At 65.3% G+C, this 57,671-nt stretch carries 31 protein-coding genes and 1 pseudogene; 12 read left to right on the top strand and 20 right to left on the bottom strand.

Features of this window, described 5'->3' with window-relative positions; all coding sequences use genetic code 11:
* Positions 1-450: 450 nt before the first annotated feature.
* Together BEN49_RS02845 and BEN49_RS02840 are read right to left on the bottom strand one after the other, a co-directional pair.
* Positions 451-1,773 carry a UDP-N-acetylmuramoyl-tripeptide--D-alanyl-D-alanine ligase gene (locus BEN49_RS02845; RefSeq protein ID WP_070740502.1) on the bottom strand — a complete coding sequence of 441 codons (1,323 nt, stop codon included), beginning with the start codon at positions 1,771-1,773 and terminating at the stop codon, positions 451-453.
* Between the two features lie 261 nt (positions 1,774-2,034).
* Positions 2,035-2,598, bottom strand: coding sequence for a Riean_0653 family protein (locus tag BEN49_RS02840; RefSeq protein ID WP_125916454.1), 564 nt, complete (start codon positions 2,596-2,598; stop codon positions 2,035-2,037).
* Positions 2,599-2,859: 261 nt separating this feature from the next.
* Here BEN49_RS02840 and BEN49_RS02835 point away from each other — a divergent pair, with 261 nt between their 5' ends.
* Positions 2,860-5,097, top strand: a complete 2,238-nt coding sequence (locus BEN49_RS02835; RefSeq protein ID WP_070740458.1) for a T9SS type A sorting domain-containing protein — start codon at positions 2,860-2,862, stop codon at positions 5,095-5,097.
* Between the two features lie 249 nt (positions 5,098-5,346).
* Positions 5,347-6,231, top strand: a complete 885-nt coding sequence (locus BEN49_RS02830; RefSeq protein WP_070740457.1) for an alpha/beta hydrolase — start codon at positions 5,347-5,349, stop codon at positions 6,229-6,231.
* 296 nt (positions 6,232-6,527) lie between these two features.
* On the opposite strand, the gene BEN49_RS02825 is transcribed toward BEN49_RS02830, so the two are convergent.
* The 12 genes and pseudogenes from BEN49_RS02825 to BEN49_RS02770 all read right to left on the bottom strand — a co-directional run bounded on the left by BEN49_RS02825 (position 6,528) and on the right by BEN49_RS02770 (position 26,141).
* On the bottom strand, positions 6,528-7,319 hold the full coding sequence (locus BEN49_RS02825; RefSeq protein WP_070740454.1) for an amidohydrolase: 792 nt from the start codon (positions 7,317-7,319) through the stop codon (positions 6,528-6,530).
* Positions 7,320-7,437: 118 nt separating this feature from the next.
* Positions 7,438-9,909 carry a glutaminase family protein gene (locus tag BEN49_RS02820; protein ID WP_070740451.1) on the bottom strand — a complete coding sequence of 824 codons (2,472 nt, stop codon included), beginning with the start codon at positions 9,907-9,909 and terminating at the stop codon, positions 7,438-7,440.
* Between the two features lie 214 nt (positions 9,910-10,123).
* A pseudogene (locus tag BEN49_RS02815) lies at positions 10,124-12,327 on the bottom strand (GH92 family glycosyl hydrolase).
* Between the two features lie 92 nt (positions 12,328-12,419).
* On the bottom strand, positions 12,420-13,598 hold the full coding sequence (locus BEN49_RS02810) for a glycoside hydrolase family 76 protein (protein WP_204376037.1): 1,179 nt from the start codon (positions 13,596-13,598) through the stop codon (positions 12,420-12,422).
* 17 nt (positions 13,599-13,615) lie between these two features.
* Positions 13,616-14,755, bottom strand: a complete 1,140-nt coding sequence (locus BEN49_RS02805) for a SusE domain-containing protein (RefSeq protein ID WP_070740447.1) — start codon at positions 14,753-14,755, stop codon at positions 13,616-13,618.
* Between the two features lie 35 nt (positions 14,756-14,790).
* Positions 14,791-16,401, bottom strand: a complete 1,611-nt coding sequence (locus BEN49_RS02800; RefSeq protein WP_070740444.1) for a RagB/SusD family nutrient uptake outer membrane protein — start codon at positions 16,399-16,401, stop codon at positions 14,791-14,793.
* 20 nt (positions 16,402-16,421) lie between these two features.
* Positions 16,422-19,934, bottom strand: coding sequence for a SusC/RagA family TonB-linked outer membrane protein (locus tag BEN49_RS02795; protein ID WP_083325708.1), 3,513 nt, complete (start codon positions 19,932-19,934; stop codon positions 16,422-16,424).
* A 63-nt stretch (positions 19,935-19,997) separates the two neighbouring features.
* A complete protein-coding gene (locus BEN49_RS02790) occupies positions 19,998-21,053 on the bottom strand; it encodes a FecR family protein (protein WP_070740441.1) in 1,056 nt (351 codons plus the stop codon).
* Between the two features lie 120 nt (positions 21,054-21,173).
* Positions 21,174-21,764: an RNA polymerase sigma factor gene (locus BEN49_RS02785; protein WP_070740438.1), complete on the bottom strand. Its 591-nt coding sequence runs from the start codon at positions 21,762-21,764 to the stop codon at positions 21,174-21,176.
* A gap of 128 nt (positions 21,765-21,892) precedes the next feature.
* Positions 21,893-23,284 (bottom strand): sugar porter family MFS transporter, encoded by a 1,392-nt coding sequence (locus BEN49_RS02780; RefSeq protein ID WP_083325707.1) that lies wholly within the window; start codon positions 23,282-23,284, stop codon positions 21,893-21,895.
* 236 nt (positions 23,285-23,520) lie between these two features.
* A complete protein-coding gene (locus BEN49_RS02775; RefSeq protein ID WP_070740435.1) occupies positions 23,521-24,321 on the bottom strand; it encodes a DeoR/GlpR family DNA-binding transcription regulator in 801 nt (266 codons plus the stop codon).
* 41 nt (positions 24,322-24,362) lie between these two features.
* Positions 24,363-26,141, bottom strand: a complete 1,779-nt coding sequence (locus BEN49_RS02770; protein WP_070740432.1) for a class I mannose-6-phosphate isomerase — start codon at positions 26,139-26,141, stop codon at positions 24,363-24,365.
* 308 nt (positions 26,142-26,449) lie between these two features.
* Here BEN49_RS02770 and BEN49_RS02765 point away from each other — a divergent pair, with 308 nt between their 5' ends.
* Positions 26,450-27,298, top strand: coding sequence for an N-acetylglucosamine kinase (locus BEN49_RS02765; RefSeq protein WP_070740429.1), 849 nt, complete (start codon positions 26,450-26,452; stop codon positions 27,296-27,298).
* Positions 27,299-27,520: 222 nt separating this feature from the next.
* The gene (locus BEN49_RS02760) at positions 27,521-29,911 is read left to right on the top strand and encodes a GH92 family glycosyl hydrolase (protein WP_070740426.1); all 2,391 of its coding nucleotides are present in this window, start codon (positions 27,521-27,523) and stop codon (positions 29,909-29,911) included.
* A 205-nt stretch (positions 29,912-30,116) separates the two neighbouring features.
* Here BEN49_RS02760 and BEN49_RS02755 read toward each other — a convergent pair whose 3' ends face one another.
* The 4 genes from BEN49_RS02755 to BEN49_RS02740 form a co-directional block, all read right to left on the bottom strand.
* Entirely contained in the window at positions 30,117-32,300 is a 2,184-nt protein-coding gene (locus BEN49_RS02755) for a glycoside hydrolase family 43 protein (RefSeq protein WP_083325706.1), read from the bottom strand.
* 65 nt (positions 32,301-32,365) lie between these two features.
* Complete coding sequence (locus BEN49_RS02750) at positions 32,366-33,964, bottom strand: alpha-L-fucosidase (protein ID WP_204376036.1); 1,599 nt, start codon at positions 33,962-33,964, stop codon at positions 32,366-32,368.
* A gap of 114 nt (positions 33,965-34,078) precedes the next feature.
* Positions 34,079-35,089: a zinc-binding alcohol dehydrogenase family protein gene (locus tag BEN49_RS02745; protein ID WP_070740423.1), complete on the bottom strand. Its 1,011-nt coding sequence runs from the start codon at positions 35,087-35,089 to the stop codon at positions 34,079-34,081.
* 14 nt (positions 35,090-35,103) lie between these two features.
* Positions 35,104-35,940 (bottom strand): amidohydrolase family protein, encoded by an 837-nt coding sequence (locus BEN49_RS02740; RefSeq protein ID WP_070740420.1) that lies wholly within the window; start codon positions 35,938-35,940, stop codon positions 35,104-35,106.
* Between the two features lie 539 nt (positions 35,941-36,479).
* Here BEN49_RS02740 and BEN49_RS02735 point away from each other — a divergent pair.
* From BEN49_RS02735 to BEN49_RS02700, 8 genes are all read left to right on the top strand, one after another.
* Positions 36,480-38,519 carry a glycoside hydrolase family 127 protein gene (locus tag BEN49_RS02735; protein WP_070740485.1) on the top strand — a complete coding sequence of 680 codons (2,040 nt, stop codon included), beginning with the start codon at positions 36,480-36,482 and terminating at the stop codon, positions 38,517-38,519.
* Positions 38,520-38,784: 265 nt separating this feature from the next.
* Positions 38,785-41,688 (top strand): SusC/RagA family TonB-linked outer membrane protein, encoded by a 2,904-nt coding sequence (locus BEN49_RS02730; RefSeq protein WP_239691791.1) that lies wholly within the window; start codon positions 38,785-38,787, stop codon positions 41,686-41,688.
* An 18-nt stretch (positions 41,689-41,706) separates the two neighbouring features.
* The gene (locus BEN49_RS02725) at positions 41,707-43,335 is read left to right on the top strand and encodes a RagB/SusD family nutrient uptake outer membrane protein (RefSeq protein ID WP_070740413.1); all 1,629 of its coding nucleotides are present in this window, start codon (positions 41,707-41,709) and stop codon (positions 43,333-43,335) included.
* A 113-nt stretch (positions 43,336-43,448) separates the two neighbouring features.
* On the top strand, positions 43,449-46,814 hold the full coding sequence (locus BEN49_RS02720) for a VCBS repeat-containing protein (protein WP_070740410.1): 3,366 nt from the start codon (positions 43,449-43,451) through the stop codon (positions 46,812-46,814).
* A 33-nt stretch (positions 46,815-46,847) separates the two neighbouring features.
* Positions 46,848-48,626 carry an alpha-amylase family protein gene (locus BEN49_RS02715; RefSeq protein WP_204376035.1) on the top strand — a complete coding sequence of 593 codons (1,779 nt, stop codon included), beginning with the start codon at positions 46,848-46,850 and terminating at the stop codon, positions 48,624-48,626.
* A gap of 248 nt (positions 48,627-48,874) precedes the next feature.
* A complete protein-coding gene (locus BEN49_RS02710) occupies positions 48,875-50,275 on the top strand; it encodes a vanadium-dependent haloperoxidase (protein WP_070740407.1) in 1,401 nt (466 codons plus the stop codon).
* A 295-nt stretch (positions 50,276-50,570) separates the two neighbouring features.
* On the top strand, positions 50,571-52,979 hold the full coding sequence (locus BEN49_RS02705; RefSeq protein WP_239691790.1) for a TonB-dependent receptor: 2,409 nt from the start codon (positions 50,571-50,573) through the stop codon (positions 52,977-52,979).
* A gap of 193 nt (positions 52,980-53,172) precedes the next feature.
* Complete coding sequence (locus BEN49_RS02700; protein WP_070740401.1) at positions 53,173-54,318, top strand: PepSY-associated TM helix domain-containing protein; 1,146 nt, start codon at positions 53,173-53,175, stop codon at positions 54,316-54,318.
* Between the two features lie 151 nt (positions 54,319-54,469).
* On the opposite strand, the gene BEN49_RS02695 is transcribed toward BEN49_RS02700, so the two are convergent.
* Together BEN49_RS02695 and BEN49_RS02690 are read right to left on the bottom strand one after the other, a co-directional pair.
* On the bottom strand, positions 54,470-55,633 hold the full coding sequence (locus BEN49_RS02695) for a methionine aminotransferase (protein ID WP_070740398.1): 1,164 nt from the start codon (positions 55,631-55,633) through the stop codon (positions 54,470-54,472).
* A gap of 374 nt (positions 55,634-56,007) precedes the next feature.
* A complete protein-coding gene (locus tag BEN49_RS02690; RefSeq protein WP_070740395.1) occupies positions 56,008-57,504 on the bottom strand; it encodes a sensor histidine kinase in 1,497 nt (498 codons plus the stop codon).
* Positions 57,505-57,671 lie beyond the last annotated feature (167 nt).

Raw genomic sequence — 57,671 nt, 5'->3', positions numbered from 1 at the left:
GTGGGAGCCAGGTCGGCAAGCAACTAGAACATCAGCCGGGGTGGGATTCCGGCACCGGCCCCGCCGGTGGAAACCGGGGGCTTAGGTGGGCTGATTCAGCACGTAAGAAGAGAACGAAAAGCGTTCGGTAGGTAAGCGGCTAGTGCGCTCCGCAGCGTGAGGCGGGGCGTTGGTTTCGTTGAGCCAATTCTACGAAGGCATTTCGGTAATTAAAAACCGTTGCTAAACTTTTTCAATATTCCGCTGGATTTTTACCTTTTGATATAGCGAACATTAATTCGTATAAAATACTGATTAATAATACTATAAATATAGGAATAGTAAAAATAACGACAGCCGTTTTTGTTTGTGAAAAATTTCACATAAAAATCATATTCTGCTAATTTTCGGGAAGCGTTGGTCTCTTGCCCCGCTACCGCGCGTGACTCCCGGGGCCCCAGACGGCTGGTTTTACAGCAGCTCCACCAGCGTTTCCAGGGCCATACCGCGGCTGCCCTTCACCAGCACCTGCCGGCCGCTGAGGGGCGCGGCCGCCAGCCAGGCGGCGGCTTCGGCCTTGGTGGCAAAGTGGCGGGCCCCGGGGCCTAGCACGGCTTTGGCCTGCGCCATTTCAGAACCCACCAGCAGCACTTCGGGCAGGGCCAGGCCGGCCAGCAGTTCGCCCAGGGCGCGGTGCTCGGCGGCGGCTTCGGGGCCCAGTTCGAACATGTCGCCGAGGATAACCAGCTTGGCCTGCCCGGCCGTGGTGGGCCGCTCGGCGAAGCTGCGCAGCGCGGCGGCCATGCTGCTGGGGTTGGCGTTGTAGGCGTCGAGGACCAGCTCGTTGCCGCGGGCGGTGCGCACCAGCTGCGAGCGGTTGTTCTGGGGGTTGTAGGCGGCCAGGGCGGCGGCCACGGCCTCCGGGGGCACGCCGAAAAACTGGCCCACGGCGGCGGCGGCGGCCAGGTTGGGGAAGTTGTAGCCGCCAGTGAGCTGCACCGCCACGTCGGGCCCCTGGGGCCCCAGGCGCAGGGCCAGGGCGGGGTCGGCGGCGAGCAGGGTGGCGGGGAAGTTGTCGGCGGGCCCCGGGTAGGTGCGGCGCTGGGGCACGGCCGCGGCGCGCGCCACTACCTGCGCGTCGAGGGTGTTGACGAAGGCCAGGCCGCCGGTGTCGCGCAGGAAATCAAACAGCTCGCCCTTGCCCAGGGCCACGCCTTCGGCCCCACCGAAGCCTTCGAGGTGGGCCTTGCCGATGTTGGTGAGCAGGCCGTGGGTGGGGCGGGCCCACTGGCAGTAGGCTGCGATTTCGCCCCGGTGGTTGGCGCCCATTTCCACCACCGCAAAGTCGTGCTCATCCAGCCGCAGGCGCAGCAGGGTGAGGGGCACGCCGATGTGGTTGTTGAAGTTGCCGAGCGTGGCCAGCACCCGGAACCGCTTGGTCAGCACGGCGGTGAGCAGCTCCTTGGTGGTGGTTTTGCCGTTCGAGCCCGACACGGCCAGCACGGGGCCCCCGAACTGCTGGCGGTGGTGCGCGGCCAGGGCTTGCAGGGCCCCCAGCGGGTCGGGCGCGAAGAAGTAGTGGGCGGCATCTTGGGCGGCCAGCGCCGCGTCGTCCACCACCGCCACCTGGGCCCCCTTGGCCACGGCCTGGGGCGCAAAGTCGGCGCCGCGGAAGCTGGGGCCGTTCAGGGCAAAGAACAGGGTGCCCGGCTGGGGCTGGCGCGAATCGGTGCTGACCTGGCCGCGGGCGGCCAGGTAGTGGGCGTAGAGGGCGGGAAGGTCGAAGGCGGGCATGGGGCAAGCGGCGGCGGCCAAACCCGGCCGCAACGCCGGGGCAAATTAAACCCCAAACGAACGCGAGCAGCAGGTAGCATCCCTCAGTCGGGCGGCCTGGGGGCGCCGCAAAAGGGGCGGGGCTACCCCCGTTGCGCCGGCCGCCGGGGCAGCAGCGGTGTAACTGGCGGCTTCTTGCGAAGCGCATGGCCCGTGCCTAGCGGCGCCGCGGCCAGTCCGTGCTGGGCGCTCATTAGGGCCCCAGTGCGGTAGGAAATCTGCCTAGCGGTGGTCGAATTTCAGGTCGAAGCGGCCTTGGGTGATTTGCACTGGGGTCCCAGTGGCGTCATCCTGCGGGGCCATTGTAAATGTACCCGAAACGATGTTCTGCACCGTGTCGAAGCGGGTGATGATGAGCTCTCCCGGCGCATTTGGGCTCGTGTAGCAATCGAGGTTAGGTGCCGGCCTTGAATGGACGTAGTGGCCGTAGCCAGCGGCGAAGCGCCCACCGGTGATGGCTGGATCCTGGTTGAGTACGAATGTGCCCGCGTGTCGAATGTCGGGTAGATAGAACTCAATGCCCCAGTCTTCCTCAATTGAAAAACGGTGGAAAGACACAGCCAATGAAAACCCAGTCTTACTTTTCTTCCAGTAGCCGTTATTCGGCATTCCGGTGCTAATGGTGCTGCGCACGGGCACCCAGGCCTTGCCCTCGAGCAGCCAGCCGGCCGTGTTCAGGCCCTGCTCGGTGGCGTCGGGCAGCTGCTCGAGCGGGCTCAGGTCCTTTTTGCAGCCGGCGAGCAGCACCAATAGGGCCCCCGTGCAAAGCATTAATGGTTTGTTCATAGCCGGTAGAAGCAAGTGGGTGGGAAACCGTGAAATGTACGCCGCGGGGGTGGCCCGCCGGGCGTTGAGGCCTCAACGGCGGGCACTTAGGGCCCCGGGCGCGGGCCGGGCCGCGGGCTAAAAAGCGGCGGCCCGGCCCAGCTTTCCGCGCGGTGGCGACGAACTTTGTGCGTTGCCCGCGCCTTGCGTAAGCGCCGCCGGGCGTTGGGCCCCAGCCGCCGGGGGCGGGCTCGTTTCCACCAAGTTTCTAACCGTTTGCTTATGCTGCGCCGCTACGCCGTTTTGCTGTTGCTCTTGCTGCTGGGGGCCCCGGCCGCCCGCGCCCAAACCGCTACTTTCGGTGGGTTTGAGTTCCGGGCGGCGGCCCCCGTGGTGGAGGGCGCCGACACGCTGCGCCAGGCCTGGGCCGGCGGCTTCAACACGCCCCAGTTCAGCCAGATCGACCTGAACGGTGACGGCCGCAACGACCTCTTCGCCTTCGACCGCCAAACCAACCGCTGCTACACGTTCCTGAACGCGGCGCAACGCGACGGTAGCCGCGGCTGGCAGTACGCGCCCGACTACGAGGCCCTGTTCCCGCAGGACTTGGCGGGCTGGGCCCTGCTGCGCGACTACGACTGCGACGGCCGCCCCGACCTGTTCAGCTACGTGAACGGGGGCGACATCCGGGTGTTTCGCAACGTCGCGGGGGCCGGCGGGCGGCCCAGCTTTCAGCTCACCACCAGCCAATTGCGCTTCTCGGGGGCCGGCGCGGGCACCAGCAACCTCACCATCGGCGGTTACAACATGCCCGCCATTGCCGACGTGAACGGCGATGGTAAGCTCGACATCCTCAGCTACGACTTCGTGAGCGCCACCATCATCGAGCTGTACCTGAACACCAGCGCCGACGCCTGCGGGGCGGCCCTGACCTATAAAATCGACACCAACTACTGGGCCCAGCTGCAGGCCTGCACCGGCTGCGCCGCCTACCAGCTGCCGGGCCTGGCCTGCCGGGGCGACGCCGCGGCCAAGCCCACCCACACCGGTGGCCACAACCTGCTGGTGCTCGACGTGAACGGCGACGGCGTGTACGACGTGCTTGACGGCCGCGACAACTGTCCCGAACTGGTGGCGCTGCTCAACCAGGGCACCAACCAGCTGGCCACGCTCACAGCCAGCAGCATCCACACCGATTTTCCGTCGGCCGCCAACCCGGTGCGCCTGCCAGTGTTCCCGGCGGGCTACCTGATTGATACCGATTTCGACGGCATCAACGACCTAGTGGTGGCCCCCAACATGCTGGATAACAGCCAGGACAACGTGAGCCAGCGCGACAACATCCGCCTGTACCGCAACACGGCCGCCACCGGGGCCCCGGCCTTTAGCTCCCAGTTCGGTGGGTTTCTGACTAACGACGTAATCGACGTGAGCGAGGCGGCGGCCCCCGCCTTCGGCGACCTCGACGGCGACGGGCTGCCCGATATGCTCGTTGGCAACAACGCCGACCAAGTGGCCGGCAAGTACCGCGCCACCCTCACCTACTACCGCAACGTGGGCACGGCCACCCGGCCGCTGTTCAAAATCGCCACGCGCGACTACCTGGGTCTCACCGCCAATGGCACCGCGCCCAACGCATTCCTCGCCCTTAAGCCCGCCCTGGTGGACCTGAACCGCGACGGGGCCCTGGACCTGGCCTACGCTGCCAACTACCAGGGCGTCAACCGCATCTACTACATCCTGAACACGGCCGCGGCGGGCCGCCCGGCGGTGTTCGACCCCACCACGGCCAACTATTTCAAGCCCCAGGGCGCGGCGGGCAGCGGCGTCTTGCCCTCATTTATGGGCGACATGCCGTGCTTCACCGACGTGGACGGCGACGGCAACGTGGGCTTGCTGGTGGGCACCGATGACTACACCGAGCCCGGCCAGGCGCTGCGCTACTTCCGCAACCAGGGCCCCGGCGTGGCGCTCGAAAACGCCTTCGTGGCGGTGAACAACGATTTGGGGCAAATCCGCGACGGGGCAGGGGCCCGGCCCCTCCACCTCAGCCCCACTGTGGCCGACTTCGACGGCGACGGCCGGCCCGACCTCGTGACGGCCGACAACACCGGCGCCGTCCGGTTCTTCAGCAACTACCGTACGCTGCTGGCCGGCCCCACCGCGCCCCGCACCAACCTGTTCTGGAACGCCCTGCTGAGCCAGTACGAAGGCAACCGCCTGGGCCAAAGCGCGCTGGTGCGCTACGGCCTGGCCGCGGCCGACGTGAATGCCGACGGCGTGCCCGAGCTGTTCATCGGCACCGAAACCGGGGGCCTCAGCAGCTACGCCGTGCGCCGCGGCACGCCCACGCCCACCCGCGTGTCAGTAATCGACGCCACCGGCCGCCTCGTCAGGGCCCCCGACGCCCTGGCCCGCCAGCACGACCTCACCCTCAGCGGCCTAGCCCCCGGCCTCTACCTGGTGCGCGCCGAAGCTGCCGACGGCACCGCTGCCGTGCAGCGCCTAGCCGTGCAGTAGCGTGGACTCGCCGCTGTCCAGGTTTGGTCGCGCTTAGAGACGTTTGCTCAACCCCTTTGCTACCCAGTAAAGTACAGATTTCTCTTTGCGAAGACACCCTTTGCTGTACTTAGCTTATTGAATAAGTTTTTGAATCGATTTCGCCTGTTCACCGCTGGTTCGCTGTTGTTTAGGCAGCCCGCCGACTTGTGCAGTCGAACGAGCGTTTTCCTGAACCGGCGCTTAACATTGGTTTCAGACCCTATTCACATGAACCAGTTTATTCTTTTCCTTTTGGGCGTTTTGGTCTGCTTCCACAGCGCGGCGCAGCCAGGCAACCAAACGGTCCTGGGCCACCCGGACAGCCTCCGGTCCACGATCCTGAAAGAAAACCGAAAATTTTACGTCCACGTGCCCGCGGGTGCGTCAGGCCCGGCGGCGGCCGCCCAACGCTACCCGGTGGTGTACCTGTTCGATGCCGACGCCCAGTTTGCCGCGGCGACGAGCATGATTCAACACCTGAGCACCCACTACAACACGCTGTGTCCGGAAATGATCGTGGTCGGCCTGTTGCACCCGGACCGACGAAAAGACTTGACCCCCACGCACGTGGCCACCGACCCGCCTTTTTCGACGGCGGGGGCCAACAAAACGACCGGGGGGGGCGAACAATTCATTGCGTTCCTCGAACAGGAATTGCTGCCGTACATCGACGCGCACTACCCGACCCAACCCCGCAAACTGCTGATCGGCCACTCGCTTGGGGGGCTGGCCGTGATGCAAATTTTTGTGCACCATACCCGGTTGTTCGATTCCTACATCTGCCTGGACCCGAGCATGTGGTGGGACCACCAAGCCCTGTTGAAAGAAACCAAACGGGCGCTGGAAACCCGGCGTTTTTCCGGCACCTCCCTTTACCTGGGCATTGCCAACACATTGGAAAAAGGCCTAGACCTAACCACGGTGCTCGCCGACACCACCGCGGCCACCCTGCACATGCGGAGTGTGTTAACCTTGCAGCGCTATTTTGAACACAACCCGCAAAACGGGTTGACGTACCGGGGAAAGTATTACCCAGACGACAGCCACATGTCGGTTCCCTTTATTGCCGAATACGACGCGCTGCGTTTCCTGTTTAGCGCGGGGCCGAAGTAGCACGCCGCCGCGCTGCCCGCAAACGCAACCGCGCGGCGGTGTCGCTTATGTGCCGTAGCGCCATAACCCCGGGAAGGAGCAAGGGACCAACGAAAGGCCGCCCCATCACAAAGGGTCGAATCGTCGGGTGGAAAGCGAAATAAGCAGATAAGGCACCGGCCTACGGCCACGCCTGCTGGGTCCAAGCGCTTGCCAGCCCGAGTCGGTTCAGTGAAACGGTCGTACGAATGAACATGCACGCCCCAAGTGGGACGTTCACGGCACATAAACGCATTTTACGCTTCCTATAGCAAACGCTACCACCCGGCCAGCGTGAACTCGTCCCCGTCCTGCAAGGCTGGGAACTCCGCCCGGAAGTCCTGCAAACCCTCCCAGCTTAGGGTGCGGGTGATGCAGCCGGGGGCACCGGCGGCTTCGGCTACGTACTCGCCGCGCATGTTCAGCAGGGCCGAGTCGCCGGCGTAGGCGTGGCCGATGCCGTCGGTGCCGATGCGGTTCACGCCGGCCACGTAGGCCAGGTTTTCGAGGGCGCGGGCTTGCAGCAGCACTTGCCAGGGGCCCCGGCGCACGGCGGGCCAGTTGGCCACGTACAGCAGCAGGTCGTAGGGCGCGGCGGCGGGGTTGCGGCTCCACACGGGGAAGCGCAGGTCGTAGCAGATGAGCGGGCAGATGCGCCAGCCGCGCCACGCCTCCACCAACGGGGCCCCCAGGCCGGCGGCGTAGGTGCGGTGCTCACCGGCAAAGGTGAACAGGTGGCGCTTGTCGTAATGGGCCAGCGTGCCGTCGGGCCGCACCCACAGCAGGCGGTTGTGGTAGTGGTCGCCGGCGCGGATGATGACGCTGCCCGTCACCACGGCGCCTAGGCGGGCGGCGGTGGCGCGCAGCCAGGCCACGGTGGGGCCCTGCATGGTTTCGGCCTGGCCGGCGGCGTCCATGCTGAAGCCGGTGGTGAACATTTCGGGCAGCACCACCAGGTCGGTGGGCGCGGTTAGGGCCCCCAGCAGCTCGTCGAACTGGGCGCGGTTGGCGGCCGGGTCGTGCCAGTGTAAATCGGCCTGGACGAGGGTTACGGTGAGGTCGTTCGGCATGGGGTGGCTGGGCGGGTTGTGGCCAGCAAATTACACCCCACGCCGGGTCCCCGACCGCTAGGGGCCCGCCGCGGGGCCCCAGCGGTCGGGGCCCACCACGGGGCCCCACGCCGGGTAGTTACTGGGCCAGCTTCTGGGCCAGTAGCTTCATAAAATAGCCGCCGACTACTGAGCGGGCCTGGAAGCCTTGCTGCTTGGCGGTGGTGGTTTCGTGCCAGTCGGTGAGGGGCACGCGGCTGGGGGTGTCGTTGGCGAACTGCCACACGGGGCCCACCAGGGCCTCGAAGTCGGCGGGGTTGGTGGCCAGCGTGGCCGTCCACAGGATCCAATCCGACTTGGTGTAGGTCTTGCGGCTGTCGAGGGGGAGGCCGTATTTCTGCTGATGCTTGAGGTAGAAGGCCAGTTCCTGCTGCGCCACTTCGGGTGGGAACACGTTCAAGCCGAGCAGCTTGTCCCAGACCAGGTTGTACTTCTGGCTCCACGAGCCGGCGGGCTTGTCGAAGGTCAGGGCGTAGTGGTCGCCGTCTTGGTCCATTTGCATCCATTTCTTGGCCAGGTCGCGGGCCAGGGTTTGGTACTCGTTGGCCGTGGCCAGGTCGCCGAGCTGCCGGGCCATTTGCCCGTAGCAGGCAATGCCCATGATGGCCTTCACCGACAGGTTGGTGTTGCGGGCCAGGTGGCCGGCGAAGTCGTCGGTGCTGAGCTGATTGGCCGGGTCGAAGCCGTCACGCTTCAAAAAGCCCACCCACTTGGTGAGCGTGGGCCAGTGCTCGCGGGCAAAGTCGGGCTTGCCGTCCACCTTCACCGCTGCGGCGGTCAAAATCAGCATGTTGCCAGCTTCTTCCACCGGCATGTCCTCGCCGTACTTTTGGCCGTTGGCCTGGGGATAGGTGCCCAAGTCGTGGGCCGGAAAGTCCTTCTTCCAGCGTCCCGACTCCGAATACTCGAAGATGAAGCGCAGCATGCCCTTGGCCAGCTCGTTGTTATACAGCAGAAACAGCGGTTCCGAGGGGTAAGTCACGTCGACGGTGCCGATGAAGCCCCCCGAGAAATTCTCCTTTGAGAAGAAGAGCAGCTCGCCCTTGGGCCCGGCCACGATGCTGTGCGCGGCAATGGCCTGGCGGTACGCCAGCTGGCACAAGTCGGCGTATTTTTTGCCCCCGACAGCCTGGGCGTCGGCCACCAGCTTTTGGTCGAAGGCCGTGGCTTTCTGGCGCAGGCGCGGGTAGTCGGCCTCGGCGGCGGCCAGGGCCTTGTCCATCGTCATAGCCGGGCCGCGGCGCCACCAGGGGCGCAGGTTCTGGCCGAAGTACTGCACGGCCTGCTGCTCGTCGTAGCCCAGCAGCAGGTGGCCCGCGGCGGGCGCGGCGGCCACGGCCCCCAGGTCGAGCACGGCGGCCTGGGCCACGCGCTGGGCTGGCCCTTTGAGGGGGGCACTGGCGGGCAACGTGCCAGTGGCGGCGAAGGCGGTTTTCAGGGCCTGCGGGTCGCCCGTGCCCAGGGCCCCCGCGCCCGGCACGGCCAGGTAAGCGTAGCCCCAGTCGATGCGCACGCCGTCGCCGGCGGTGGCCAGCACGGGCTGCGCGGCGGTGCCCACGGCCTGCCAGCGCAGGGCCCCCGCCGCGCCGGGCCGGGTGGCCACGGCCTGGAAGGGGGTGTTGCTGGCCAGTGTGCCGGCCTCGGTCAGCAGCACCTGGGTGGGGTGGGGCTTGCCGTCGGGGGCGGTGGCCGTGCAGGTGAGGTAGCTAACGGGCCGGGCCACGGTCTCCAGCTCATCGAGCAGCAGCGGCGACAAGAAGCTGACCGTCAACTGCACGGGGCCGGCGGCGAAGGTGTAGGTGGTTTGGGTGGCCGTGACGGCCACCGCCGTTTGGCGGGCCGTGGGCAGCGCCTTTTGCGGCAGGGCCACGTAGAGGCCGGCGTCGAGGTGGGCGCCGCCCTGCGGGTTCACGCAGTGCATCGCCAGCACGTTGGGGCCCTGGTGCAGGGCCCGGCGGGCCGCTTCGGGCACGGGCACGTCCTCGTAGCGGCCGGTGGCGCCGGCCTTCTGCACCACGAGCACGCCGTTGAGGTACACCTCCGCGTCGTCGTCGTGCGAGAGGCGCAGCGTGAGCGGGCCCGTGGGCAGGGGCCCGGCCAGCGTCACGGCGCGGCGCACCCACACGTCGCGGGTTTTCCAGGGCGTACCGGGCCGGGTGGCGTCGTCGGTGAAAGGGGCGGGGCCAGTTTTCCAGCTTTGGGCCCCGGCGAAGGTGGTTTTCTCCCAGCCGGCGGCTGGTTTGCTAAACGTGTAGCGGGCCGGGTAGGGCGTTTCCTGGGCGGTGGGCGCCAGGGCGCGGAACAGCGGCACGCCCTGCCCCAGGAACTGGTAGGCCCGACCGTCCACCCGCACCACGCCCTCCAGGCCCTGCGGCTCGCCGGTCCAGTGCCGCGTGGGGCCCCCGGCCAGCTCGTCCTGAAACGCCCACACGCTGAAGTACGGGGTGTGGGTGATGAGTGGGTACGCCGGCGGGCGCAGTGCCTGGGCCGACGCCCCAGCGGCGCTCAGCCCCACCAGGAGCAGGGGGCCCAAAAATTTGTTCAGCAGCATGGCAACGGGGGTAAAGGGTGGGAATGGCGGCCGCGGAGGGCGCGTCCACGCAGGTTTGGCAATGAGTAGCAGGGCGGTAACTTAAGCAATTTGCGCCAGCGGCCCCGCGGAACCACCGCGGAGCTGCTGGCGCAAAGGCAGTTGCTGGGGTACCAAGGTTGCGTGCCGACAGCAATAACTGGGGGCCGGCCGTGGCTGGGGCCCCGGGCCGGGCTTATTGAGCCACGACTTCCACCTGGCCGCCCGTCCGGAACAGCTGATGGGGCACGAAGTAGCCCGGGCTGGGGGCCCCGTTCACCCGGATGGCGCTCAGGCGGCGGCTCGCGCCGGATTTTTTCACCGTCAGCACCTTGCCGTCGTCCAGGGTCCAGCGCACTTCGTCGAAAACGGGGAGCGTGACCACGTAGCGCGCGTCGGCCGCGGACAGCGGGTAGAGGCCCGTGGCGCTGAAGACGTACCACGCCGACATCTCGCCCGCGTCGTCCATGCCCGAAAACGCCAGGCCTTTCTCGCCGGTGTTGTAGAACTTGGCCATGATTTCGTCCAGCCGCTGCTGCGACTTTTCAGGCTTGCCCACGAAGTAGTACGCGAACGGCGTTTCGTGGTCGGGCTGGTTGCCGTGGCAGTACTGGCCGATGAAGCCCGACACGTTGCGGGCAATGTAGGCGGGGTTCCAGGGCACGGTGAACAGCGAATCCAGCTTCGCCTCGAAGGGCCGGGGCCCCCGTAGAGCGCCACCAGGCCCGGCATGTCGTGCGGGGCGAAGAAGGAAACCTGCCAGGCATTGGCTTCCCGGTACATGTACTCGTAGTAAGGGTACTGAGGATTGAAGCTCTTCACCCACTGGCCGTTGGCCAGGCGCCCGCGCATGAACTTGGTGCCGGGGTCGAACACATTGCGGTAGTTCTTGGAGCGCGCCATCAGGGTTCGGTACTGGGCCGTGTCGTGCAGCGCCTTGGCCAGTTGGGCCACGGCGTAGTCGTCGTATGCGTACTCCAGCGTTTTCGACACGCCGGCGCTGCCCGGGGTTTCCACGTTCGGCGCGGGCACCTCGGTGGTGGCGATGTAGCCCTTTTGGATGTACTCCTTGATGTGGGGCCGCGTGCCGCCTTCCACGTTGGCGTTGCGCAGCAGCAAGCGGTACACGTCCGGCAGGTCGAAGTTGGTGACGCCGCGCAGGTAGGCCCCGGCCACGAACGAGGCGGCGTGGTCGCCGTGGAAGAAGGTCGGGATGAAACCGGTCTTGTCCCCGATGTCCTGCATCGACTTGATGATGTCGGCGGTGACGCCCGGCGCGAGCATGCTCATCAGCACGTCCTTGTTGCGGTACGTGTCCCAGAGCGAGGGCAGCGTGTAGTACTGGAAATTGGCCTTTTGCACGGCGCCTTTCACGTCGCGGTACTCGCCGTTGGCGTCGCTGCGCAGGGCGGGCCACAGAAACGAGCGGTACAGGCAAGTGTAGAACATGCCCCGCTGCTGCGCCGTCCCGCCCGTCACGGCCACCTTGTTCAGCAGCTTGTCCCAGGTGGCGGCGGCGGCGCGCCGCACGTCTTCGAAGGAGCGGGTGCCCAGCTCCTGAGCCAGGTTTTGCTGGGCGTTCTGGATGCTCACGAACGAGATGCCGACCCGCAGCTCGACGGTTTTAGGACCCCCGTCGGCCAGGCGCAGCACGGCCACGCCCTCCTTGGTGCCCTTGCCCTGAATGGCCACGTCCTGGATGCCCGCGCTGAGCTGGCCGTAAAAAAACACGGTCTGGTCGCCGGTTTTCTGGAAGCCCTGCACGGCCGCCGGGCCCACCTTTTCGAGGGCCCAATCGTTCACGTTCTCGTTCGAGCGGCCCAGCTTGAACACCACGCGCCGGTCCTGGGCCTGGGCATACGTGTACTGGTGCAAGCCGCAGCGCAGCGTGGAGGTCAGCCGCACCTGCACGTTGTAATCTTTCAGCGTCACGCCGTAGTAGCCGGGCGCCGCGGTTTCGGTGGCGTGCGAAAAGCGCGAGGCGTAGGGCCCCGTGGCCCCGGCTGGGCCCGCCACGGGCAGCACGGGCAGGTGGCACAAGTTCCAGTGCCCCTTGTTGGTGTGGGCAAAGGCCTGGATGACCGAGTCCTCGTACTGGTAGCCCGAGCCGGTGTTGAACTGCGTGATGGGGCTCAGCTGCACCATGGCGTTGGGTAGGGCGCTGCCCGGAAACACCAGCCCGGCCCACACGCCGTGCCAGCCGGGCGGCGCCACGTAGCCCACCAGCTTGGGGTCGGTGAAGGCCGCCGTGCCAATTAGCGGGTTGACGAAGCGGCCGGGGTCCCCCGCCGCGCGGCCGGCCCCGCCCGGGGCCCCCGGCGGGGTTACCTTGGTGCAGGAGAAAGCGCCCAAAGCGGCGAACGTGAGCAGGGAGCTTAGGCGCAAGTTTGCAAACTTCATAGGAACGGGTGAGGAGTTTAGGGCCCCGCAAAAAGCACCAGGGCCCCAAAAGGTAGGGCCCCGGGACGTTCCCGGGGCCCTACCTTTTGGCTTTACAACAGCTTGCGCGCCTGCAAATCGGCGAGTATTTCAAACATCATCACGCCGCTCATTTGCGTGGAGGCATCCACGGTGCCGCTGGGCGCGGTGGTCCAGTTGGTGTTGAACAGGAACTGCGGGCGGCGGGTGGCTTGCTTGTAGAGGCTTTCGCCGTTGAATTTGAGGAACGCCACGTAGTTGGCCCGGTTGGTGGCGCTGACGGCCGGCTCGGTGGCCAGCTGGGCCAGGTAGCGCGTCAAGATGCCCTTGAACAGGCCCCCGTCGCCGTTGCCTTCGTCCTTTAGCACGCCGCCGGGCGAGAGCTGGCCGTCGTTGAGCACGTAGGCAGCCGTGCGGGTAGCGTCTTCTAAGTAGCTGGTTTGCTGGGTGGCGCGGTACAGGGCCAGCCCGGCCCCGAGGAACACGCCCTGGTTGTAGCTGAAGCGCCAGTCCTTGTCAATCTGGCCGTCGCCCAGGCGGTTCACGCCGTCCCACACGGCGCCGGTGGCGGGGTCCACCAGGGTTTTCTTTTCCCAGTCGTAAATCTTCTGGGCCCAGGCCAAGTCGTCGGGGTTGCGGTCGAGGGCGTAGAGGCGGGCGGCCAGGATGGCGGCGGGGGCGTTGGCGGGCGTGTTTTTGTAGTCGCGCTGGTTTTTGCGCCACGCAATGCCGCCGCCCTGCTGCTCGTTCCAGCCCAGCTTGATGTCGGCCCACAGCAGGTCCGCAGTGGCCTTGTACTCCGGCTCCCGGGTAAGGTCGTAGGCGCGCAGCGAGGCCAGCGCCAGCCACTCCATGTCGTCGTAGTAGTCGTTGAGGTAGGTGTTGTTGTTCTTGGCCTTGATGCCCTGCTCCAGCGCGCGCATCTGGGCGAGGTAGTCGGCCACCTGGGTGCGCTGGTAGCCGTCGCTGAGCACGTCGAGGCCGTGGGCCTGCCACCAGTAGTTGAAGGCCTGGTCGCCGGCGTTGTTCTTCTGGTAGAAGCGGCCGGTGGGGGCCCAAAAGCCCTGGTTGAGGGCCGCCTGGGCCGAGTCAGCGCGGGCCGCCCAGTTGGTGACCACCACGGCCACCGGCGGGCGCGGCGGCGCAATGTAATCGTCCACGGGCTCGTGGCAGGCCGGCAGCAGCCCGCCCAGCAGCAGGCCGCAGCAGGCCCGGGAAAGCACGGAGAACCGGATCATAGGGAAGCGAAGCATAAGGTTAGGAAATCAGCTTAGCGCACCACCACCTGGTGGGTGTAGGGGCCGTCGGCTTGCAAAAGCACGGTCACGTCAATGTTCTTCTTGTCGGCTTCCTTCGGAAACTTATAGGAGTAGTCGTACTGCGCGTCACTGACGGGCACCAGGGCGTAGTAGGCGGCCGCCGTGCTGGCGGTGGCGGGCTGGTTGTCGGAGTTGGTGCTGCCGTAGTACTGCTTGCTGCTGGCGCCCGCCGCATTCTTCTCCATGAACAGGAACTTGTAGCGCTCGTCGCGGCCCCAGCTCTCCTGATGGAATTCCAGGGGCGTGTTCTCCACTTTCCACACCCCTTTGCCCACGTAGGGCAGGTCCACCAACACCTTGTTCTCGGGTGCAAACCAGAGGCCCACCGATTCAATCTCGGTGAGAGTAGCCGCGGCGTTGTTAAAGTCCAACCGCATGCGGTACACCTTGGGCGTGGCGGCGGGGCTGGTACCCTGGGCGCCCTCCATCAACTTACTGCCGTCGAGGTAGTAGCTGGTGGGCGTGCCGGTGGTGGCGTCCACCAGCTTCACGTCGCCGGGGCCCAGCTCGGTGTACAGTTCAAACACGCCCGCGGACAAGCTCTTGAACTTGAGGGCCTGGGCCAAGTTGGTGCCGGCTTCGGTGCCCGAGCCTGTCAGGTACAGGGCAGCGGGCGGCGTGGCAAAGCCGGCGGGGCGCTCCAGCGTCATCAGGTGGGACTCGGGGCTGGTCACCACGTTTATCCCCTTGGAGGCGTTCACCGTCCACTTGAGTTTGCCGACCGCTGACGACTTGATGCCGGCGATGTTGGCGATGCGGTTGAGGTCGCTGTGGGTGAGCACCAGCTTGGTGTCGAGGCCGTTGCTGCCCGAAGTGGTGCTGTAGAGCGGCTTCGAGAAGTCGCCGTCTTCTTTATCAAACACCACCTCGTAGAGCACCAGCGTGCCATCGACGGCGCGCGCCTGGCCCCACTCAAACGTGAGGGCGGCGTTTGAAGGCGGGTCGAGGCGCACGTAGATGTTCGTGGCGGGCGCAAGCAAGTTCGTCACCGGCGTAATCGTTTCGTCCAGCCCACCGTTGTCTTTCCGGCAGCCGGAAAGCAGGCCAACGGTGAACAACAGCAGCAGCAGGGACCAGGGTAGCTTTTTCATGGGGGTGGGAGAAGGCAGTGGAGTAGGGGAGGGGCTTACCAGCCCGGGTTTTGGGTGAGGGCGGGGTTGATGTCGCGCTCGCGCTGCGGCACGGGCCAGAGGTAGTGCTTGGCGGGGTCGAACGCCCGCTGGTCCACGCGCAGGTAGCCGTTGTCCACGGCCGGGTCGCCGGCTTTAATGCCGTGGAGGTAGCCGTTGAGGGCCGTTTCGGCCGTGCGCCAGCGGCGCAGGTCGAACACCCGCAGGCCTTCCATGGCCAGCTCGGTGCGGCGCTCGCGGCGCACGGCCTGGCGCAGGGCGGTTTGCCCACCGCTGGGAAAGGCCAGGGCCCCCGCGTCGGTGAAGCCGGCCCGCCGCCGCAGGGCCCCCACGGTGGCGTCCCAGTCGGTGGCCGTCAGCTGGCCGAGCTCGTTCTTGGCCTCGGCCTGCATCAGCAGCACGTCGGCGTAGCGAATCAAAATCAGGTTCAGGCCCGAGTTGAGGTTGGCGTCGGCCGTGGGGTCGAAGTACTTGGCCACGTAGTAGCCGGTGGGGCTGGCGTCGGCGCGGTCGATGGAGTTGTCGCCGGTGCCGGGCACGGTGCGGATGACGAAGGTGGTGCCGTCGGGGCGCTTCCAGGCGTAGCCGTCGTACACGAGGGTGGCCGTCAGGCGCGGGTCGCGGCCGGCGTAGGGCGCAGCTTCATCATAATTCGAGCCCGCCTCATTAATGGCCTTGCCGTTAACGGTCAGGTAGTCGTTCACCAGTTCCTGCGAAGGGGCGATGGACGACACCAGCTTGCCCTCGGTGCGCGGAATGAAGGCGCGCTGCTGGGCGTACGTGCGCGAGGGAAAGGCGTACTGCAAGTCGAGCACCACCTCGCTGTTGTTCTCGTTGGCTGGCGAAAACACGCCCGCATAGCTCGGAAACAAGCTGTAGCTGCCCACTTGGCCGCCAATCAGCTGGCTGGTGACGGCCACCACGTCGGCCCAGCGGCCTTCGTAGAGCAGGGCCCGGGCCTTCAGGGCCAGGGCCGCGCCCTTGGTGAAGCGGCCCTTGTCGGTGGCACCATAGGCCGTGTTCAGGGGCAGGGCGGCGGCGGCGGCGTCCAGCTCGGCCAGCACGAAGGCCAGCACCTCGGCCCGGGGCGTCCGGGTCAGGGACTGCGCCTCGGCGGTGGTGATTTCGGTGGTCACCAGGGGCACGTCGCCGTACCAGGTCATCAGCTGGAAGTAGTGGTAGGCGCGGATGGCCCGGGCCTCGCCGATGTAGCGCGCCTTGAGGCCGGCGTCGAGGCTGGCAATCTGGTCGACGTGCCCCAGCACCTGGTTGCAGCTGCGGATGCCGCCGTAGTGGTAGCTCCACTCGTTGGTGATGCGCTGCTGGTTGGTGCCGTAGGCCCCCTCGGCGATGTTGCGCGCGTTGGAGCCGTCGACTTCGCTCTTGTTGTAGGCGTTGTCCGACAGCGTTTCGTTGAAGAAGAAGTACTCGCTGGGGTAGAGGCCGGCGTAGCAGGTGCTGAGCACGTTGGCCGCGTCGGCGGGCTGGCTCCAGAAGGTGGCATCGGTGGGCCGGTCGGTGGGCGGCAGGTCCAGCTTTTGGCAGGCCCCCAGGCCCAGGCCGAGCCCGGCCCCGAGCAGGATCGTGTAGCGGATGGTGCGGTTCATGGCGGTGCGGTGGGGGAGGATTAGAAGGAAACGTTGAGGCCGAGGGTGACCAGGCGCACGCTCGGGTACACGCGGCCGCTGCTGCCGTTGCCGCCGCCCAGCCCCACGCTCTCGCTGAACTCCGAGATTTCGGGGTCAAACCCAATCTTTTCCAAGTGGCTGATGGTGAACAGGTCCTGGCCCGACACGAACACCCGCAGCTGCTGCAAGCGGATTTTCTTGCTGAAATCGGCGGGCAGGGTGTAGCCGAGCTGCACGTTCTTGAGGCGGGCGTAGGCCCCGTCGCGCAGCCAGTAGTCGGAGCCCTGGTTGTTGTTGGTCGAGGCCGTGCCGATGGTCAGGCGCGGGTAGCTGGCGTCGGGGTTGGTGGGCGTCCAGCGGTCGAGGTGCTGCGCGTACACGTTCTCCCAGTTGTTGTGGAAGGCTTCCACGCCCTCGCCGCGGATGTAGAGGCTGCGCTTGCCCACGCCTTGCACGAACACCGCCAGGTCGAAGCCCTTATAATCAGCCGTGTAGGTGGCCCCGAACGTGTAGCGCGGGAACGGGTTGCCGAGAATAAAGCGGTCGTCCTGGTTGATGACGCCGTCGCCGTTGCGGTCCACGTAGCGCAGGTCGCCGGGGCGCACCGTGCCGGGCGCCACGAAGGCGGGCGTGGGGCCCGCGTTCACTTCCTCCACGGTTTGGTAAAGGCCCGCCGTGCGGTAGCCGTAGTACGAGTTGATGGGGAAGCCCTCGCGGATGATGTTGGTCGCGTCGCCGCCCCGGATGCTTTCCACGCCCTTGGTATCGGTCACCACGTTGCGGGTGTCGGCCATGTTCAGGCTCAGGCTCTGGTTGAAGCCCCGCGCGGTGCGCAGCCGGTAGGTGGCCGATATTTCCCAGCCCAGGTTGCGGACGCTGGCCGCGTTTTGGGTGGGGGCCCCGGCGCCGAATGCCCCGGCCACGGGCAGGTCGATGAGGATGTTGTGGGTGCGCTTGTCGAAGTAATCGAAGCTGACGGACAGCGCGTTCTTAAAGAAAGCGGCGTCCACGCCCACATCGCCCATGGTCGAGGTTTCCCAGGTGATGTCGCGGTTGGCGGTGTTGAAGTAGGCCCCCGGCACCGGCTGCTCGCCAAACGTGTAGGCCCCCGGCGACACGGTAATCGTGCTCAGGTAGCGATAGAGGCCGATGTTCTGGTTGCCGAGCTGCCCCAGGGAGCCCCGCACTTTCAGGTCGCTGAAGATGGGTTGCAAAGCGGTGAGGAAGGTTTCCTCCAGGGGCCGCCAGCCGGCCGACACCGATGGGAAGAAGCCCCATCGCTTGTCCGAAGCGAAGCGCGACGAGCCATCGTAGCGGAAGCTGCCTTCGAGCAGGTACTTGCCGGCAAAGGCGTAGTTCACGCGCCCAAACACCGAGTTCAGGGCCCACTGCTCCTGGTTGCCGTAGGTGCCGTTGGCGTGGAAACCGCCGCTGGGGTCGGTGATGCCGCTGTAGGTGGTGCCGTTGCTGATGACGCCGAAGTTGTTGCCCGGTACGTTGATGAGGTGGATGCCGGCGCGGTCGTCGACGTAGTGCTCGGTGGAGTAGCCCAGCAGGCCCTTCAGCTCGTGCTTGGTGGCCAGGGTGCGCTCGTAGTTCAGGGTGGCCTGGTAATTAGTAAGTATCGTGCGCTGGGTGCGGTCCTGCACCGAGTTGTTGCCGTCACCGCCCGAGGTGGGCGAGCCGTCGGGCGTCACGTACTGCAAGCTGCGCGTGAACTCGTTGTTGCGGTAGCTCCACAAGTCGCCGCCCACCAGGCCCCTCAGCTTCAAGCCTTTGATGATTTCGTACTCCGCGTTGAGGTTGGCGTAGCCGTTGTCGTTGGAGTTGGTGCGCAAGCCGCCGTTGAGCAGGCGGTTCACGGGGTTGTCGCTCGAGGTGGCCGGGGTCACGTAGTTGCCCTGGGCGTCTTGCAGCGGGTAGATCACCGGGATGCGCACGGCGTCGCTGATGATCCACTCCGAGGCGAAGGCGTGCTCCCGGGTGCCAACGTGGGCGTAGGAAAAAATGGCCCCCACCGACAGCTTCTCGGTGACTTGGGTGTTGAGGTTCAGGCGCGCGTTGAGCCGCTTGTAGCCGTAGTTGTCGCCCACAAACAGGCTGTTCTGGTCCACGTAGCCCAGCGACACCAGGTAGCGCGTTTTGCCCGCGCTGCCGCTCAGGCTCAGGTTGTGATTTTGCTGGAGCGCCTGCTTTTTCAGCACCGCGTCCAGGTACCACTGGTAGTCGCCCTGGGCCGCAAAATCGCGCATTTGCTGGGGCGAAAACTGGGGGCTCTGCCCCGAGTTCACCAGGGCCTCGTTTTTGAGCTGCATGAACTCCAGCCCGGTCACCGGCTTGCGCAAAAAGCTGGGCGACTGCCACCCCACGAGCGTATTGTAGGCCAGCGTGGGCCGCTGGCCCAGGGCCCCCTTTTTGGTGGTCACCAGCAGCACGCCGTTGGCCCCGCGCGAGCCGTAGATGGACGCCGACGCCGCATCTTTCAGCACCGTTACGCTCTCAATATCGTTGGGGTTAAGCGAGTTGAGCGAGCCGGCAATGCCGTCCACAATTACCAGGGGCGAGGCGTTGCCGAGCGTGCCCACCCCGCGGATGTTGATGTTGAGGTTGGCGCCCGGCTCGGCGCTGTTTTGCTGAATGGTCAGGTTGGGGGAGGCCCCTTGCAGCGCCTGCGCCACGTTGGTCACCGGCCGGTTTTCCAGCACCGGGGCCGCTATCGTGTTGATGGCGCCCGTCACGCTGGCCCGCTGCTGGGTGCCGTAGCCCACCACCACCACTTCGCTTAGGGCCTTGGTGTCCGTTTCGAGGCGCACCACCAGGGCCCCCGTGGCCGCCGTCACGGCCACCTCGCGGCTCACCATGCCCACCGAGCTGAACACCAGGGTGCTACCCACCGGTACGCTGATGGAAAATTCGCCGTCGGCATTGGTGGTTTGGCCCTGCTGCGTGCCTTTCACCAGCACCGTCACGCCGGGCAGCCCTTCGCCGTCGGCCTGCACCACCCGGCCGGCCACGGGCACGTCAGCCGTCACCACTTTGGCGCCGACGTTTGCTTCCAACAGCGACGGCGAGGTTGGAATCGATTGCGCGGCGAGCGACGAAAGCGCATCCGGTGGGGGCATGGCTTGGCCCACCGGGGTTTGGGGCGAGATGATGTACATGTTGCCCTTGAGCTGCTCAAACTTGAGCCCGCTGTGCAAAGTGGCGTAGCGCAGGGCTTCGGCCAGCGACTTGAACGCCGGGCTGGCTTTGGCCAGGTACTTGCCCGCCGTCAATTGGCTGCGGTAAAAGAAGTTGACTTTGTAAGTCACCCGCAGTTCCTGGATAAAATCTTCCAACGATACCTGGCCCGCGGGGGCCTGTGCGGCCCCGCGGGTAGCGCGGGGCCGGTTGGTAGCCGGAGCAGATGCCTCCGCATTGGCCAGGGCCAGGGCCCCCTGGGCCAGGCTGGCCCCGCCGGGTAAGCCACTCAATAACAACGCTAGGGGCACGTGTCGAGTAAATTTTGCCATGGGAAAGGCTGGGAAAAGTGGAAGGGTTGGAAGTGTGGAAGGGTTGGAAGTACAGAAGGAACGCTACCGGGCCGCGGCCTCGAACCGCACCAAGTCGCCGGTGCGCGTTACCTGGATGTCGAGGGATTTGGCCAGCGCGGGCAGCAGCAGGTCGAGGTTGTTGGCCGACACGTCGCCGGTAATGGTTTGGCGCAGAATGGTGGGGTCGCTCACGTCCACGCGCAGGCTGTAGGCATCGCGCAGCAGCTGCACGATTTCGCGCACCGGCGTTTGCCGAAACCGCAACTGGCCCTGCGTCCAGGCCGAATACAGGGCGGGCTGCACGCGTCGCCGGGCCAGGCCGGGCTGGGCCACCGAGGTTTCGACCAGGTCGCCGGGCTGCATCAGCAGGTTCTCGCGGGTTAGCCAAGCGGGGCGGTCCACGGCCACGCGGCCTGAGCTGAGCACCACCTTGGTGCCAGCCGGCCGGCTGTTCACGTCGAACTGGGTGCCCAGCACCGAAATGGTAAGCCCGCCGGCGTGCACCACGAACTTGACGCTGGCCGGGGCTCCGGCAATGTCGGTTCGGGCCCGGGGGGCGAGGTGCGCCACCCGGAAGTAGCCCTCACCCGTCAGCCACACCTCGCGCGGGGTTTTGGTAGTCCAGCGGGCCGCCGTAGTCAGCGTAGAATTGCCGTTGAGCACCACCACCGAGCCATCGGGCAGGGTGAGGGTGCGGTGCTTGCCGGGGCCGGTAGCCAATTGCGTCGTGGGGCCCACGTCGGCGGCGGGCCGGCCCCACTGCCACCAGCCGCCCGTTAGCAAGGCCATGACCAGGGCGACGGCCACGAACCGCCCCCGCCGCTGGCGGCGCAGCTGAAGCTGGGCCAATAGGGGGCGTCGCGCCTGCCGCAGGCGCAGCAGCTCCTGCCGCTTCAGGCCGGCGGGCACGGGGTAGGGGCGGGCCGAGCCCAGGCCCTGCACCAGGGCGAAGGCCGCGTCAGCCTCAGCCTGCTTGCCGGCGTGCTCGCGCAGCCACGCCTGCCAGAAGCGCACCGCCGCCGCATCGGTCCCGGCCACGAAGGCTTGGAACGATTCGTCGAGCACAAAATCATCGACCGAGTAGCGGGTAAAATCCATTCAGCAGCAGCGAGGCGGGTTTATGACCTTACCATCTCCGCCGCGTGGTTTTGTACTTGCCAGAAAGTGATAAATTGTTCATGTTTTTTTACAACTAGCTATTTTCCAGCAACTTATTTTTCATTGGCATACCCATTTGCCCCCGTTCAACAACACCAGCAGCAGCACCGGGGTGAGGCTGCGCCGCAGCGACTGGGTGCCTTGGTAAATGAGGTTGCGAATGGATTGCTGGTTGAGGGCCATGATTTCGGCGATGCGCTCGTAGGTGAAGCCGTCGAAAAACTTGAGGTAGATGGCCTCGCGCTGGCGGTTGCTGAGCTGGGCCAGCGCCGCCAACAGCCGGGTGTGTTGCTCGGCGGTGAGCTGCTGGGCGATGATAAAATCCTCGGGCGAGTACTGCACTTCGAATTCCTCCGAGTAGCTGCTTTGCAGCCAGCTCCGGCGCTGCTGGGCCTTGATAGCCTTGGCTACCTCGTGGCGCAACGACTTAAATAGGTACGGCCGAACAGCCTCTACAGCATGTAGTTTGGTCCGGCGCTGCCAGAGCCGTTGGAATAAGTTCTGGATGCTGTCCTTGACCAATTCGCCGTCGTTGGACAGCCGCATGCCGTAGCCGTACAGCTCGTCGTAGAACGTCAGGAAAAGGCGCTCGTACGCCCGCTCGTCGCCTGCCAAAAAATCAGTCCAGAGCGTGGCGTCGGGCGAGGGCATGGTGCCGAAACGGGGTGGGGTTTATTAGGGGCCGCTAATTAAAGGCCTTGGGCCCCGAGCGGGGCGGGTGGTAATTGAACTGGTTGGCAAAGATGGTTTTTCTGGGTCGAGTTCAAACCACTCTGCTGTTAATGCCACGCGCGCTCGATTTCTTCCAGCGTGCGCCCCTTGGTTTCGGGCACTGCCCACCACACGAACCCGAACGTGACCGCCGAAAGAACCGCGTACAAGCCAAAGGCTCCGGCCAGGCCCGCCGCTTTTACCAACGACAAAAACGTGAACGAAATCAGGGTGCAGGCCACCCACAAAGCCACCGTAGCCAGCGAAGCCGCCCGGCCGCGCACAGCGTTCGGGAAAATTTCGGTGATGACCACCCACACGCCCGGCCCCAGCCCCACCGCGAAGCACGCCACGTACCCCATGATGAGCCCGAGCAGCCAGGGCCCCGGGGCGTGCTGGTGCAAGGCCACCACCAGGGCCCCCAGGGTCAGCGCCATACCGCCCGAGGCGAAGAGCAGCAGTGGCTTGCGCCCTACTTTGTCGATGATGAGCAGCGCCACCACGGTGCCGGCGAAATTAATGCCCCCGATGAGGGCATTGGCCCCGATGGCGGACGCCGCGCTCTGCCCGCTGTGCTCGGTGAAAATGATGGAGCCGTAATACAGGATGGTGTTGATGCCCGTGATTTGCTGCAGCACGGCCAGCACCACCGCGATGCCCAACGGCCGGCGCAGGCGCGGCTGGCTCAGCTGGGCGTCCTGGCCGCGCTCGGCGGCCAGGGCGGCCTGGATTTCGGCGGCTTCGGTGGCTGCCGCGGCCAGCCCGTTGAGGCGGGTGAGCGTGCGCAGGGCCTCGGGGGCCCGGCCCCGGCCCAGTAGCCAGCGCGGGCTTTCGGGCACCAGCACCAGCGCCAGTAAAAACAGCAGCGACGGCACGGCGGCAGTGGCAAACATCCAGCGCCAGGCGTCGGGGCCCCGGCCGGCCAGGTAATAGCTGGTCACGTAGGCCAGCAGAATCCCGGTCACGATGGCCAACTGGTTGAGCGTGACGAGCCGCCCGCGGATGCGGGCCGGGGCAATTTCGGCCAGGTAGAGCGGCACCAGCAGCGAGGCCACGCCGATGGCCAGCCCGCCCGCCAGCCGCGCCGCCACGAATTCGGCCAGCGTGCGCGGCACCGCCGCCGCCAGCGCCGACGCGGTGAACAGCCGCCGCCGCCCCGAACACAGCCGCCGCCGCCCGTAGCGGTCGGTGAGCCAGCCGGCCAGGGCCGCCCCGGCCACCGCCCCGAACAAGATGCTGCTGGCCGCCAGCTCCGTCTGCGCGTCGCTCAGGCCAAAGTCCTTCTTCAAGAACACCAGGGCCCCGTTGATGATGGCCGTGTCGAAGCCGAAGAGCAACCCGCCCAGCGCCGCCACGGCGGCTACCAGGTACACGTAGCCCGCGCCGCCCGCCGGGCCGGCAACGGGGGGCCCAGTAGCGGGGGCACGGAGTGCAGTATCGGGGGCGTTCGGAGGCAGCATGGCAAGTGGGAATTAAGCAAGTAGAGTGGGTAGAGGGACGGCGGTAGCCGGTTTTTGTGCGGTAATAGTCAGTCTTTATAATGAAGCTGACCGTCATGCCCATCTGGCGTCCGCGCAGCCGAAGCATCTCTCCCGCATTAGTAATCAGTAAGCAGGAGAGATGCTTCGACAGGCTTAGCATGACAGTCACTTCTAGATTCCAGGATATCCCAAACAGCATCAATAAATCGTTGACATCACACCAGTAGCACCTCGATGCCCAGCTGGCGGAAGGGCGCTACTTGCGCCTCGGTTGCGCCGGTGTCGGTAATGAGCTGGTGGATTTCCGCCGCGGGGCAAATGAGCGAGGTGGCCACCACGCCGAGCTTGCTGTGGTCGGCCACCACGATGCGGCGCTTGGCCTGACGCACCATGACTTGGATCACGGCGGCTTCCTCCGGGTGCAGCGACGTCAGGCCCCGCTGCGCGTCGATGCCGTTGACGCCGATAAAGACCTTGTCCACAAAGAATTGTTCCAAAGCCTGGGTGGTGGCGGGGCCCACCAGCGAGAACCAGCCGCCGGTCAGAAAGCCCCCCGTCACGAACACCCGCACGTCGTCGCGCTGGCTCAGCTCCATGGCCACGTTCACGGTGTTGGTGACGACCGTCACGCCCGCCCCCGGCCGCAGGCTGCGCGCAACCTGCGTGGTGGTGGTGCCGGCCGTGAGCGAAATGGTTTCGCCCGGCTGGATGAGGGCCGCCGCCGCCAGCCCGATGCGGCGCTTCTCGGCCAGGTTGCGGTCGATCTGCTCGTGAAAGCTGGACTTGTAGCGAAACGGCTCATAGAGCAGCGGTTCCAGGGGCACGGCCCCGCCGTGGGTGCGCCGCAGCCGGCCGCGGTGCTCCAGCTCGACCAGATCGCGCCGCACCGTGGCCACCGACACGCCGAACTGCGTGGCCAGCTCGTCCACGGCCACGGTGCCGGTGTGCAGCAGCTTTTCCACGATGGTTTGGGCGCGCACCGTGGCGGCGTTTTCAGAAGCTAATAGGTCAGACATGTGCTTAATTGATTAGTAGCTAAGGCAAACCGTTCGGCGGGCTAATCGCCAAACGCGCGGACGAACGCCTTCATCGTGGCGCACTCGGTGCCGGTGGCCGGGCCGTGGGGGCGCACGATGTAGGGCCCCACGGCCGCCGGCACGATGAACGTTTCGGCATAGTGCACCACGAAAGGCGCGAAGGCCCCGGTGAGGCTTTCCACCACGGCCTCCGCGCCCTGCACCAGGTTGAGCACGTTCACGCCGCCGCGGGTGTCGTGCGGCACGGGGCCCGTGAACCAGTGGCGGCGCGTCTCAATGAATTCGCGCGCGTGCAGGCCGGTGCGCTCCTCGCGCCAACCCGCGCCGCTGGCCACGGGCTCGAAGCGGTTGACGAGGTTGGCTGCAACCCAGGCCGTGGTCCGGTCGGGCTGGATGTTGGCGCCACCGTGGGCCAAGTGCACGGGGCGGGGCTGGCCGTCGAGGCCCAGGCGGGCCCAGTCCCACAGCTTGAAAGTGAAGATGTAGGGCGTGGCCGAAATTTCCAGCACCAGGCTGCCCGCCCCCGCGCAGTGCACGGTGCCGGCCGGAATCAGGAAATGGTCGTGCGGCCGCGCTGGCAACTCGTTGATGTACGTGGCCGCCGGAAACGGCGCGGCGGGGTCGTCCTGGGCCCGCGCCAAATCGCCCAGCATGGCTTGGTAGTCAATGTTTTCCTTCAGGCCCAGGTGCACCATGGCGCCCGGCTCGGCGGCTAGAATGTAGTAGCTCTCGTCCTGGGTGTAGGCCAGGCCAAACTGGTCCTGCGCGTACTCGGTGAGCGGGTGCACTTGCAGCGACAAGTTGCCGCCGCCCACGGTGTCGAGGAAGTCGAAGCGAATGGGAAACTCGGTGCCAAAACGGCCGTGCACCGCCTCGCCCAGCAGCTCGCGCGGGTGCGCAAACACGAGGTCGAGGCTGGGGATTTCCACCCGCGCGTCGCCGAAGCCCAGCAGCAGCGAGTTCTCCTCGGGCACGCAGTCGAAGCCCCAGGCGTAGTTGGCCGGGCCCGCGGGCAGGCCGCACACCTCGCGCAGCAATTGCCCGCCCCAGGGCCCCGGGTCGAAAAACGGCACCACCCGGAACGGGCGCCTCGCCGCGGCCGCCAGCCCGGCCCGCAGGTCGGCCCCGGTAATGAGCTTGGGCGCAGCGGGGTCGTGGGCGTCGAGCAGAAAATCGGCGCGGGGCAGGGCTTGCTTTTTCAAGCGGTCGGCGGCCCGCCAGTCCACGAAATAGGCGCGCTTATACTTCAGGCTGGCTTTTTCGGCGAAGTTGTCGCTGCCCAGGTTGGCCACTTCGCCCCGGCGCTGGCGCTGCTGAATTTCCCAGCGCGCTAGGTCGGCATAGACCAGCACGGCGGGGCCCGGGCAGACAAGCGTGGCCCCAGTACCCAGCACCAGCACTAGCTGCCCGGCGGCTCGGGCCAGCAGTTCCTGCGCCGCGCGCAACCGCTGCGGGTCGAAGAAATCGGCCACCGTCAGCCCGTTGAACCGGCCGAATACCGGGTCGGTGGTCAGGGGCCCGGCCACCAGCGCGTCCACCTCGGCTGGCGAGCGGTAGTAGTCGTCGGCCACGAGGCAGTAGGCAGGTTTTAGGGCCCCCACCAGCTCCCGCTGGAGCAGCGCCAGGTCGGTGCCCGGGTAGCACTCTACCGCCAGCACCAGCGGCTGGCCGGGGCGGGCCGGGGCAACCCCCAGGGCCGCCCGTAGGGCCCCGGCAATGGCCGGCCAGCCAATGCGGCAAGCGCCGGCCTCCGCCGTTACGGGCACGAAGGGAAACTTGTCGTAGTTGGAAGGGCGCATGTGGGTACGTGGGTTGGGCAATGAGTAGTAGGAGGATGCGCCACCCTGGCACTGGGCCACCGCGGTCTGGGGCCCTGGTTGCACTTGCCAACAGCTGCTGACTGGCAGGGCCGGCAGCGTGGCGGGCGCCTTTCCACTTGCAAATATTGAGGTTAAAATGATTGTTTTGACAATAAACGATCAAATAATTATTTACATTGAATAAAAATGTTCTTTACTTTGCCAAAAGGTTGCGGTTGAAAGGGAGTTTAGTCCAGCGCTGGACGTTCGCCCGGATTAGCCGCATTGCGCTCATTTTTGGCCTTCTCATGATTCTAATTGCGGACGGCGGCTCTACCAAAACCACTTGGTGCCTGGTGGACGCCCAGGGCACGCGCGCGTTTTTCAACACCGAGGGCTACAACCCAGAGTTTATCAGCACGGCCGGCATCATGGCTTCACTCCGCCAAAACTTGCCGGCCGCCCTGGTGACCGGCGACGTGGCAGAAGTGCACTATTACGGAGCCAGCGTAGTATCGGCGACTCAAGTGGCCACCGTGGCCGATGCCATGGGGGCTGTGTTTGGGCAGGCCCGCGTGAGCGTGGGCCACGATTTGCTCGCTGCGGCCCGGGCGCTGCTGGGCCGGGTCCCCGGCTTTGCCGCCATCCTCGGCACGGGCACCAACTCGTGCATTTACGACGGCGCGCGCATCACGCACAACGTGGATTCGCTGGGCTACTTCCTGGGCGACGAGGGCAGCGGCGCGTTCATTGGCAAGCGACTGCTGCGCGACTACCTGCGCGGCCTGCTGCCAGCTGATTTGGCCGAGGCCTTCCGCGCCGCCTACGGCCTGGACCGGGACGAGATTCTCGACCGGCTCTACAACCAGCCTTTCCCCAACCGCTTCGTGGCCAGCTTCGCCAAGTTCGCTTCCGACCACGGCGATACGAGCTATTGCCGGGCCCTAATCGCGGAAGTGTTCGAGGCGTTTTTTCAGAACATCATCACCAAATACCCCGACTACCAAAGCCAAACCTTCAACTGCGTGGGGTCGGTAGCCTACCATTTCCGCGACGCCCTGGCCCAGGCCGCAGCAACGCACGGCATGGCCGTTGGCAAAATCATCCGCTCGCCCATCGACGACCTGGTTTCCTACCACCTGGCAACGGCCAGGTGAGTGGTTTAAAACGGGGTGGTCCGGCGACTTTTTCAGTCGTCGGGCCACTCTTGCTAAAAAACGGCGACTTCGGGCAATCGTAAGAGTGGCCCGACGACTGAAAAATCGCCGGACCACCCCGTTTCAGCCCTCCGCCCAAGGGACCACAGGGGCCCCCAGCGGCGGCTCGCCGGGGCCCCTACCTGCCAACTGCACTGATACCTAATTCTTCCCCAGATTCACATGAAGCAAGCGTTCAAATTGGGCCTGGTGCTGCTGGCGGCTCTACTCGCCGCGCACCCGTCGGGGGCCCAAACCGGGCCCGGCGTGCTGCGGTACGCGCAGCCCAACGTGGGCACGGCGCACAGTCGCTGGTTTTTCTACACGCCCGCCGCCGTGCCCTACGGCATGGCGAAGCTGGCCCCCTCCACCAACGGGCACAACGGCAACGCCTCGGGCTGGGAGGCCGTGGGCTACGACACCCGGCAGAACTCCATCGAGGGCTTCGTGCACTTCCACGAGTGGCAGGTGGGCGGCGTGAGCTTCATGCCCACCACCGGGGCCCTGCGCGTAAAGCCCGGCGAATTAGACGGCCCGGACACCGGCTACCGCTCGCCCTTCGACCGCAAAAACCAGGTGGCCGAACCGGGTTACTACAAAGTGCTGCTGGATAAATACCGCATCACGGCCGAGCTGACGGCTACCAAGCGGGTGGGTTTTCACCGCTACACGTTTCCGAAGAGCGACCAGGCGCGCATTCTCCTCGACATCGGCCACAAGCAGGGCGAGAGCAGTGAGGTGACCGACGCCAGCATCCAGATGCTGGACGCCACGCACTTTGCGGGCTTCGTCAGCACCTCGCCCAAGTACGTGCAGACCTACGACCCCGGGGGGCGGGTGGCCATGTACTTCTACGGGGAGCTGAGTAAAAAACCGGCCAGCGTCGGCGCGTTTGGGGCCAGCGGCGTGCAGGAAAATACCACGGCCGCCAAGGGCCCCGGGGCCGGGCTTTTCCTGACGTACCGCACTGCGGAAAAGGAGCGGGTAGAAATCAAGGTTGGCCTCTCCTACACCTCCACGGCCAACGCGAAAGCCAACCTGCTGGCCGAGGCCCGCCAGCTGACGTTCGACCAGGCCAAAGCCCAGGCGCAGGCCACCTGGCAGCGCGAACTGGGCAAGCTGGCCGTGGAGGGCCCCGACGAAGCGAGCAAGGTCAAGTTCTACACCGGTTTGTTCCACGCGCTGCTGGGCCGCGGCGTGGCCAGCGACGTGAACGGCGCCTACCCCAAGCACGGCGGCCAGGCCGGGCAGCTGCCGGCGCCGGGCCCCGGGGCCGGGGCCAAGCCCGAGTTCCTCAACACCGACGCCATTTGGGGCGGCTACTGGAACCTGACGCAGCTCTGGGCCCTGGCGTACCCGGAGTGGTACGGCAACTTTGTGAACACGCAACTGCAAGTGTACCAAGACAAAGGGTGGTTCGGCGACGGCCTGGCCAACAGCGAGTACGTGTCGGGGGTGGGCACCAACTTTGTGGGGCTGGCCGTGGCCGCGGCCTACCAGGTGGGCATCCGCAACTACGACGTGAACCTGGCCTACCGAGCCGTGAAAGCCAACGAGCTGAACTGGCAGCACCGGGCCTTCGGCTCGGGCAAGATGGACGTGAAGGCCTTTGCGCAGCGCGGCTACGTGCCCTTCAAGGACGAGTACAAGCTGGAGAACGGGGTGTACTACAAAACCGATTCCACGGGGTCCTACTTCGCGGCGTCGCACACGCTGGAGTACAGCTTCAGTGCCTTTGCCGCCGCCCAAATGGCCAAGTCTTTGGGCAAGCAGGCTGATTACCAAACGCTGCTCAAGTTGTCCAACGGGTGGCGCGAGCTATTTAATCCGCAGAACCAGCTCATGCAGCCCAAAAAGGCCGACGGCACTTTCGTCGACAAGTTCGACCCGTACGAGCCGTGGCGGGGCTTCCAGGAAGGCAATGCCGTGCAGTACACCTTCTTCGTGCCCCAGAACCCGGCCGCCCTGATTGCCGCCATCGGCCCGCGCCAGTTCAACAACCGGCTGGACAGCATCTTCACCGCGTCCGAAAAGAACGGTTTCGGCGGGGGCAAGGAGATTGACGCGTTTGCGGGCATCAAGGCCATTTACAACCACGGCAACCAGCCCAACCTGCACATCAGCTGGCTCTTCAACTTCGCGGGCCAGCCCTGGCTGACCCAGAAGTGGACGCGCGCAATCTGCAACGAGTTCTATGGCACCGAGCCCATCCACGGCTACGGCTACGGCCAGGACGAGGACCAAGGCCAGCTGGGCTCGTGGTACGTGCTGGCGGCGCTGGGCCTGTTCGACGTGAAGGGCTTCACCGACGCGCGCCCCGTGGTGGAACTGGGCAGCCCCATTTTCAGCAAAGCCACCATCCGGCTGGGCAACCAGAAAACCCTGGTCATCGAGGCCAAGAACACTTCAGCCACCAACGTGTACGTGCAGTCGGCCACGCTCAACGGCCAGCCGCTGGCCAACTGCTGGCTCTACCGCGACGAGCTAATGCGGGGCGGCACGCTGGCCTTCGTGATGGGCCCCCAGCCCAACAAAACGTGGGGCACGCAAGTACCGCCGCCCTCGGCGCAGTAGCGGCAACGGGGCCCTACTGCACCACGATGCGCTGAGCTAGCGCACCCTGGCGAAATAGGGCCCCTGGCCAAACCGGCCGGCTGGTAGCGCCCTGCGCCGCCGTGCTGCGAAGCGCGTGCGCCGGCTCAAAAAGCGGGGACGGCCAGGTGAAGCAATCAGGTGCGTGACCGCAGCGGGGCAGCGCGGTACTGGCCGGGCCGCCGCGTTAGTTTACCCGCACCGGCTGGATGCCCGCGTGCGTGGGCACTACCGGCTTGATGCTGCCGTCGGCGTTAAACTCCAGCTTATCAATGCACACCTCGCGGTGGAAGCCCGCCTCATCGCCCATTTTGAGGCCCTGGGGGTAGGTGAAGCGGTGGTACACGATATACCACTCGTCGCGCCCCGGCACCTGGATGACCGAGTTGTGGCCGGTGCCGTAGATGCCGGCGGCCGAGTTCTTGCTGATAACCAAGTTGTTGGCCGGTACCGTAATCTTGCCCAGCGGCGCATCCGACGTGCCGTAGCGCACCTGGTAGTTGGGGCTGCGCGTGTCGTCCTCGCTCCACATGAAGTAGTAGGTGCCGTTGCGGAAAAAGGCGTAGGCCCCCTCGCGGAACGTACCGTCGGGCGTCATCACCTGCGTGGTGCCGGGCTTGAGGCTCGTCAGGTCGTCGCTGAGCTCGGCGCCGGCCATGTAGCCGTTGCCCCAGTAGAGGTAGTGCTTGCCGGTTTTGGGGTCGCGGAAGGCGGCCGGGTCAATCTGCTGGCCGCCTTTCACGCCTTCGGGCAGCTTGTCGAGCAAGGGTTGGCCCGCGTCTTTGAACGGGCCGGTGGGGCTGTCGGTCAGCGCCACCCCGATTTTAGCACCCGCGCAGAAATAGTAGGCATAGCGGTAGCCGGCGGCCGTTTTCTGCTCGATGATGGTGGGGGCCCAGGCGCTCTTTTTGGCCCAACTCACGTCGCGGGGCAGGTCCAGAATCACGCCTTCGTCCTTCCAGTTCACCAAATCGGGCGACGAAAATGCCTTGAAATACGTGCCCGACCAGCCGTTGAAGCCGTCGCTGGTGGGGTAGAGGTAGAACAGCTTGGTTTTCTGCGAATACAGGATGTCCGGGTCGGCGTAGTAGCCGGGCAGCGCGGGGTTGTGGGTTTCGGTCACGCTCACCTGGTAGGTGCGCCGGGCCGCGCCCTGGCCTACGGTGTAGGCCACGGGGCCCCTGGCGAAATTCTGCGGGCCGCTCGGCGACACGGGCAGCGCAGGATTATTGATTTTCAGGTCGAACGCCTTCAAGCTGGTGCCCGGCAGGGCCAGAAAAGCCACCGTGCCGGCGGCGCTGTCCTCCACGGTGTTCAGCGGGCGGATGGCGGGGTTTTGGGCCGTCAGCAGCACGTCGGCCGGGCGCATCCAGCGCTGGGCCAGGCGCTGGGCCTCGGCGGCGGTAATGGGCATTACCGTGCCATGGCGCGGGTGGAAGTTCATGCGCACGTCCTGGTCTACCACCGTGAAATGCTCCAGGTCGCGGGTGCGGGTAAACTGGTACTTGCCGCTGGTGTACATATCGTACATCAGGATGTAATCGGGCGAGTTGTTGAGCCGGAAGGTGCCCGCGCCCTCCACTGGGCTGGTGGTTTGCTGCACGTACTTATCGCGCAACACGTAGCCGCCAGTCAGCCGGTCCGACACGGCGATTTTGATGCCGTTGCCCTGGCCTTCGGTCTTGAAAAACAGGTAGTACTTGCCGTCCTTGGCCACAATGTCGCCGTCGATGCACGAGCCGTTGGTGGGCGAGAAAAACAGCTGCTTCGGCTCGCCTTCCAGGTCGGTGAAGTCCTTGTTGGCGTAGGCGTAGTAGATTTTGTCGGGCTCCGTACCATACTGCAACGAGAAGTACACCAGGTACTTGCCAGCCTTGGCGTCGTAGATGGTTTGCGGGGCCCACACCCGCTTCAATTCATCTTGCTTGGCGTAGCGCTTCTGAAAATTGATAGCGCTGTGCGTCCAGTTCACCAAATCGGTGGACTTGAGCAGCACCAGGCCGCGGTTGGAGCTCCAGCCCTTGGCCGATACCATGTCGGTGGCCACCATATAGAAGGTTTTGCCATCGGCCCCGCGCAAAATGTGCGGGTCGCGCACGCCGCCGGTTTCGCTGATGGCGGCCGACTGGACGACCGGCCGGTTGCCGTTCAGGGCGGTGTAGTGGTAGCCGTCGGGGCTGAGGGCGAAGCGGATGGCCTCCTCGCTCTTGTCGTTGCCAGTGAAGTAGGCAAACAGGTAGGCGCTGGGCTTGGCCGGAGGGGTGGGGGCCCCGGCCGCTGCGGCCGGCGCGGCCAGCCCCCAGGCCAGGCACGCGCCAGTAGCAGCGCTTCTAAAAAGGTGCCAAGCTAGAGTCAATCGGTTATAAATCATGTGGTAGTGGTATCAGCGCCGGGCTAAGCCGGGCACTATTATGTAAGGCCCCCAAGCCGCCGCAACTAAGCCGGCGTAATCTTAAAGGCGTAGGCAATGGCGTTGGGCTGCTGGGCGGGCAGCTGCACGGCCAGACCCTCCTTGGTGTGCTCAAACTGGAGCTTGCCCGGCGCGCTCAGCAGCTCTACCTGCTTGACCTTGCCAGGGTAGTGGGGCCCGCCCGCGGCCAGCGACTTGAGCAGCAGGCGCCCGTTGGTGGGCCAGCCCAACGCCGTGGCGTAGAGAATTTTGCCCTTGGTAACGTAGCGGATATCTTGGGGCCCAAAAGGTTTGCCCTTGCCTTCGTTGAAGCCCTGGGCGCTTAGGGCAGCGGCGCTTTCCTGGGCGGGGCCCTCGCCAAATAGTTTCCAGGGCCGGGTGCCGTAGATGCTCTCGCCGTTCACCTGCATCCAGGCGGCAATGCCCTCCACAATGGCGCGCTCCTGGTCGTCGATGCTGCCGTTGCCGCGCACGGGCACGCTCAGCAGCAGGTTGCCGTTTTTGCTCACCACGTCGATGAGGGTATGCACAACGGTTTGGGCGCTCTTGTAGCCGTGGCGGTCGTAGATGCGGCGGTCGTAGTGCCAGTTGCCCAGGCAGCTATCACTCTGCCAGGGCAGCGGCTCGATGGCGTTGCTCTGGCCCCGCTCAATGTCCCACACCAGGCACTGGCGCTGCTGCTCGTTTAGGATTTTGCCGCTGATAACGGCCTCGTTGCGGCCGCCGTGGCGCTGCATACTGGTGTTGTACATGTGCGCCGCGAGGCGCAGGCCCACGTCGCTCACCGGCCACAGCGGCAGGGCCGTATCGTCGAAGTACACGAGGTCGGGCGCGTACTTGTCAATCAGCTCCGCGGTGCGGTTATAAAACTTCTCGGAGTACGCCTGGCTGGGCGGAACCGCGCCGTTGCCCCAGTCCCACTGCTTGCCCATCGTGTCGCTGTCCGGCTTGCTTTCACTCGGCCGGTGGTCTTGGGCGTAGAGAGCCTGCGGGTCGTAGCCCTGCCACCATTTGCCCTGGCCATCGGCGGTGGTCACCTTGCCATCGTAGGGAACGCCGGCCAGCGGGCCAGCTTTATCGGCGCGCTGCGCTACCTCAAGCCAGCTCCAGGCGTGGGCCGCGTGCACGCTCACCCCAAAGCGCAGGCCCTGCTTTTTGGCGGCCTCGGCCCAGCCGGCTACCAGGTCTTTTTTGGGGCCCAGGTGGGTCGAGTTCCAGGGCTGGTATTTGCTGTCGTAGAGGTCGAAGTTGTCGTGGTGGTTGGCCAGGGCCACGAAGTACTTGGCGCCCGCCTTTTTGTAGAGCGTCAGCAGCTCGTCGGGGTTCCACTCTTCGGCCTTCCACTCGTTTATCACGTCCTTGAAGCCAAATTTGGACGGATGGCCGTACTTCTCGCAGTGAAACTTGTACTGGTCCGAGCCCTCCTCGTACATGCCGCGGGCGTACCAGTCGCCGTGCTCGGGCTGGCACTGGGGCCCCCAGTGCGCCCACAGCCCAAACTTGGCATCGCGGAACCACTCGGGTGCTTGGTACTGGGCCAGCGACGCCCAAGTGGGGGCAAACTTGCCGGGGGCCCCACGCTCGCCGGCTGGGGCCAGCGGGCTCCAGTTGAGGCCGGCCACCACGCTGGGCAGCTAGGCAGCCGGGGCCGCCAAGGCCATGTTCTTGAGCAGGTTTCTTCGGTTCATGGGGGCAGAAAAAGAAAGTATCTATTGATTTTTAAGAGAATAGCGGCCAGTTTAGCCTAGCTCCACCATCGCCTTGATGACGCCAGTGGCGGGGTCGAGCCAGCTGTCAAACTCGGCCGGTACCTGCCCAAACGGCACCCGGTGCGTGATGTAGGTGGTGGGCCGCACCAGCCCGGCCTTCATGCTGGCAATTACGTGCTCGAAGTCCTGGCGGGTGGCGTTGCGGCTGCTCAGCAGCGTAGCCTCGCGCTTGTGAAACTCGGGGTGCGAGAAGCTGATTTCGCCCTTTTGCAAGCCCACCAACACGTAACGCCCGCCGTGCGCCAGGTAGCTAAAACCTTGGTTGATAGCCCCCAGGCTACCCGTGGCATCAATCACTACCGTGGGCATGTCGCCGCCGGTGAGGGCTGCCAGCTGCCCGGCCACGTCGGCGCTGCGGGCGTTGAGGGTGTGGGCCACGCCCAGGTGCGCCCGGCAGAAGGCCAGCCGCTGCTCGTTCACATCGAGGGCAATGACGTGGGCGCCCGCAATGCGCGCAAACTCCATGATGCCCAGCCCGATGGGCCCCGCGCCCACCACCAGCACCCACTCGCCGGGCTGCACCGCCGCCCGGCGCACGCCGTGGGCCCCAATGGCCAGCGGCTCTACCAGGGCCAGCTCGTCGTGGCCTAGGCCCTGGCCCGGCACCAGCGCCGCCACCGGCACGGTGAAGTACTCGGCCATGCCGCCATCTACGTGCACGCCGCACACCTGCATGTGCACGCAGCAGTTGGGCTTGCCCGCCCGGCAGGCCACGCAGGTGCCGCAGTTCAGGTACGGGATGAGGGTCACGGCCTCGCCGGCCGCAAAGCCGGGCACGGCCGCCACCACGTCGGCGGCCAGCTCGTGGCCCAGCACGCGGGGGTAGCTGAAAAACGGCTGCGTGCCCTCGTAGGCGTGCAAATCGGTGCCGCAAATGCCGATGCGCCGGATGCGCAGCAGCACCTCGCCGGGCTGCGGCACGGGCTGCGGGCGGGTGTGGTAGGCAAAGGTGCCCGGCTCGGTGCAGACTAGCGTATTCATAGGGAAGAAGGAAATTATCGGGAAGCTATTTTGTAGAAAGCGGCGGCATTTTCGCCCCAGAAAAGCGCTTGCTCGGCCGCCGAAAAGGCCGCCAGGTAGCCTTCCAGCAGGCCCACCACGGCCGCGTAGCCGCCGGCCACGTTGCACACCGGCCAGTCGGAGCCAAACACGACCCGCGCGGGGCCAAAGGCCTCGAACACCACGTCGAGGTAAGGCCGGAAATCCTGCGGCTGCCAGCCCAGCCAGTCGGCCTCCGTCACCAGGCCCGATACCTTGCACCAGGTGTTGCCCAGCGCGGCCAGCGCCCGGATATTGGCGGCCCAGCCGGCCACGTCGCCGGCCCGGATGCCGGGCTTGGCCAGGTGGTCGAGCATAAAGGGCTGGTTTGGGAAATCGGCGGCCAGTTGCCGGGCGTAGCCCAGCTGATCGGGCAGAATGAGCAGGTCGTAGGTGAAGCCCAGGGGCCCCAGCGCCGCAATGCCGCGCCGGAAGGCGGGCGTGAGCAGCAGGGCACGGTCGGCCTCGCCTTGCAGCACGTGGCGGAAACCCTTCATCGGCTCAAACTGCCGGTAGTGGGCCAGCCGCTCGGCCACGTTGGGGGCCTGCAAATCGACCCAGCCCACTACCCCCCTGATGAATGGGTAAGCCGCCGCGTAGCCGAGCAGCAGCTCGTTTTCGGCCTCGTGCTGGCTGGCCTGCACCGCCACGCAGCCCCCAAAGCCGTGTTGGGCCAGCAGCGGCTGCAAGTCGGCGGGCGCAAAGCTGCGGCGGATGGCGGCCATGTCGGGCGTTATCCAGGCATCTCGCTCGGGGTCGTACTGCCAGAAGTGTTGGTGGGCGTCGATGCGCATGAGCAGGGGGGAGGGCTAGTGGGCGGTGGAGAGCTGCAATTTTTTCACCCGGCCGTTGCGTAGCGCAAAGGCCCGCGCCGTTGCAAGCTTCCTTCTGAAGTAAGCTCGTCAAAAGTATGGGTCAGGATCATTTTACCTCGAACCCACTTTAGTCAAACAGGCGTCAGCGCTACTGCCGCGCTTGCCGGCCAGCTTCAGCGCAGCATAAGGGCCCCCCGCTACTGTTGTGCCTTTCGATCAACTCCAGCAACGCTTTGCGAGCGTGGCAAAGCCCGAAAAGGCGTGGTATGTCCAGCGGTGGCCGGTAAATGGTTGAACCCGCGCGTCACAGGATCAAAGGTTAATTTCACAATAGTACATAGAGAAATACAAAAAGATTAGTCAATCGATTGTGTAGATCATTCCGCTGTCTATATTTGTATCACTCAGAACAGATTATATTCTGTTCAAACGTTTGAGCAGCTTCGGGCCACGGCTTATGCCAACGTTGCCTAACAACAGCTGGTCTTCGCCATTTACTTTAAGCGTCCTTGTTTGCCATGCATAAACCGCTCCTAACCGCCCTGGCCATAAGCTTAACAGCTCCAGCGTTCGCGCAACGCACGGACTACCCCATTCAGGCGGTACCATTTACGCAGGTCAAGCTGACTGACAACTTCTGGCTGCCGCGCCTGAAAACGAACACCGACGTGACCATTCCGGCCTCGTTTGCGCGCTGCGAGAGCACGAATCGGGTGAAGAACTTTGAGATGGCCGCCGCCCACCAGGGCAAGTTCGCCACCACGTTCCCGTTCGACGATACCGACATCTACAAGACCATCGAGGGGGCCTCGTACTCGCTCAGCCTGTACCCCGACGCCAAGCTGCAAGCTTATGTGGATGAGCTGATTGCCAAGGTGGGCGCGGCCCAGGAGCCCGATGGCTACCTCTACACCGCCCGCACCATCGACCCCGCCCACCCCCACCCTTGGGCCGGCAAGGAGCGCTGGGAAAAGGAGCGCGAACTGAGCCACGAGCTCTACAACGCGGGCCACCTCTACGAAGCGGCAGTGGCTCATTACCAGGCCACTGGCAAGAAGAATTTGCTCAATATCGCCCTCAAAAATGCTGACTTGGTGTGCTCGGTGTTTGGCCCTGGAAAGCGCAGCGTGGCCCCCGGCCACGAGATTGTGGAAATGGGCCTGGTGAAGCTTTACCGCGTGACGGGCCAGATGAAGTACCTGACCACGGCCAAGTTCTTTCTCGACGCCCGGGGCCAGTTCCCTGGTTACGACCCCAAGAGCCCCGATGGCTGGAAAAACGGTTCCTACTGGCAAGACGACAAGCCCGTAGTAGCGCAGACGGAGGCCGAGGGCCACGCCGTGCGCGCCGAATACCTCTACTCGGCCATGGCCGACGTGGCCGCCCTCACCGGCGACAAGCAAATGCTGGCGGCCGTCGACACCATTTGGCAGAACATGGTGGCCAAGAAGTTTTACGTGACCGGCGGCACCGGCGCGGTGCCCGGCGGCGAGCGGTTCGGGGCCAACTATGAGCTGCCCAACACCACGGCCTACAACGAAACCTGCGCCTCGGTGGCCGACGTGTTCTGGAACCAGCGCATGTTCCAGCTCCACGGCGACGCCAAGTACGTGGACATTATGGAGAAGGTGCTCTACAACGGCCTGATTTCGGGCGTGGGACTCGACGGTAAGTCGTTCTTCTACAGCAACGCCATGCAGATAAAGAATAGCCAGGGCTACCACGACACCGAGCCGGCGCGCGCGGGCTGGTTTGAGTGCTCGTGCTGCCCCACCAACCTGGCGCGGCTGTTTCCCGCGCTGCCGGGCTACATCTACGCCCAAAATGGTAAGAACGTGTACGTGAACTTGTTCGTGAGTGGCACGGCCAATTTCGCAGTAGACAAGCATAAAGTGCAGTTGACGCAGCAGAACAACTATCCTTGGGACGGCGGCCTGAAATTCACCGTGAATCCTGCCGCTTCCACCAGCTTCAATTTGCTGCTGCGCCTGCCCGGGTGGGCCCGCAACGAAGCCATGCCTTCCAACCTGTATTCTTTCGTGGCCCCTTCCTCCCAGGCCATCAGCGTGAAGGTTAACGGCAAGAAGACGGCTTACACGGTGCAAAACGGCTACGCCGTGCTGGCCCGCAAGTGGCAGAAAAACGACGTTGTGGAAATGACGCTGCCCATGGAAGTTCGCCAGGTAGTAGCCAATCCGTTGGTGAAGGATGACAAGGGCAAGGTGGCTTTGCAGCGGGGGCCCCTGATGTACTGCGCAGAGTGGGTAGATAATGGCGGCAAAGCAACCAACCTGCTGGTACCGGCCACCACCACTTTCACCACCGTCTACAAGCCCGAGTTGCTGGGCGGCGTGATGGAGCTGAATGCCAGCGTACCCGCGGTGGAAGTCGATGCGGCGGGCACAGCTGTCAGCACCGTGAATAAGACGATGACGGCCATTCCTTACTACGCTTGGGCCAACCGGGGCAAGGGCGAGATGACCGTTTGGTTTCCCCAGCGCGTTCTCGACGTGGACATTGTTAGCCAAGCAACGGCTGAAGCTTCTGTTTCCAAATAAGCAACTCGCTACTATCCGTTGCGGGTAAAAGTAAGAAAGTTGTCTTAGGCTTTTTAATGCTCCAGCTGATCAGTTCGGAGCATTAAAAATGTCAATTTTCACAATCGTTTGTGCATTTTAACTAACGTTTGTTCTTCGATCTTTTCGTTTTTTCACTCAAGCCCACCGCATGAAAACTCCGCTACCCCCTCCTCGCTGGCTAGTACTGGCCGGCTTCCTTTCCGGACCGCTACTAACCGCTCCCATCCCTAGCCTGGCCGCAGGTTTGCAACAGGCTGCTGACCCCATTAAAGGACGGGTAGTGGACGAGAAGGGCGTGGCCCTGCCCGGCGTGAACGTGGTCGTGAAAGGATCCAACACGGGCACCCAAACCGATGCGGAAGGCCGCTTCTCCCTCAAGGCCGCCACCGATGCCACCCTGGTGTTCAGCTTCGTGGGCTCGAAGGCCCAGGAAGTAGCCGTAGGCGGGCGCTCGACCATCGACATCACGCTGCTACCCGATACCAAGCAACTGGCCGATGTAGTAGTGGTGGGCTACGGCACCCAGCGCAAGGCCGACCTCACTAGCTCGGTGGCCAGCGTGAAGGAAGAGAGTTTCGTGAAAGGTGCGACTCAGGACGCCGGCCAGCTAATCCAAGGCAAGGTGGCCGGCCTGACCGTCGTGACGCCCAGCGGCGACCCTACGGGGACCAGCCAGATTGTGCTGCGCGGCACGGCTACGCTTAACGCCGATACCCAGCCCCTGGTCCTCATTGACGGTATTCCGGGTGACTTGAAAACGGTGGCCCCGGAAGACATTCAGAGCGTTGACGTGCTGAAGGATGGCTCGGCCGCTGCTATTTACGGTACGCGGGGCACCAACGGGGTTATCCTCATCACCACCCGCCGGCCCCAAGGCAACGTCACGCCCACCATCGAGTACAGCGGCTACGCGAGTACCCAGCGCATTGCCCGCCGCCCCGAGGTACTAACGGCCGACGAGTACCGCCAGAAAATTGCCGACGGCGTGGGCTTTACCGACCAAAAAAGCAGCAATGACTGGCTGAAAGTCATCAGCCAGAACCCGCTGACCCACGTGCACAACCTCACGTTCCGGGGGGGCAACGCGCAAACCAATTACTTGGTCAGCGGCAACTACCGCGCCCTTGAGGGCATCTTACAGAAGTCGGATAACCGCACCTTCACCGGCCGGGCCGACATCAACCACAACATGTTCGACGGGCGCGTCAAGCTGAACCTGGGAATCCTGAACAGCGACAACAAGTACACCTCAACCTCGGACGGAAATAGCTTCAATGGCTACACCTACCGGCAGGCGCTTATTCGCAACCCCACGGCCCCGATTTACAACGCCGACGGTACTTACGCGCAAGAGTTCTCCCTCTTCAACTACGAAAACCCCCTGTCACGCCTTTACGACTCGGACGGCCTGAATACGTCGCAGAACACCCGCCTGAGCGGCAGCATCGTGTGGGAGCCAATCAACGACTTGCAATTCAAAGCGCTGGGTTCCAACACGCGCTACGACCAGACGCGGGGCTACTCAGAGAACAAGCAGCACCCTTCTACCCTGCGCGATGGACTAAACGGCTATGCCTCGCGGGGCACTACGGAAGTCATTGATAAGCTGCTCGAGCTCACGGCCAACTACAGCCACAGCATTGGCGAGCACCGCTTCTCGGCACTGGCGGGTTACAGCTACCAAGACGATCTGGCCACGAACTTCTACATGCGGAACTTCGATTTTCCGACCGATGTGTTTACCTATAACAACATTGGCACTGGCAATGCCCTGAAGATCGGCCGGGCCACCGAATACAGCGACAAGACTTCCTACAACCTCATTGGCTTTTTCGGCCGCCTGACCTACAACTACAAGGAGAAATACCTGCTGCTGGCCAGCGTGCGCCGCGAGGCTTCCTCGCGCTTCTTGGGGGCCAACCAGCCCTGGGGCACCTTCCCGGCCGTATCGCTGGGCTGGCGCATCAATAAGGAGAACTTCCTGGCCAGCGCTGGCTTCCTGGACGACCTGAAGCTGCGCGTGGGCTACGGCGTAACGGGCACCGCGCCCGGCTCCTCGTTCCTGGGCGTGTCGCGCCTGGGCTACGGCGGCTACTTCCTGGCCAACGGCCGCTGGGTACAGTCGCTGGCTCCCATTAGCAACCCCAACCCCAGCTTGAAGTGGGAGGAAAAGCACGAATTCAACGCGGGCGTGGACTACTCCTTCTTCAAGGGCCGCGTTTACGGCACGGTGGATTACTACATTCGCCGCACGCTGGGCCTGCTCTACGACTACCAGGTGCCCTCGCCGCCCAACCTGTTCCCGACCACCACGGCCAACGTGGGCTCGCTCGAAAATAGGGGCCTGGAAGTGCAGTTGAACGTGGTGCCGGTGCAGACCAAGGACTTCACCTGGACCTCGACCTTCAACTTCTCGACCAACAAGAACACGCTGCTCTCGCTCAACAACGACCTCTACCAGCTCACCAACGACTTCTTCAACACCGGCTACACCGGCGAGCCCATCCAGACCTATACCAGCCGGGTGCAGGTGGGCCAGAAGCTGGGCAATTTCTACGGCTACAAGGTGGTGGACGTGACCAGCGACGGCAAGTGGGTTTACATGAACAAGGAAGGCCAATCGGTGCCTTACGACCAGTTCACGCACAGCGAGGACGACAAGCAGGTGCTCGGCAACGGCCTGCCTAAGTACTACGGCGGCTGGAACAACAGCTTCCGCTACAAGCACTTCGACCTGGGCATCACGATGCGCGGGGCCTTCGGCTTCCAGATCCTGAACGTGCAGCGCATGTACTACGAGAACACCGGCGTGACGCAGTACAACCGCCTGCGCTCAGCCTACGACCCCATCTTCGGCAAGGCCGTGCTCAACAACACGATGCCGCTGGAATTTAACAGCTACTACGTAGAGAACGGCGATTACTGGAAGGTTGACAACATCACGTTCGGCTACAACTTCCAGCCCAACATCGTCAAGTACGTGAAGAACTTGCGGGTGTACGTTTCGACGCTGAACACCGCGACCATCACCAAATACAAGGGCCTGGACCCCGAAGTGAACCGCCTGGGCCTGTCCCCCGGCATCGACGAGCGCGACAAGTACCCCACGGTGCGCACCTTCACGGCGGGCCTGAACGTAACTTTCTAACCCTCACCCCTCGCACGCATGAAAAAGTATTTCTCCCCCGCCCAGGTAAGCCTGTTGGCCGTGGCAGGCCTGGGGCTATTTGGCTCCTGTACCAAGCTAGACGATACCAGCTACAACCAGATTGTGGCCAGCCAGTTCTCGCCCACCACCGGCGACCTATCCTCGCTGGTTGGCCCGGCCTACGGCAACTGGCGCACCCTGTTTCTGGAGTTCAACGGGGCGTTCCGCATCCAGGAAACCTCGACCGACGAAACCGTGACCCCCGGCCGCCCCAACGGCTGGGTGGACGACGGCTCGTACCGCCGCCTGCACCAGCACACCTGGACGGCCCTCGACCCCACCCCCGGCTACACCTGGGGCGAGGCCTTCGGCGGCATTACCAACTGCAACCGCGTGCTCTACCAGGTGGAGCAGGGCCAGATTCCGCTGACCACGGGCAAGGAACAGCTCATCGCCGAGCTGCGCGTGCTGCGGGCCTCGTACTACTACATGCTGTGCGACCTGTTCGGCAACGTGCCCATCGTGGACAAGTTCGACGTGCCGGCGGGCTTCTTGCCCACCCAGAGCACCCGCGCCCAAGTGTACGCCTTTGTGGTGAAGGAAATAACGGAGTCGCTGCCGCAGCTCGCAACCACCGTGGACGCCACGACCTACGGCCGCTTCAACAATAAGTGGGCGGCCGAGGCCCTGCTGGCCAAGGTGTACCTCAACGCCGGCGTGTACACCGGGCAGGCCGACTGGGCCAACTGCATTGCCGCCTGCGACGCCGTCATCAACTCCAATAGCTTTCAGCTGGAGCCCGTGCAGGCCAACGTGTTCAAAACAGTGAACGAAGGCTCGAAGGAAATCGTGTTTGCCATTCCCTTCGATGAGGTGTACGCCACGGGCTTCCGCATTCACATGCAGACGCTGCAACCCCAGAACCAGCAGACCTACAACGGGCAGGCCAGCATGTGGGGCGGGGGCATCTGCGCCATTCCGCAGTTCATCAACTCCTACAACCCTGCCGATGGGCGCCTGAAAACCAACTGGATCCAGGGCCAGCAGTACACTTCGGGGGGCACGCCGCTGGTGGGCGTGTTCGGCGCTACTGCCGGCCAGCCGCTGGCCTTCACCAACACGCTCTCCAGCGTCATTTTTGGCACCGAGGACGATGGTTTCCGGGTGGGCAAGTTTGAGATTAAGCAAGGCGTGTTGCAGGACCTGAGCAATGACTTTCCGCTCTTCCGCTACGCCGACATCCTGCTGATGAAGGCGGAGGCGCTGCTGCGCACGGGCCAGGCGGCGCAGGCCGCCGTGCTCGTGACCCAGGTGCGCCAGCGCAACTTCACGGCCAACCCGACCCTGGCTACCGTGACGGCCACCGACTTGGCCCAAGGCAGCAACTACCCCTACGGCCCGGCCGCCAACAACGTGGTGAGCCCCGTGCAGGGCGGGGCTGACATTCAGTACGGCCGCATGCTGGACGAGCTGGGCTGGGAATTCACCGCTGAGGGCCACCGCCGCCAGGACATGATTCGCTTTGGGGTATTCACCAAGAAATCGTGGCTTTCGCACACACCCAACGGCGACTACCGCACGCTGATGCCAATCCCGCAGAACGTGCTGAACACCAACGCCAACCTCAAGCAAAACCCTGGCTACTAAGCATTTTTGCCGCAGGAAAGGGAGTCTTTAGCGAAAGGCTCCCTTTCTTTTTTTAGGCGCGTGGGGCTCCACGCCTGGCGCGCGCTGTTCCCATTGCCCCAACTTTACATTTGATGTTTTTACTCTCCAAGCGTTGGGTTGCCATCGGCCTCGGCTGGGCGCTGCTGCTGGCGGCGGCTTGCCAGGATAAGAAGGCCACCGGGGGCCCTAATCCCAACGCGCTGTTTCAGCTGGTGCCCCCGGCGCAGAGCCACGTCACCTTTCGCAACGACCTGGCCGAGGATGAGTTGACCAACGTGCTGGTGTACGAATATACCTACAACGGCGGCGGCGTGGCCCTGGGCGACGTGAACAACGACGGCCTGGACGACCTCTATTTTACCGCCAACAAGGGCAGCAACAAGCTGTACCTGAACCGGGGCCAGCTGCGCTTCGAGGACGTGACCCAGGCCGCGGGCGTGGGCCTGCCTGAGGGGTGGAAAACGGGCGTGACGATGGTGGACATCAACGCCGATGGGCGCCTCGACATGTACGTGTGCCGCTCGGGTGACCGGCCGGGGCCCCAGCGCCAGAACCAACTGTTTGTGAACCAGGGCCCCGACGGCCAGGGCATGCCGCGCTTTCGGGAGCAGGCCGCCGCCTGCGGGCTGGCCGATTCGGCCTTCAGCACGCAGGCCGTCTTTTTCGATTACGACCACGACCAGGACCTCGACATGCTGCTGCTCAACCACAGCCCGCGACGCTTTGAGAGCCTGGACGACTCCTACATCAAGCAGCTGCTGGCCACGCCCGACCCGCTGACGGGCCTCAAGCTTTACCAGAACGAGGGCAGCACCGCCGGGGCCCTGCCCCACTACCGTGAGGTGGCCACGGCAGCGGGCCTGCTCAACACGCGCCTCTCGTTCGGGCTGGGCGCGTCGGTGGCCGATTTTAACCACGACGGCTGGCCCGACATTTACGTTTCGAGCGACTACCTGGCCCCGGATTACCTGTACCTCAACAACCGGAACGGCACGTTTACCGACCGGCTGGGCGAGCAGATGGGGCACACATCGCTTTCGTCGATGGGCAACGACGCGGCCGACATCAACAACGACGGCACCCCCGACCTGGTGACGCTGGACATGTTGCCCGCCGACAACCGCCGGCAGAAGCTGCTGTTTGCCAGCGACAACTTCGAGCTGTTTCGGGTGCGCGAGCAGGCCGGTCTGCACCCGCAGTACATGCGTAACATGCTCCAGCTCAACAACGGCGACGGCACCTTCAGCGAGGTGGGGCAGCTGGCGGGCATCTCGAACACCGACTGGAGCTGGGCCCCCCTGCTGGCCGACTACGACAACGATGGCTGGAAGGACTTGTTCGTGACCAACGGCTTCCTGCACGACTACACCAACCTGGATTTTCTCAAGTACATGGGCGACTTCCTGCACGACCGCCAGGGCGACGTGCAGCGCCAAACCCTGCTGGAGCTGGTGCGCAAGATGCCGTCCTCCAACGTGACGGGCTATGCCTTCCGCAACCAAGGCGGGGCCCGGTTTGCCGACGTGAGCGCGGCCTGGGGCATCACCACGCCCGCCAACGGCAACGGCGCCGCCTACGCCGACCTCGACAACGACGGCGACCTGGACGTGGTGGTGAACAACCTCAACGGCCCGGCTTTCCTGTACGAGAACCGCGCCAGCAAGCTGCTGAAAAACAAAATGTTGGCTGTACGCCTTGAAGGCGCCGGGCAAAACCGCTTGGGCATCGGGGCCCGCGTGACGGTGTACCGCACCGGCACCCGCCAGGTGCAGGAGGAACTGGTGAGCCGGGGCTACGAGTCGAGCGTGTCGCCGGTGCTGCACTTTGGGCTGGGGACCGGCGGGGGCCCCGATTCGGTGCGGGTAGAATGGCCGGGGGGCCGGCAGCAAGTGGTGACGCAAGTACCGGCCAGCGGCGTGCTGGTACTGCGCGAGGCGGCGAGTGGGGCCCCACTGCCCGCGGGGCGGGCCGCCCCGGCCCCGGTGTTTGCGGCGGTGCCCTCGCCCGTGCCGGCCACCACCCCGGAGGACGACGTGAACGACTTCAAGCGCCAGCCTTTGCTGGTGAATAGCTTATCGTACAGCGGCCCCTGCCTGGCCCACGCGGACGTGAACGGCGACGGCCGGCCCGATATGTTCGTGGGCGGGGCGGCGGGCTACCCGGGACGGATGTTCGCGCAGGGGCCCCACGGCCAGTTTGCCGAGCTATACGAGCCGGCGCTGGCCGCCGATAGGCTACCCGAGGATACGGCCGCCGCATTTTTCGATGCCGACGGCGACGGCGACCAGGACCTGTACGTGGGCAGCGGCGGCTACGACAATTTTCTGCCCGCCGACCCGCTGCTGCTGGACCGCCTTTACCTCAACGACGGGCGGGGCAATTTTGGCCTGAGCCCCACCAGCCTGCCCTTCATGCCCACCAGCACCGGCTGCGTGCGGGTGGCCGACGTGAACGGCGACGGCCACCCCGACCTGTTCGTGGGCGGGCGCGTGGTGCCCGGCCGCTACCCCGAGGCCCCCACCAGCTACCTGCTGCTCAACGACGGCCACGCCCGCTTCACCGACCAAACGGCCCGTTGGGCCCCCGCCCTTCACCAGCTGGGCATGGTGACCGATGCCGCCTGGGTGGACCTGAACGGCGACCACCGGCCCGACCTCGTGACCGTGGGCGAGTGGCTGCCGGTGCAGGTGTGGCTCAACCAGGGCACGGCCCTGGCCGAGCGCACCGCCGACTACCTGCCCGGCCCGCTCGCGGGCTGGTGGAACACCTTGCTGGTGAAGGACCTGAACGGCGACGGCAAGCCCGATTTTGTGGTGGGCAACGCGGGCCTAAATACCCAATGCCGCGCCAGTGCCCGCGAGCCGGCTGAGCTGGTGTACAAAGACTTCGACGACAACGGCGCCGTGGACCCGATTCTGTGCCTTTACAACCAGGGCAAGAGCTACCCCTACGTGTCGCGCGATGAGCTGCTGGACCAGGTGAGCATGACTCGCGCCCGCTTCCCCGACTACGCGAGCTACGCTGGGGCCGGGCTCACCGACATTTTCAGCAAGGAAGAATTGCAAGGGGCTAAAACCCTGCGGGCTACCTGCCTGCAAACCAGCTGTTTTATCAGCACCCCGCAGGCCAAGTACCAGTTGGTGCCCTTGCCCATTGAGGCCCAGTACACGCCAGTGTACGCGCTGGCTGCGCTGGACTACGACGCCGATGGCCACCAGGACTTGCTGCTGGGCGGCAACGCCAGCCACAGCCGCGTGCGCTTTGGCAACGCCGACGCGGGCTACGGCCTGCTGCTGCGCGGCGACGGCCGGGGCCACTTCGCGGCCGTGTCCCCGGCCCAGGCCGGCCTGCGGGTGCGGGGCGACATCCGCAGCTTTGCCCAGGTGGGGCCGGTGCTGCTGGTGGGCCGCAGCGGCCAGGCCTTGCAAGCATACACCTGCAAAAACGCTAAAAAATAACTACTCACCCGTGCACACTTTTCCCAATAGTCCGTGCTAAATCACCTAAAATCAGGCTGCTGGGCCCTGGCGCTAGGCGTGCTCTGGCTACCGGCGGCGCAGGCCCAAACGGCCCGCCCGCCCGGGGCCCCAATGGCCCGCCCGGCCCAGCCCCAAACGCAAAACGGCTTGCTGCTGCTTAACTCGACTGACGGGGTGTACACCCCGGCCAAAGGCGGTGGAGCCATGAAGTTTAGCTTCAACTGGCCGGAGCCCGCGGCCGAGTTCGCGGGCCTGCAGTTCAGCTTTCGGGTGCAGACCTTTGAAAATGCTTATGCCATCGACCCGGCCCGCACCAAGCTGGAGCGCACGGCCGACCACCTGCGCTACCACTGCCAGGGCTTTACGTGGGCGGGCGGCCAGGAAAAAATCGCCGGGGAGCTTACGGCCGACTTGCAGCGCAACGCCGACGGCAGCGTGGAGTGGCGCGTATCGGCCCGCATGGACCGGCCCGTGAAGTCCATCAGCACGGTGGTGCGGGGCATTCCGCGCGGGCAGCTGTCGCTGGCGGCTGAGAATTTCTTCGACCCGCACGACGACGAGCAGACCTTCGAGTACCCGCAGCTGTTTGGCCAACTGGCCACCCCGCTCGTGGTCATTAAGCAGGCCGATGGGCGCTTTTTCGGACTTTCGGCCCGGCAAACGGAGGTGCGCCCGGCGCGCTACTTCTTTCAGCCGGGCCCCGACGGCTACCGGGTGGAGCTAATTTCGGAGCAGGCAGGCTGGGACCGGCGCGCGCAGATACAAAGCTGCCTGTGGCACATTGGGGCCGCGCCCACGTACGAGGCCGTGGCCAAGCCCCACTTCGAACACGTGGCTCAAGCCTACCGGCTGCCCGCCTACGCCAGCCGCCCCGACGTGCCGGCCTGGCTGCGCCAAACCAAGCTGGTGGTGGCCTTGCACGGCGCGCACTGGACGGGCTACATTTTCAATAACTACGCCAAGCAGCTCACCATTTTGCGCTGGGTGGCCACTCAGATTGACCCTAAAAACGTGCTCGTGTTCCTGCCCGGCTGGGACGGGCGCTATTACTGGAACTACCCGCTCTACCAGGCCGACCCGCGCATGGGCGGCGATAAGGGCTTTAAGCAGCTCATCGACGAGGGCCACAAGCTGGGCTTCCACTTCTCGGCCATGTTCGGCACCAACGCGGCCAACCGGGATTGGCCGGTATACAAGCAGTTTGCCGACGCGGCCACCCAGCACATCGACGGGGACAACTGGGACCTGAACTGGGTGGACTGGGACAACGACCGGCACGGCGACGGCCTGATGCCGGTGATGAACGTGGGCGTGGCCTCGTGGCGCAATTTCCTGCGCGACCGCATCGCCGAAACCATCAGCACCTACCACGTCGATTCTTACTTCCTCGACATTGCCGGGCTCTGGGAAAACAACCCCAAGGCCGACATGTACGAGGGCATGCGCACCTTGGTGGCCGACCTGGCGCAGCGCCAGCCGGGCGTGGTGCCCATTGCCGAAATGCACTACGATGCGCTGCTGGGCTTCATTCCGATGTCGCAGGTGCCGCGCTATGCCCAGTACCCAGCCGGCTATTACACCTACGCCGACGCCTACTCCCACCTCAGCCGAGCCGCCCCGGGCCGGGGCAGCACGGGCGTCCACGAGGCCGGCTTCGGCACCTACCGCCCCGTGACGGCGGACCAGCGCCCGATTCCAACCATCACCTTCGCCGATGATACCTTCGACCGCTACCGCGCCGAAGTAACCCGGGACATTCAAACGGCCAAGGCACGCAAAACCCCTCAGTAGGACACGCAAATCCGATTTAGGGCAGTTTCAGACTCATTAGCTAGTAGCGCGAACTTTGTAGTTCGCGGCTTTCGCTTCGTCCTACCAGTCACCGTTCAGCGACGCGAACTACAAAGTTCGCGCTACTGCCCGCTGCTGTGTACACTGACGCCGAAACTGCTCTAGGGCCCCCGCCCTGAACGCGCTGATAAAGAGCGCCTTTTCGAAGGTTGCCCCAGCCGTCATTCCGCCGTTCGTTATCCTTTAATATGAAGCGCATCGCCCTCTTTGCTTTACTGCTGGTGCTCGGCCTGGGGCAGTCGTGCCGGCGGCCGGCGGCTTCGGAGTACGAGCCCGGGGCCGACCGCATCGGGTGGGCGGTGGACCAGATGAACGAGCTGATGCTGCACGACGTGACCAACCCGCCGCTGGCCGCCCGCTTCTTTGCCTACGCCACGCTGGCCGGCTACGAAGTGCTGGCCCAAACCGACCCAGCCGCCCCCGCGCTGGGGCCCCGGCTGCACGAGCCGTTCGTAGCCCCCAAGCCCCTGGCGGCGGGCTACTCGCCCCGGCTGGCCGCCGTGCTGGCCGTGCTCAAAACGGCGGGCAAGCTCCAGCCCTCGGGCAGCCAGCTGGTCCTTGTCGCGCAGCAACTGGTGGCCGAATGCCGGGCCAAGGGGATGCCCGACGACGTGGCGGCGGCCTCGGAGCAGTACGCGCAGCAGGTGGCGCTGGCCGTGGTGAAGTACGCCAAGCAAGACGGCTACTACCGCATCAGCGACCGGCCCCGCTACACGCCCACCACGGGCCCCGGCTACTGGTACCCCACGCCGCCGGCGTTTCTGCCCCCGGTTGAGCCCTACTTTGGCACGCTGCGGCCGTTCCTGCCCGATTCGGCCGCCGAATTGCGGGCCCAGCCCCCCGTGGCCTTCGACCCCCTGCCCGGTTCGGGCTTCTACCAGCTGATGCAGCAGGTGCGCCAGACCGGCGACTCGCTCACGGCCGCGCAGCGCCAGGTGGCGGCCTTTTGGGACTGCAACCCCTTCGCCGTGCGCGACCAAGGCCACCTACAGGTAGGCCTGAAGAAGATGTCGCCGGGGGCCCACTGGATGAAAATTGCGGGCATCGCCTGCCGGCAAAGCCACGTGCCCTTCGGGCAAGCCCTGCAAGTGCAAACCGTGGTGGCCCTGGCCGTGGCCGATGCCTTCCGCTGCTGCTGGCAGGAGAAGTACCGCAGCAACCGCATCCGGCCCGAAACGGCCATCCGCCGCTACCTCAACCCGCAGTGGGCCCCCCTGCTCCAGACGCCGCCCTTCCCGGAATACGTGAGCGGGCACTCCATTATCTCGACGGCGGCGGCCGAGGTGCTGAGCCATTATTTTGGCCCCGCCTACGCCTACACCGATACCACCGAGCACGAGTTTGGCCTCAAACCCCGGCGCTTCCCCTCCTTCCGGCATGCAGCGGAGGAAGCGGCCATTTCGCGGCTCTACGGCGGCATTCACTTCCTCGACGCTATTCAGCAGGGCCAGGTGCTGGGCCAGTTGCTGGGCGCGCGAGCCGTGCGGCGCTGGGGCGGGGCACCGGTGGCGGCGCCCCAGCCAGCGCCCGCCAGCCAAGTAGCTCGCCCGCAGCCGCGGCTATCGCCCATGCAAGTTGCTGCGGGGTAGCGCGGTACTATACGTTCGGTGTGGATAGGGTTGCTTCATTGTCCCGAGCCCCGCTGGCTTCGCTTGGGCCTACGTCTGCCAACTTCAGCCTACTGAGCCGCCCGGCAATGACGGTCCTGGGGCCCCACGGCCTTGTCGGGCGGCGGCGTTGGGGGCCCCAGGGCCCCGGGAGTAGCCAACGTTAGCAACTTTATTGTGTGGATTAATTCTAAATAAGGAATTCGTTGCGTTCCTTTGTGTCAAATCTGGATTAATTCTAAAGAGCTACGTTTTGCAAAATCTTCGACTCCTGGGCTTGGCTACCGCATTTGCCGGGTCCGCCTTCACCGCCCAGGCGCAGCAAGCGGCCGCCATTCGGGGCCGCGTTACCACCTCCGACGGCCAGCCCGCGCAGGCCGTGACGGTGGGCCTGAAGGGCCGCGGCCAGGGGGCCATTACCAACGCCCAAGGCGAGTACGTGCTCGACCACCTGCGGCCCGGCAGCTACACGCTGGTCATTTCGGCCGTGGGCCTGAAGGCCGAGGAGAAAACCGTGACCTTGGGCCCCGGGCAGTCGGCGGCGTCCGTCGATTTTGCGCTGGCCGAAAGCGCCCAGCAGCTCCAGGAAGTGGTGGTGAGCGCGGGCCGCACCAACAAGTTCAGCCGCACCAACAGCGACGACGTGGCCAAGATGCCGCTCAAGAACGTGGAGAACCCGCAGGTGTATAGCACCGTGACCAAGGAGCTGCTGACCGAGCAGCTGGTCTTCACGGCCGACGACGCCACCCGCAACGTGCCCGGCATCCAGCGCATGTGGGAATCGACGGGCCGCGCCGGCGACGGCGGCAGCTACTACACCATGCGCGGCTTCGTGACGCAGAGCCAGCTGCGCAACGGCCTGGTGGGCAACGTGGCCACCACCATTGACGCGGCCAACCTCGAAAAGCTCGAAGTCATCAAGGGGCCCTCGGGCACGCTCTACGGCAGCGCCCTCACCTCCTACGGCGGCCTGCTGAACCGCGTCACCAAGAAGGCCTACGACAAGTTCGGGGGCGAGGTGAACTACTCAGCCGGCAGCTACAACTTCAACCGCGTGGCCGTGGACGTGAACACGCCCCTGAACCCCGCCAAAACCGTCCTCTTCCGGGTGAACGGGGCCTGGAACTACGAAGGCAGCTTCCAGGACGTGGGCTTCAGCCGCACCTACGCGCTGGCCCCCACCCTCACCATCCGGCCGAATGACAAGCTGAGCATCACGCTCGACGGCGAGTTTCAGCGCAACACGGCCACCGGGCGCACCTTCTTCTTCCCCAATTCTGCTATCAGCCAGCTGGGCTTCGACCGGGCCGACCAGGCCCCCATCGACTACCGCAAGGCCTACAGCGGCCCGGGGCTGTGGACGGCCAGCCGGGCCACCAACCTGTTTGGGCAGGTGAACTACCAGCTTTCGCCCACCCTGCGCTCGTCCACCAACTTCGCCTCCATCAGCAGCTATTCCGACGGCTTCGGGCCCTACATTGGCATCTTGGGCAACGGCCGGGGCATCGGCCAGGATTCGCTGCTTCAGTCCGACCAATCGACCCGCGACAGCCGCGGCCGCCTGCTGCAAGTGCAGCAGCTCTTCAACGGCGACTTCCAGCTGGGCCGCCTGCGCAACCGCGTGGTGCTGGGCTTCGACTTTTTGCACGTGCGCAACGACCAGTTTTTCTTCGGCAGCACCTACGCCAAGGTGCCCATCAACTCGGCTACTTATGATTACGGGTCCTTCAACGGGGCCAACATGACGCGGCTCTACAACGCCGGGCCCCCCGGCTACACGTACCCGGTTTTCAACGAGACCAACACCTACAGCGCCTTCCTCTCGGACGTGCTGAACCTGACCGACCGCCTCAGCGTGCTGGCCGCCGTGCGCGTGGACCGCTTCGCCAACAAGGGCGCCGACGGGGCCAACGCCGGCTTCAACCAAACGGCGGCCTCGCCCAAGTTCGGGGCCGTGTACCAGCTGGTGCCCGCGCAACTGTCGGTGTTCGCCAACTACCAGAATTCCTTCGCCAACCGGGGCACCTACTTCGGCTACGACGCCGCCGCCAACGCCCTCACCGCGCCCATCACGGCCAAGCTCGAGCACGCCAACCAGGTGGAGGCCGGCGTGAAATTTGACCGCCTCGGCGGCCGCTTCACGGCCACGCTGAGCGTGTACGACATCCGCGTGCAGAACGTGCTGCGCACCGACACCGACCCCCGCGGCGCGGCCCTGTTTGCCCAGGTACAGAGCGGCGAGCAGGTGAGCCGCGGCGTGGAAGCCGACGTGGTCATCAACCCCTTGCCGGGCCTCAACGTGGTGGCCGGCTTCGCCTACAACCACGCCGAGCTGACCAACGACGGGCCCGCCACCCAGGGCCGCCGCCCCAGCACCGCCGGCTCGCCCACCCTGGCTAACCTGTGGGTGAGCTACCGCCTGCCCATGGGGCCCCTCAAGGGCCTGGGCCTGGGCGCCGGCGGCAACTACGCCAGCGACAATATGGTGGTGAACGACGCCAACGCCGGCCAGTTCACGCTGCCCAGCTACGTGGTATTGAACGCCAGCGCCTTCTTCGACCAGCCGCGCTACCGCTTCTCCGTGAAGATGGACAACCTCACTGACCAGCATTACTGGATTGGCTACGGCTCGATGAACCCGCAGAAGCTGCGCAGCATTATCGGCTCGGTAGCGTTCAAGTTTTAAACGGCTACAAATTCATCTGAGGAACGTTGTGCTGAAAGAACGTCATGCAGAGCGCAGCGAAGCATCTTTCCCGTGTAATTAATCCTGATTACTGGCGAAGGAAAGATGTTTCGCTGCGCTCTGCATGATGTTCTTCGTTTCGCTTGATAATCCACGGCCTTAGGGCCCCAGCAACTCATCACATCTCCTCAATATGACCCTCAAGCAAGCCATCGGTAAACTTCACTTGTGGCTGGGCCTCGGCTCGGGGCTGGTGGTGTTCGTGGTGAGTTTGACGGGAGCTATTTTTACCTTCCAGGACGAAATCCGCGATGCCGTTGAGCCCTGGCGGCTGGTGGCCGCCCCGGCCCACGGGGCCCCGCTGCCGCCCTCGCGCCTGCACGCGGCCACCGTGGCGCAGCACCCCGGCGCCGTGCCGAGCTACACCACATATTACGGGCCGGGCCGCTCGACTACGGTGTATTTCTCCGACCCGGCCGGGGGCAGCTATCTGGCCTCGCTAAACCCCTACACCGGCCAGGTGCTGCACGAGCAAAATCTGGCCACCGACTTCTTCAGCATCGTGCAGGCCCTGCACATGTACTTGCTGCTGCCGGTGGCGGTGGGCGAGTGGGTGGTGGGCGTGGCCGTCGCCATTTTCCTGGTGATGCTGGGCACCGGCCTGGTGCTGTGGTGGCCCAAGCGCCGGCAGGAGCGCAAGCAGCGCTTCACCATCAAGTGGGGCAGCAAGTGGCGCCGCCTGAACTACGACTTGCACCAAGTGCTGGGCTTCTACGTGGCAGCGGGCGCGTTCGTCATCGCCCTCACCGGCCTGTTTATGAGCTTCGGCTCGTGGCTGCAAGCGGCCAGCACTGTGGCCAACGCCGGCCGCCATTACCCCCAGGAAGAAGTCCCGCCCGCCGTGGCCACGCTGGCTGCGGCCAGGGCCCCCGCCCAGCCGCTGGCCGACGTGGCCTACGCGCAGGTGCGCCGGCAATCGCCCACCGCCGACATGGTGATGATCGGGCCGGCCACCGACCCCAAGCAACCCCTGTACTGCCTCACCTACCAAAAGGCCCTGCACTACTACCACCGCGACGAGTACTACTTCCACCCCGTGTCGGGCCAGCTGCTGGGGGCCCTGCCCCACGCTGCCAAAAGCCCTGGCAAGAAGCTCGGCGACCTGAACTACGACCTGCACACCGGCCAACTCCTGGGCCTGGGCGGCAAAATCGTGGCCTTCCTCATCAGCCTGATTTTGGCCAGCCTGCCCGTCACCGGCACGCTGCTGTGGTGGGGCCGCCGCCACAAGGCCAAGAAGCCGGCGCCGCTCCGCGCGGCCGCGGCGGTGCGGGGGTAAATGCACAACGGGGCAACCTCACCCCCGGCCCCTCTCCTGCGGAGAGGGGTGCCAATACCTGAATCGTTGAATTGGCAATTTGAACGCACCCCTCTCCGCAGGAGAGGGGCCCGCCCCGTGGGGGTCTCTTGAGGTTCCCCCCCCAGGGCCCCTAACCCGGCCCCCGCCGCAGCCGCTCGGCCGCCGCCTCCAGCGTAGGCGCCTCTTTGGCGAAGCAAAAGCGCACCAGACCCGGGTCGTAGCCGTCGTGGTAAAACGCCGATACTGGCACCACGGCCACGCCCCAGCGCCGGGCTAGCTCCTCGGCAAATTCCGCGTCGGGGGCCCCGGAAAATGCCGCGTAGCCCGCCAGCTGGAAGTAGCCGCCCGGCACGGCCAGCAGCTCCCACCCGGTGCCGGCCAGCAAGCCCCGGAACAAGTCGCGCTTGGCCTGGTAGAAGCCGGCCAAGCCGCGGGCGTGTTCATCGGTGACGTCGGATTCCAGCGCGTCGGCCAGGGCCAGTTGGGTGGGCGTGCTCACGCTGAACGTGACGAACTGGTGCACCCGGCGCAGCTCGCGGGTGAGGGCCGGCGGGGCCACGCAGTAGCCCACCTTCCAGCCGGTGGCGTGGTAGGTTTTGCCAAACGACGAGAGCACGAAGCTGCGCCCGCGCAGGCCCGGGTGCTGCCGTGCGCTCCGCGCCGGGGCCCCGTCGAACACCAGGTGCTCGTATACTTCGTCGCTGAGCACCAGCGCGTCGGTGCCGTCCACCAGGTCGGCCAGCGCATCCCAGTCTTCGGCCGAAAACACGGCCCCGCTGGGGTTGTGGGGCGAATTCACGAGCACCAGCCGGGTGCGCGCCGAAAATGCCGCCCGCACCGCGTCCCAATCGGGCCGGAAGCTGGGCGCGGGCAGGCGCACGTAGCGCGGCACGCCCCCTTGCAGCCGGATGGCCGGCCCGTACAAATCGTAGGCCGGCTCGAACATCAGCACTTCGTCGCCGGGCCGCACCACGGCCGCCAGCACCGCGTACAGCGCCTCCGTGGCCCCGGCCGTGACGGTGATTTCCGCGTCGGGGTCGGGCGCCAGGGCCCCCGGGCGCAGGCGGCACACCTGCGCGGTAATGGCCGCCCGCAGCCGCGGCAGCCCCGGCATGGGCGCGTACTGGTGGCCGTCGGGCGAGAGGGCGTGGCGGGCCAGGGCCTCGCGCAGGGCCTGCGGCGGGGCGTAGTCGGGGAAGCCCTGGGCCAGGTTGAGGGCCCCGGTTTCCTGGGCCAGCAGGGTCATGCGGGTGAAGATGCTGGTGCCTACATCGGGCAGTTTGGAAGCAAGCATTCTGTTGGCTGATGGCTTTTGCTGGTGGCTACTGGCTGATTGCGGTTAGCTTCTGGCTATTAACAGTAGGACTTACGCATTTTTAGCCCCGGAGGGGCGGCCCGTCGGTAGTAATATCGGGATTGATAGCAACAAAGCCCCAGCGGGGCGGTACAAATGGCCGCTATGCTAATGGGGCGCCCCGCTGGGGCTTTATTGCTCTTTTACAATGCTTTACCACCAATGGGCCGCTCCTCCGGGGCTAAAAGTTCGTAAGACCTAAACAGTTTAGGGCCCCGAAAGGCCGTCATGCTTCGCTGCGCGCTATATGACGACCTTTTAGGGCCCCAGCTACCCCCGGGACCCTAACTAACCGCCATCAGCCGAAGGCCCACTTATAGATACAACGTGAACGTGGTGCCGGCGTCCACTACGCTGGCTACTTCGAGGCGGCCGCCGTGGCTTTCCACGATGCGATTGACGAGGTAGAGGCCCATGCCCGTGCCGTCGACGTGGGCGTGGAAGCGGGCAAACTGCTGGAACAGCTGGGGCCCAAACCGGTCGAGGTCGATGCCCAGGCCATTGTCCTGCACCGTGAGCACGGGGCGGTCGGTCTCAGCGTCGGGCACGGCCCGCACCGTAATGCGGGGCGGCCGGCCGGGGGCGGCGTACTTCAGGGCGTTGCTGAGCAGGTTGAAGAGCAGGCTTTGCAAGTGGGCGCGCACGTAGAGCACGGTGGGGCAGCGCGCCACGTCGAGGGCAATATCGGCCCGCAGGCGCGTCACCTGGTTTTGTACGCTGTGCACAATGCCTTGCACCAGCGGGGCCAGCTCCACGGCCTCGGCCGGGGCCGGCTGGGGGCGCTGGAGCTGCACCACGGCCGTGAGGTCGTCGATGGTGCCGTAAATCTGGGTCAGGGCCCGATCGAAGTAGGCCGTGAGCTGCCCGGCCTCGGGGTCGCGGAAGTGGGCCGTGCGGACCAGCTCCTCAAAAATGCCCGCCATGTTGTTGATGGGCTGCTTGAGGTCGTGGCTGGCGGCGTACACGAAGTTGTCGAAGTCCTGGTTGGCGCGGGTCAGGCGCTGGTTCTGCTCCTCCAGCAATTCCTGGGTGCGCACGGCGTCGTTCACGTCGGTGCTGGTGCCGTACCAGCGCACAAACTGGCCCCGGGCATCGTAGAGCGGCTGGCCGCGGTGCACAAACCAACGGTACTCGCCGGTGCGGGCCGCGCGCAGGCGGGTGAGCAGCTCGAAGGGGCGGCCGCTGGCCCAGTGCGTGGCCATGTCCTGCACGGCGGCGGGGCGGTCTTCGGGTAGCAAAAGCTGGGCCCAGCCGTCCTGGGCCTGGTCCAAGGGCAGGCCGGTGTAGTCCACCCAATGCTGGTTCACGAAGGTGAGGCGGCCGTTGGCGGTGGCGGCCCAGACCAGGTGCGGCAGGCTTTCGACGAGGAAGCGAAACTCCTGTTCGCGGCGCACCAGCTGGCGGGTGAGGGTGCGCAGCGGGTGGATGTCGGTATTGGTGCCGTACCAGCGCAGCACGTGGCCCTGGGCGTCGCGGGCAGGCTCGGCCTGCACCAGCACCCAGCGGTAGGTGCCGTCGTGGCGCAGCAGGCGCAGCTCCGCCTCAAACGGGGTGGCTTGGGCCACGGCCTGCTCCCAGCGGGCCAGGGCCCCTTCCTGGTCGTCGGGGTGCACGGCGCGCCGCCAGTCGTTGGGGCCCCGGCGGCCGGCCACGTCTTCGCCCAAAAACTCGGCGGTGCGCGCATTCATAAACTCCAGCTGGCCGTTGGCGTTGGCCGTCCACATTTGCTGGGGCAGGTGCTCGGCAAAAATGCGCAGGCGGGTTTGGCTGTGCAGCGAGTGGGGGTCGGCGGGGTGCAGCGCATCGGTCACGTCGAGCAGGCCTAGGAGCAGGCCGGGGGGCGAGCGGCGGTACGCGGGGCAGGGCCTGGAGCGTGGCCTGCCAGTAGCGGGCCCCGGGGGCGGTGCGCTGCGGGGTGGGGCGTGAGCACCTCGGCTTTGCCCGTGGCCAGGGCCCGGGCCAGGGCGGCGGGCCACTC

This window comes from Hymenobacter coccineus (assembly GCF_001816125.1).
GTDB lineage: Bacteria > Bacteroidota > Bacteroidia > Cytophagales > Hymenobacteraceae > Hymenobacter > Hymenobacter coccineus.
This window is presented reverse-complemented; position numbering and strand designations above follow the sequence as displayed.

Excerpts from the sequence above, each read along its gene's own strand:
- BEN49_RS02845 (WP_070740502.1), bottom strand. The coding sequence starts at position 1,773 with ATGCCCGCCTTCGACCTTCCCGCCCTCTACGCCCACTACCTGGCCGCC.
- BEN49_RS02840 (WP_125916454.1), bottom strand. The coding sequence starts at position 2,598 with ATGAACAAACCATTAATGCTTTGCACGGGGGCCCTATTGGTGCTGCTC.
- BEN49_RS02835 (WP_070740458.1), top strand. The coding sequence starts at position 2,860 with ATGCTGCGCCGCTACGCCGTTTTGCTGTTGCTCTTGCTGCTGGGGGCC.
- BEN49_RS02830 (WP_070740457.1), top strand. The coding sequence starts at position 5,347 with ATGAACCAGTTTATTCTTTTCCTTTTGGGCGTTTTGGTCTGCTTCCAC.
- BEN49_RS02825 (WP_070740454.1), bottom strand. The coding sequence starts at position 7,319 with ATGCCGAACGACCTCACCGTAACCCTCGTCCAGGCCGATTTACACTGG.
- BEN49_RS02820 (WP_070740451.1), bottom strand. The coding sequence starts at position 9,909 with ATGCTGCTGAACAAATTTTTGGGCCCCCTGCTCCTGGTGGGGCTGAGC.
- BEN49_RS02810 (WP_204376037.1), bottom strand. The coding sequence starts at position 13,598 with ATGCTTCGCTTCCCTATGATCCGGTTCTCCGTGCTTTCCCGGGCCTGC.
- BEN49_RS02805 (WP_070740447.1), bottom strand. The coding sequence starts at position 14,755 with ATGAAAAAGCTACCCTGGTCCCTGCTGCTGCTGTTGTTCACCGTTGGC.
- BEN49_RS02800 (WP_070740444.1), bottom strand. The coding sequence starts at position 16,401 with ATGAACCGCACCATCCGCTACACGATCCTGCTCGGGGCCGGGCTCGGC.
- BEN49_RS02795 (WP_083325708.1), bottom strand. The coding sequence starts at position 19,934 with ATGGCAAAATTTACTCGACACGTGCCCCTAGCGTTGTTATTGAGTGGC.
- BEN49_RS02790 (WP_070740441.1), bottom strand. The coding sequence starts at position 21,053 with ATGGATTTTACCCGCTACTCGGTCGATGATTTTGTGCTCGACGAATCG.
- BEN49_RS02785 (WP_070740438.1), bottom strand. The coding sequence starts at position 21,764 with ATGCCCTCGCCCGACGCCACGCTCTGGACTGATTTTTTGGCAGGCGAC.
- BEN49_RS02780 (WP_083325707.1), bottom strand. The coding sequence starts at position 23,284 with ATGCTGCCTCCGAACGCCCCCGATACTGCACTCCGTGCCCCCGCTACT.
- BEN49_RS02775 (WP_070740435.1), bottom strand. The coding sequence starts at position 24,321 with ATGTCTGACCTATTAGCTTCTGAAAACGCCGCCACGGTGCGCGCCCAA.
- BEN49_RS02770 (WP_070740432.1), bottom strand. The coding sequence starts at position 26,141 with ATGCGCCCTTCCAACTACGACAAGTTTCCCTTCGTGCCCGTAACGGCG.
- BEN49_RS02765 (WP_070740429.1), top strand. The coding sequence starts at position 26,450 with ATGATTCTAATTGCGGACGGCGGCTCTACCAAAACCACTTGGTGCCTG.
- BEN49_RS02760 (WP_070740426.1), top strand. The coding sequence starts at position 27,521 with ATGAAGCAAGCGTTCAAATTGGGCCTGGTGCTGCTGGCGGCTCTACTC.
- BEN49_RS02755 (WP_083325706.1), bottom strand. The coding sequence starts at position 32,300 with ATGATTTATAACCGATTGACTCTAGCTTGGCACCTTTTTAGAAGCGCT.
- BEN49_RS02745 (WP_070740423.1), bottom strand. The coding sequence starts at position 35,089 with ATGAATACGCTAGTCTGCACCGAGCCGGGCACCTTTGCCTACCACACC.
- BEN49_RS02740 (WP_070740420.1), bottom strand. The coding sequence starts at position 35,940 with ATGCGCATCGACGCCCACCAACACTTCTGGCAGTACGACCCCGAGCGA.
- BEN49_RS02735 (WP_070740485.1), top strand. The coding sequence starts at position 36,480 with ATGCATAAACCGCTCCTAACCGCCCTGGCCATAAGCTTAACAGCTCCA.
- BEN49_RS02725 (WP_070740413.1), top strand. The coding sequence starts at position 41,707 with ATGAAAAAGTATTTCTCCCCCGCCCAGGTAAGCCTGTTGGCCGTGGCA.
- BEN49_RS02720 (WP_070740410.1), top strand. The coding sequence starts at position 43,449 with ATGTTTTTACTCTCCAAGCGTTGGGTTGCCATCGGCCTCGGCTGGGCG.
- BEN49_RS02710 (WP_070740407.1), top strand. The coding sequence starts at position 48,875 with ATGAAGCGCATCGCCCTCTTTGCTTTACTGCTGGTGCTCGGCCTGGGG.
- BEN49_RS02700 (WP_070740401.1), top strand. The coding sequence starts at position 53,173 with ATGACCCTCAAGCAAGCCATCGGTAAACTTCACTTGTGGCTGGGCCTC.
- BEN49_RS02695 (WP_070740398.1), bottom strand. The coding sequence starts at position 55,633 with ATGCTTGCTTCCAAACTGCCCGATGTAGGCACCAGCATCTTCACCCGC.